The organism is Teredinibacter waterburyi, assembly GCF_001922985.1.
Classification (GTDB): domain Bacteria; phylum Pseudomonadota; class Gammaproteobacteria; order Pseudomonadales; family Cellvibrionaceae; genus Teredinibacter; species Teredinibacter waterburyi.
In genome coordinates, this window is the sequence record NZ_MRUH01000125.1 from 1 (window position 1) to 57,671 (window position 57,671).

Sequence of the window (57,671 nt, forward strand, 5' to 3'; positions counted from 1 at the left end):
TGAGCTTGGCTATTCTGCTGTTGAAGTTGAAGCCAAAGTGCAGTCGGCATACGACCAATTGTTTCATAGTGGTGATTTGGAGAACGAGGCTATATTTATCCCGGTTGGATCCGATATGGCGTATATCTGGGATACGGGGAATGACGATGTCCGCTCCGAGGGAATGTCCTACGGCATGATGATGGCGCTTCAGCTAGACCGGCAGGACGACTTTAATAAACTATGGAAATGGGCGAATACCTACTCGCTAAATACCAATAATGAGATGAAGGGGTATTTTGCTTGGCAGGTAAGTACAGACGGCCAGGTAATGGACAAAAACCCAGCGCCGGATGGGGAGGAATATTTTGCCACCGCACTGTTTTTTGCATCACATCGCTGGGGCGATGGCGAAGGTATCTTTAACTACCGCGCAGAAGCTAATAAATTATTAGATAACATGTTCTATAACGGTGAAACTCGCGCAAACAATGAAAAAGTAAGTTTGTTTTTTCACGCAGAAAAACAAATTATATTTTCTCCGGCAATGAATGAGGACCGTCAATTTACCGATCCTTCGTATCATCTACCTGCATTTTATGAATTATGGGCACGCTGGGCAGATAATAATAATGATTTTTGGGCGGAGCTAGCGACAACTAGCCGCGCATTTTTTCATGATACAGCCAACTCGACTACTGGGTTGACGCCTGACTATGCTTACTTTAGTGGCGAGCCGCACGGTGAACAGGACTCGCAAAAAGTGCATTTTCAATACGACGCGTGGCGGACAATAAGTAATGCCGGAATGGACTTTAGTTGGTGGAAGCAGGATTTGTGGCAAACTACTTGGGTTAATCGTTTACACGCGTTTTTTATTGAACAAGGTGTTACGACCTATGGCGGTCTCTATCATCTAAATGGTGATGTGTTCGAGAATAATGCTGATCATTCTCCTGGGCTAGTAGCGATGAATGCGGTTGGTAGTTTAGCGTCTGACAATGCAAATGCTTGGAAGTTTGTTGACAATCTTTGGGATACCTCGGTACCTACAGGACAATATCGATATTACGACGGTTCGTTATATATGTTTGGCATGTTGGCGATGAGTGGTAACTATAAAATTTATTGTCCTAACGGCGAGTGTGACGATAACTACGTTCCCCCAGTATCTAGTAGTTCATCCAGCTCTTCTTCCAGTTCTTCCACCGGTTCGTCAACGAGCGGTTCAAGTAGTTCCGGCGGACAGAGTGCCGGTTATTATGAGTTTGAAGACGGCGTTATATCCCCCTCTTATCGCTCTACAATAAGTTCACCCTTTGCGGGCGTAAAGCTTTATGGCAATGGTGAATCAGTCAGCTTTAGCAGTATTTCACTCGATGCTGGTTCATATACTTTTGTGATACGAGGTGCTTCTACCGACAGTACTGCTGCGGGCATTAGTGTTTATGTAGGTGGCAACAAAGTTGGTTCGGTCGAGTTCAGTTCCACTACGGCTAGCGAGCAATCTGTCAGCTTCGATCTAAGTACAAGTGCAACCTCTGTAGAGTTTCTATTGGAAACAGACGTAGGCAAAAATGACACATTGTTAGATTGGTTTGAGATTGTTTCATCTAGTTCATCTAGTTCATCAAGTTCATCTAGTTCATCTAGTTCATCTAGTTCATCTAGTTCATCTAGTTCATCTAGTTCATCTAGTTCATCTAGTTCGTCTAGTTCATCAAGTTCATCCGGTGCGACTGCAGCAAGTAATAATTTAATTGTGCGTGCCCGAGGAACGGCTGGCGATGAAATTATTCGTTTGGTGGTTGGCGATAGTGTTATACAAAGCTGGACCTTAACAACAACGATGACCGAGTACGCCATTACAACGAATACCGGTGGTTTAGTTGTTGTCGAATTTACTAATGACGCGTCTGGCCGAGATGTGCAAATAGATTATGTAAATGTTAATGGTGATGTTCGCCAAGCTGAAAATCAAAGTGAAAACACTGGCGTATGGGGCAATGGTAGTTGCGGCGGTGGAAGCTTATCAGAATGGCTGCATTGTAGTGGTTTGATAAGCTTTGGGACGGTGGATTCTGCGGATGTGGGTGGCACCTCTTCATCAAGCAGCTCATCGTCTTCTAGTAGCAGCTCAAGTTCAAGTAGCTCGTCATCTTCAAGTAGTAGTTCAAGCTCTAGCAGTTCCTCTTCATCCAGTAGTAGTTCAAGTAGCTCCGGTGGCGCAACCGCTGGAACTCAGTGTAATTGGTACGGTACGGTTTATCCGCTTTGCGAAAACAGTTCCGGTTGGGGTTATGAAAATAACCAAAGCTGCATAGGTGCACAAACCTGTGAAGACCAGTGGGGTGATGGCGGAGTGATTTAAGCTAGGTAAATCGATTGCGCCAACAGCGACGAACAGAATTTTCGTTGTTGGCGCTATTTTAAGCCATTAAAGTATTTGAAAAATTTAAGCCTACAGTTTCGACGAATCATCTGAAGCGCGAGCGTTAAAAACCCGAACGCAATCTCTTCCATCGGCCTTGGCAGTATAGACAGCACTGTCTGCTTGGCGAATGGCCAGTTTCCAGCTTCTATCTCCAACAGTCGAAACACCAAAGCTCGCGGTTAAGCCATTAAAGTCACTTCCTATCTTTACTTGAGCGAAGACATAACGTAGTTTGTTGGCAAGCGCCACGGCTTCCGCTTCGCTGGTGTTAGGGCAAACCAATAGAAACTCCTCGCCGCCCCAACGACACACCTGATCCGACTCTCGCACATTAGTAATGAGCGCATCACAAACTCCGATTAGCACACTATCGCCAAAGTCATGGCCAAACGAATCGTTGATATTTTTGAACCAGTCAATGTCGATGAGGATAAGTGCAGCGTTCGCTAACGAATTGGCTGCAATAAGCTCATCGATCACCGCCTGAATGCCACGTCGATTCAAAACTCGTGTTAATTCATCAATCGTGGATAATGTTTTATATTTTTCCGATTGTTCACGCAGTTCAACGCCGCGATCTTTTTCAACCTGAAGTTGCTGGCTACGCTGTTCGTAAGCATGCCAAACTTGCCAAAACCGAAATAGGCCAAAGGTCAGCAGCCCCGAAAACCAAAGTGCCAATAGGCTAAGGTAAAAATTTTCGCGAGTAATAAATGGCCGCACCAAATATAAATCCGCAAGCTCAAATTCGTGCACACCGAATGGTGCTGGGTACGGCACATCGACACCTAAATGAACGATATTGCTGAACTCAGGGTGGACCAGCGAGCGAGAAAGGCCGTGGGTACGCATCCACCACTCAGGAACGGTAAATTCCCTGAGATTAATATCGATTTCTTCACGAAGCTCATGGACGGGAAGCAACATACTCAAATATTTAGTGGAGTTGGTACTATCAGCAATATTTGAGTAGCTTTCTGAATAGTTGCGCATAAAAACCCGCACTAACTGGGCTCCCCCGCGGTAACGGATATGAAGCTCAATACTCTCATAACCGCTCAAATCCACACCGTACTCGCGGCCATTGCCAAATTGTATGTCGAGGCCGCAGTATTTCAGCTTGGAAGGTTTATCAATATAAGTGCAAGTAAAATGGTTCTGCTCTTTGTTTACCCATTGAGCAACGCTGGTGTCACTTTCGTCTGAATATAAGCTTAAAAACGCGTCATCCTGAAGAACCGAATACCGTTTAAGTGGGATTAGGTCGTAGCTTAATACCGCTATCAAACTGATACCTAGGCAGCTCAGCAGCAGCACAATTTGACGTTTAGGACTCATCTTTACCTTGACCTTTGTCGGTTACCATTTATACACGAAAAGCCACACATCACACCTTTAGAAACAACGATTACCTGCTTACTTGGAACACGCCGTATTACAAGTGTAGACGGAACACTGTGGTTCCTAACCATCACAATTAAGGCTGCTGGCCTAAAAATACCTCTACAGAGTACCTTCCCTACACCTAGCCCGATGCACGCGATGCCTTAGTAGCCGCTAATTGCGATATGGCAAGCAATACTGAGAATGTAGCCTAGCGCTATAACGGGCGTCCATTTTAGGTGATATATAAATGTGTAGTGCTCGCGGGCCTGCCCCATTAGTGCTACACCGGCGGCCGAGCCTATAGAGAGCAGGCTGCCACCTACCCCAGCGGTTAGGGTAATCAGTTGCCACTGGGCTTCCGACATTTCTGGCTGCATTGTTAGCACCGCGTACATTACGGGTATGTTATCGATTACGGCAGAGAGTACGCCCACAAGGCTATTGGCTGCGGTGGGGCCAAGCTGCCCGTATATTTCAGCCGAGAGTAAATCTAAGTAGCCGATAAACCCTAAGCCACCTACCGCCATAATCACACCGTAAAAGAAAAACAACGTATCCCATTCTGCGCGAGAAACCATTGAAAAACTATCAATCGGCACCGGCTGAGCGTTGGCTGTATCACGATTTTTTTCGACAAGGCGCCTACAGGCTTTGTGGTGTTTCTGAAATAAGTAGTAGGAATACAACTTAAGGTAGGCAAGCCCGGTAATCATGCCGAACACCGGCGGTATATGCAGCAGCATATGAAAACAAACGGCGGTAATAATCGTGGCCAAAAACAATACTATTACCGCGACACCGCCTTGCTTCAACTCGCGTTTGCTTTTGCTCTCTGCCGACATCTCGGCGGGAAGGCCGCTACCGACAAAGAACTGCATGATCAAAGCTGGAACCAAAAAATTTACCAGCGAGGGCACGAAAAGCGGAAAGAATTGCGTAAAAGTAAGGGTTTGATTTTGCCATACCATCAGAGTTGTGATGTCGCCAAAGGGGCTAAACGCACCGCCGGCATTCGCACCTACAACAATATTCACACAGCTTACACCAATAAACTTAGATCGCCCCTTGCCCACAGCGACCACAACGGTACACAAAATTAACGCCGTGGTTAAATTATCCATAATGGGTGAGAGAACAAATGCGAGGCAGCCAGTAATCCAAAATAGCGCGCGATAGCTAAATCGCTTTTTTACCAGCCATGTGCGCAGCGTGGCAAACACTCCGCGCTCGAGTAGCGTATTGATATAGGTCATTGCGACTAGCAGGAAAAAAAACAGCTCGGCGAATTCAACGAAAATAGTCTCAATTGCCGCTTCTACTTCGTGGGCGTTGGGACTATGCCGATAGGTAATGGCGATGAGTACCCAGATAACTCCCGCGGCTAGCATTACCGGCTTTGACTTTTTAAGCTCGATTTTTTCCTCTAGCATTACCAGCAGGTAAGCGAGGATAAAAACCGCCAGCGCGCTAAAACCTACCCAGCTGTGGGTGAGGTTAGTTGACGCAGAAGCGGAGGAGGCATAAACAACATTTGCAAGACTAGATACTGCAATTAGCATGACTGTAAACAGTTGTTTTATTCTACGCATAGAAACACCTCGATTACCGGATAGGAGCTACTGCAGATAGGACCTACTACAGTGTCGCTTGGTTACAGGAACACGACCGCACAATTCTGCAATACTACACCAGAGCGCCGCTAGATCGACAATACTCATAGACAAATGCGGAACAGATTTCTTTGAGATCGCGGTCTTAACTGGCTACACTTGATCACAATCAAACCAAATGGCTAAACACTCGTGGCATTTACGCTTGGCACGACTCCTAAGGTAAGCACATGGCTCAACACAAAATTGCTCGCACTCTTCTGATAAGCGTTGTTTTATTTGGCTGTGGCCACTTAAATACCCACAATATTCAAAAGTCTTCCAACGCCATTCCGCATCTTATCCGCGCTGGGAATACGCACCAACTCATCGTAGAAAATGCTCCATACCTTATGTTAGCAGGGGAACTGGGGAACTCCACTTTTACCAGCGAAGAAGCTATGCTGCCGGTTTGGCCACAGCTGAAGGCGATGAATGTAAATACCCTGCTCGCACCGGTATTTTGGGAATTGATTGAACCCACCGAAAATAATTTCGATTTCAGTTTGCTCGACCAACAAATCCAGCTGGCACGACAAAACAATATAAAATTAGTACTGCTCTGGTTCGGCAGTTGGAAAAACAGCATGTCTAGCCATGCTCCTGCATGGGTTAAACAAAATACCGAGCGCTTCCCTAGAGCGGTCGATAAATCTGGGAAGCGCCATGAACTACTGAGCCCCTTCTACCCGAACAACTTACAAGCTGACCTGAATGCTTTCACCGCTCTAGTCAAACACATAAAAGCATTCGACCAAAAAGAACAAACCGTTATTATGCTGCAGGTCGAGAACGAAACTGGCATGCTGCCGAATGTAAGAGATTATTCTGCTGCCGCTAATGCCCTATTCGAGCGCCCTGTTCCCCGTGCACTACACACTTACCTACTCGATAACAACGAAAGTTTAGTACCCGAATTGCAAAAAATGGTGAGCCACGGCGGCCCTATTCCTACTATTGACAAGGTAACCAGCTGGGAAGAAATGTTTGGTCGCGGTATTGAAACAGAAGAACTTTTTATGGCTTGGTACTATGCGCGTTTTAGCAATGCATTAATCGAAGCTGGCAAGAACATCTACCCGCTTCCCATGTTTGTTAATGCCGCTCTTAATCGCGATGGCGCTTTGCCGGGTGAAGGGTACCCAAGTGCAGGGCCTTTGCCTCATTTGATGGATATTTGGAAAGCCGGAGCCCCTGCCGTAGACTTTTTCTCGCCAGACATTTATTTCCCCAATTTTAAACATTGGGCAGACCTTTACACGCGCAACAATAATCCGCTATTTATTCCAGAGCACCGCTTTGACAATACTGTTGCCGCTAAAGCAGCCTATACCATTGGTCACTATCAAGGTTTAGGGTTTTCGCCGTTTTCTATCGAAACAGGTAGCGAAACTAATAGCGAGTCTTTAGGTGAAATGTATAAATTACTTGAACAGCTCTCGCCGCTTATATTGACACACCAAGGGTTAGGCAAAATCGAGGGCGTTTTGCTCGATAAAGAAACACCCTCTACAAAATTTATACTGGGTGATTATGAATTCACCGTAAAACACAGCCACACACTAGGCTGGGAAGCGAATTCTAAAAATGATATTTGGGAACCGGCCGGCGCAGTTATTATACAAACGTCTGCAGATGAATTTTATATCGCCGGCACGGGAATAGTCGCCACCTTTAAAAATGTCAAAAACCCTCAACTTGAAGTCGGTATTCTTAAAACAGAAGAAGGCCGATTCAATACCGGCGAATGGCAAATTATTCGCCATCTAAATGGCGATCAAACCCACCAAGGTAGACACCTACGAATATTCCTAGAAAATTACGCGATACAGCGCCTAGAGCTGTATAACTATTAACCCGAGGTGCATTGTTGGTTGCGTGCGTGACCAACTAAACCTCTAAACTTCGCCCATTTTCTTTCAACCACGTAGTCAACTACCCGATTGCGCTAGCAATTAATAGTTTAAACCCTATTTTCGCCACAGCATCATGGGTGCCGCGTCGGGGGATAATTTTGTTAATACCACCCAATCAGTTCCCTTACCAAATGCATCTTTTACATACCAGTCCATACGAATAAAAATATCTTGATAGCCGTCCCGATTAAAGTCTGCACGCGCCACCTGAACGTAATACACTTCCAAGTCATCTACTTCAACCGCAATACGGTTTTTATGCGGTGCTTCAATAAATGTAAGGCTTTCATCATAGGTCGAAAGTGTTCCAGTTCGCCCCTCCAGAGCTTCGCCGCCTAGATAAGGTATCGCCGTGGCAGGGAAAAGTTTAATTAATTCATAATCAAACCCCTTGGGCCAAAAACTTTTGGCGACTTTCGGTGCGCCATAAAACTTATTGGCGGCAATGCAATTATCTTTTAGCCACTGCCAGCGGTGATACTCTCGCTCCGCCACGACACCTTCACCACTGTAGAGCACAAAAGCACACTCTTTTGCAAAAAAGGGCTTTTCGTCTGACCCTGTAAATTCAATATTGAATTGAATATCTGACAAATAGCCGTCAGTTTTAATTTTTTGCTCAAACGTTAGCGGGTTTAGCCATGCTGTTTCAATATCCGCTTGCGGGCCTGAATTTTTGCCGTATAAAGAACATGAAGCAAGTATGCTAAAAGTGATACACAGGTATAACCTATACGTTAAAAGTAATGGAGTCTTCATTGTGGCCTCTTATGGTGTAGCTGGCTGGTTTTGAGCAGAGAGAAACAAGCTTTCAACATAGTTATTTCTCTTCATCCCTATCTGGGGCCGTTTGCTCTCGGCAGCCGCTGTAGCCCAGTTTTCAATCTTAATAGAATTGTTCATTTTTACGTATTGTGCCCGTAATTTTGTTATACCCAGATTAAAGACCATATCAAATAAGGCTTGTTGTACTGGGTGAGGCATTACATCAAACTTTTTAGTGAAGCCGTTAGTAGTGGTGTAATACGCTGCCAGTTCTGTATAGAAAGATAAGATATGCCGTTCTTTTTGAGTGGCAATATCATGATCTTTCATTACCAAGGTTGTGTGCGCTGCATAAAATCTTGCATTGTGGCTAAAGCCGTAAGGTTGCTTTTTTATCGTGTCATATTCCGCATATTTTTCCGCCAGCGAGGCTAATACAAGCACGTTGTTTGCGTTCTTTTTAAACATGGGCACCGCTGCCATAGCCGATTTATTCGGTATTAAATGGCCAATACCCACGGTTACCTTACCTCTTGAATCCAAATATAAATGCGGAATCCGGCCTTCATATTTCTCTGTATTTTTAATCACTTCCTGTTTAACTGCTGCATTTAGCGGCATACTTATTCTCCTTTTTACGTTTTTTTTAATGTCGGTTAGTCACACGTAATACACGTAGGTCCAGCCCAATTGTTTTGATTGTTCGATGGCTGTAAGTTCTACTTTTTCTTCTTCGTCGTTGAACATGACGTGCATGGATAGGCAATTGTCGAAAATCGACAGTTAGCTTATCGCGGCCTCCTGATATTCAGTTGGATTCTTCTTTGCCCCATTTTTTGAGCGAGAATGGCGGGCTGGGGATTACGCGGTCGAAGGTCATTAACTCGATTAAACTTTCCCACCCACACCTTTAAACTTCTCCACAAATGCGGCTATCTTTTGGAAAACGCTCTGTTTCTTGATCAGATATTGCGGATTTAACGGGCTCATCTTGGGCAGAATGGTATTGAGCTCTGTTCCTGCGTCGCTGGCGTATTCCCGTTTGAGTGAGGTGATGATATAGCGTCGAGCTTCTTCAGCATTCAGACTTTCTGCGTTGATCAGCTCCTCGGCTTCTCGTTGCTGTTCATCTTGGGCGAAGGAAAAGAAGGCTTCGATTACGCTGGACTTATCGCCAATCTGATCCAGGTCCGTTTGATTAATGAAATCTACGACTAAGCTTTCTTTAGCACGGTTGCCAAGGCTGGCACGAATCACCCGGCGCACTTCATCAACCAAATCGGCTTTACTTTTGGTTTTCTTGTTATGCTCGAAAATCAGCTCAAGAATGTAATCGAGGTTGATCTCCTGGGATTTCAGCAAATCTATCTCGAATACCACGTCATCCCAGTCGATGGTGGATTTCTCTTTTTCCTCAGCTGATTTTTGCCGGCGCTGCCAATCACGGATGTCGTTGTAACTAGAACGGTAATCCTGAATTTTGCGATCAGCTGGCAGGCGTATAGTCTGCAACTCTGCCATTTTTTCATCATCTAAGTAATGCTCTGCTTTAAATGCTTCAACCGCAGCTGGGTCGCTCATGTCAAGGTTTTGCATGGCTTTAAGACTGGCAAACTCATCATAGTTTTGCAGCACGTTCTCTACGCGCAGGTATTCGCCAAAGAGTTTGGCAAAGTCTTTTTTATCGGACTCTTTTTCAATGGCGGACGGATCAGGAAAGCGCTGTTCCAGCTCGCTCACTACATCCATAAAGCCTCGCCGCGCCTCACCGCTTACTACATCGGTAAAGCCTTCCATGTATTCCTTGTAGCTTTTTTCTAGCACCACGTTTTTGGTGTTTTTATCACCAAACAGGGTTATAGCATCCACGGTTGCCATTTCTAGGTCGCGGAATGTGACAATATTACCGAAGGTCTTGGTGGCGTCGTAAATGCGATTAGTGCGCGAAAAGGCTTGCATCAAACCGTGGTAGCGTAGGTTTTTATCCACAAACAGCGTATTAAGTGTAGGGGCATCAAAGCCGGTGAGGAACATTCCCACCACTATCAGCAAATCAATTTCTTTGGTTTTCACCCGCTTGGTCAAATCGCGGTAGTAATTCTGGAAGCCGTTGCTATCGACACTGAAATTGGTTTTAAAAAAGGCGTTGTAATCGCCTATCGCTGTGTTTAAAAACTCTTTAGCACTAGAGTTCATGGCAGAAACGTCAAAGCTCTCATCCAGAATATCCCCCACCGCGTCCTGTTCTTCATTGGCTGCAAAGGAAAATATTGTGGCAATTTTCAGCGGCTTTTCTTTGTTTTTATACGAAGGGTCGGTTTGTAACTGATTCAGCGACTCATAATAGAGCTTAGCGGCATCCACACTGCTCACGGCGAACATGGCATTAAAGCCCTTGGCCTGACCGTTACTAGAGCCCTGCAATCGGTGAGTCTTCTGGCGGTAGTTGTTCAGAATGTACTGAGAAATTTCGCGAATACGTTCTGGGTGCAACAGCGCCTCTTTGTTTTCAGCGGCAGATAGTTTTTTCTCATCTTGCTCAGTTTCAATGGCCTTAAATTTGTGGCGCACATCGTTATAGTCCACCTTAAACTTCAGCACCTTCTCATCGCGAATTGCATCGGTAATTACATAGGAGTGCAACTCACGGCCAAATACACTGGCGGTCGTTTCCGCACCTAAAGCGTTGAGCGGGAAGATGGGCGTGCCGGTAAAGCCAAATTGATAGAAGCGTTTAAATTTCCTGTTTAAGTTTTTCTGAGCTTCACCAAACTGGCTGCGGTGGCATTCATCAAAAATAAACACCACCTGCTTATTGTAGATGGTTAAGTCGCCTTCGTTTTTCATCAGGTTGTTGAGCTTCTGGATGGTGGTAACAACGATCTTGTCATCATCTTTATCCAGATTACGCTTTAAGCCTGCGGTACTGTCAGAGCCGTTTACGCTATCGGGCGAAAAGCGCTGGTATTCTTTCATGGTTTGAAAATCTAAATCTTTTCGGTCCACCACAAAAAACACTTTGTCGATAAACTCAAGCTCTGTAGCCAAGCGTGCCGCTTTAAAGCTGGTTAAGGTTTTACCGGAGCCGGTGGTATGCCAGATAAAACCGCCGCTTTCTGGCTTGCTCCAGGTTTTTGCCTCATAAGAACTTTTCACCTTCCACAAAATACGTTCGGTAGCCGCAATCTGGTACGGGCGCATCACCAGTAATGTGTCACTCACATCAAACACCGAATAATGCAGCAACACATTCAGCAGAGTGTTTTTCTGGAAGAAAGTGGCAGTAAAGTCTTTTAAATCTTTAATTAGGCTGTTATCGGCCTTCGCCCAGTTCATGCTGAAGTCGAAGCTGTTTTTGTTACGCTGGGTGGTATTAGCAAAATAGCGGCTATCGGTGCCGTTGGAGATCACAAACAGCTGCAAGTACTTGTACAGCGAATCGTCGCTATTAAAACTCTCTTTGCTGTAACGATGCACTTGGTTAAAGGCTTCACGAATGGCTACGCCACGCTTTTTCAGCTCGATTTGTACCAGAGGTAAGCCGTTCACCAGAATAGTCACATCATAACGGTTGGCATGGCTGCCGGTTTGTTCAAACTGCTTGATCACCTGCACCTTGTTGCGGGTGATGTTATTTTTATCCAGCAGATAAATATTTTTGATGCGGCCATCGTCAAATACAAAGTCGTGAATATAGTCATCGTGAATCTTTCGCGTTTTATCCACGATAGTGTCACTAGGCTTATCCAGATAAGTTTCCACAAAACGCAGCCACTCACCTTCGGCAAATTGCACATGATTTAGCGTTTGCAACTGCTCGCGCACATTGGCCAACATAGCTTGCGGGTTATTCAAACCCGGCAGGTACTCATAGCCCTGGTTTTGCAAATCCTGAATCAGCTCGCGCTCTAAGGCATCTTCGCTCTGGTAGCTTTCGGCCACTTTCCAGTCTTTGTTATATTTATCCAGAACGATAAAGCTGTTCGATTCGGCAATGGTTTTATAATCCATCATACGTCGTAATCCTTTTTAAGCAGTTTTTTAACTTCCCGATCAAAGTCTGATTCGATGCGTTGTTGCTTGTTAAATTGGTCGTATTCAGCATGGGCTTCTTGCTCAGCTAGCTTGCGAGACACTTTTCCGTAACCTTCAAGAATTTGATACTCATTGAATGCCAGAAACTTGTTCACGCTCTCGGTAAAGCTTTCCATAGTAAAGGTGTTACGCCGTTCGATAATGCCCTCGATGTAATCAAAAAACGCAGACACGGCACGCTCCAGCTTTTTAATGTCATCTTCACTTAAATAATTTTTCGCGATTGTCGCATCCGATTTTAATACCCGACCTTCCGGTGCATTTTTATAGGTACTCATGCCCATCAGAGGTTTGTTGGCATCGGCCTTGTGAGAAATAATCTCGGCGGCAGTATGACCGGTAATGGCAAAATGAAACTTATCTTGCACATGGGCGTAGAACTGCTGGGTGGTTTGGGATTTTGGGTCGTAATCGATGCTGCACTCGGCGAAAATATCGGTAATCTGTTGATAAATACGCCGCTCGCTGGCGCGTATAGAGCGCACCCGCTCCAGCAGCTCGCGGAAGTAGTCTTTACCGAAGAATCGACCATTCTTTAAGCGTTCATCATCCATGGCAAAGCCCTTGATGATGTACTCCTTAATGAGCTGGGTCGCCCAGATACGAAATTGGGTGGCCTGGGTGGAATTCACCCGATAGCCAACGGAGATGACTGCATCCAGGTTGTAGTATTTCACCTTGGTCGTCTGAGTTTTACCCGCAATTGCGCCGTGTTCAGTGGTATGTTCCAAAATGGAACATACCACATCCTCTTGTAACTCATTGCTTTCAAAGATGTTTTTCAGGTGCTTAGTGATAGCAGGCCGCTGAACGCCAAACAACTCGGCCATGCGTTCCTGCGTCAGCCAGAGGGTTTCGCCACTCAGTAGTACCTCGACTTTGATCGCGCCAGTGGGCGCGGTATAAAGTAAAAACTCGGTGGTTTGGTCTTGCAGGCTTAGGTTAGGCATAGGGGATTCTCAACTATCTGCCTGTAACAAAATAAAATGCTCAACCAAACGAATCATTAATTCTTTTTGATCGGGCAGGCTTTCGGCCACTAATAGCGCCAAGGCTACCAGGGTATTGTCGTTAATCAGCTTCTCGACGGGTTTGGCGAGCAAATGCTGGTTAATGCGCAAATACCATAAAAACAGAAACGAACCGCTGCGCTTGTTGCCGTCCGACAAGGGATGATTCTTGATGACAAAGTAAAGTAAATGCGCAGCGCGGCTAGCGATATTGGGGTAAAAAAGCTCGTCGCCAAAACCTTGCTCAATGGTGGCAATAGCAGAGGCCAAGCCATCGCCACGCAAATTACCAAACAATGCCGTGGCTTCGCCTTTGGCTATCAGCGTTTGTTTTAACTGGCCTATCGCTGCTAACACATCATCCAGATGCAGTACCTGCATATCAGATTGCTTGTTGGGCAGCTCACTCAGACTTTGCTCGTCATAACCCTGCAACAGGCTCCAGCTACGGGCATAGTCGCTAATCACTGATAGTACCGCAGCGCCCTCGGCATTCACCAACTGCTGATTGCTCAGGGTTTGTGTTAACAGCGCCACCGCCTGCTCAAACTCAATGCCGCGCTCCTGCAAACGGCGCTGATTCAAGGCGTAACCCTCTACCAGATGCTGTTTCAGGGTATGAGTGGCCCACTGGCGGAATTGCACACCGCGAGGCGATTTCACTCGATAGCCAACAGAAATAATCACGTCCAGATTATAATGCTGAGTTTGGTAGGTTTTGCCATCGCTACCAGTACGTGCAAATTTTGCACATACTGAATCACGCTCCAACTCTCCCTCTCTAAATACATTGTTAATATGCTTAGTGATAACCGAACGTTCGCGCCCAAAAAGCTCGCATAGCTGATCTTGAGCTAGCCAAACTGTGTCATTATCCAAAGCGACTTGCAGCTCTAACTCGCCATTGGCGGCTTCGAATATGTGAATCTGTTGATTTGAACTAGCCATAGGGTTCCTTCCTTATGCAGTGTTTTGGGCTTGCTCTGGCTTGGGGAAGCTCAGCAGCAAGTCGCGGTAATATTCGTATTGCTGTTGGCGCAGTTCGATTTCGCGGGGTAAGCCTTCGGTGATTGAGCTGGTTAGAGTGTCGAATTTATCAAGGATGGCGACGATGCGGGCTTGTTCTGCCATTGATTTCTCAAGATCATTTGGGTATGGAATGGGTAAGCAAACTTTTGAAAACCCTTTGATCAATAGAGTGTTGATTTTAGTGCGTGCGATATATTTTGCCTTTTCAGCTATGAATCCTGCTGTTTGCATGTAATAGGCAACAAATTTAGGGTTCATTGAGTGGCGAAAAGCGTAACAATGATCGTGTATTGCCACTTTTTCATTCCCTAACCAAGCGATTGCCTTGCCAACCTCTTCGACAGTCTCGCCGACATCAGTGAATACAACGTCGTTTGGTTCAGCGTAGCGCAGTGACTTTGCCATTTCAGAACGAACCTGTGATAGAGCCTGTGTTGTTGAAGTACCGTATTGAGTATAAATTTCACCGTAATGAATGACTTTAATACCACCATCTTCCACATAGTCGGCTTTAGTAAAACGCTTGCCTCTGATGAACTCGCCAACATCACCAAAAGCCTTCCACTCCACTTCCCCTTCTTCAAAACTCAACAACTGGTCGCGATAGTAGTTGTATTGTTTTTTGCGGGCATTAAGCTCGGTGGTCAGCTCGGTGGTCAGCTCGGTGAAGGTGTCCAGAATGCGGACGATTTCGGCTTGGATTTCTAGGGATTTTTTTGGGTTATCTGGGCAAGGGATGGGGATTTGAAGTTTTTCGAACCCAGTTTTAGATAGACGAGGGATGCTAGCTCTTCTAACCTTTGATGAAATATTATGCTGCTGTGAAAGTAGGAAGTGATATAAGTATTTACTATTTATAGTACTATTTTTCGGAAAGTAGTAAACATCATCTGCGGCCCAAAAATCCGCACCACTATAACCAATTTCACCAGCAGCACCTGCACATATAATAAATGTAGTATCCGCCTTAACATTACTTTCGTGAAAATATCCTAGGGGAGTCATACAATTTTGATAAACAGCAAAATCTCCAGCATCTTCTAGCTGACTTTTAACAAGCCTTTTCCCGCGTTTAGCTTCTAGAACATCGCCAAGCGTTTTTCTTTCAACCTCAACACCATCCAGCAGCTTTTCCATAAAGCTCATTGTGCTCATCCTTCAATCTCCGCCACAATTGCATCAATGTCTTTACGCAGTTGGGTAATCTTAGCGACAGTAATTTTTAGATCAGCATTCAGCTCAACAATATTAGTCACTTCGCGGTTGTCTTTAGCTTCCACATAGCTGCTCACCGACAGGTTGTAATCGTTGGCGGACACTTGTTCAAGGGGTACGGATTTAGCGAGGTGGTCAACATTCTCCTTGCTATCAAATACCGCCATGATTTGCTTGATGTGGTCTTCGGTAAGCGTATTGGTGTTGGTATCTTTTTTAAATAAACCACTTGCATCAATAAACTGGGTGGCGGTGTCAGTTTTGTGTTTAGAGAGCACCAGAATAGTCACCGCAATGGTGGTACCAAAAAACAGATTGGGTGCGAGTGAAATAACCGTTTCCACATAGTTGTTATCCACCAAGTATTTGCGGATTTTCTGCTCGGCACCGCCTCGGTAAAAAATACCGGGGAAGCAGACGATCGCAGCGCGGCCTTTGCTAGAGAGGTAACTGAGTGCGTGCAGCACAAAGGCAAAGTCGGCTTTGGATTTGGGTGCGAGCACACCGGCGGGGGCAAAGCGATCATCATTAATCAGGGTTGGATCATCACTGCCTACCCACTTCACCGAATACGGCGGGTTGGAGACGATGGCATCAAAGGGTTTGTCATCCAGAAAGTGTGGGTCTGTTAAGGTGTTGCCCAGCTGCATATTGAACTTGTCGTAGTTAATGTTGTGCAAAAACATGTTCATACGGGCAAGGTTGTAAGTGGTGTGGTTGATCTCTTGGCCGAAGAAGCCGTCTTCAATGATGTGGTTATCGAAGTGTTTTTTGGCTTGCAGCAACAGCGAGCCAGAACCGGCAGCTGGGTCATAAATTTTATTAACGCTGGTTTGCTTGTGCATGGCCAGCTGCGCAATCAGCTTGGAAACGTGCTGAGGGGTAAAAAATTCACCACCGGATTTACCGGCATTAGCGGCATAGTTAGAGATGAGGAACTCGTAAGCATCGCCGAACAGGTCAATTTGAGCGGCATCAGGCTTGTCATAAAAGTCATGGCCAAAATCCAAACCTGCCACGCCTTTTAGTACCGCCGCTAAACGCAGGTTTTTGTCTTTAACGGTATTACCGAGTCGGTTACTGGTGGTGTCGAAATCGGCAAACAGCCCTTTGATGTCCGGCTCAGAGGGGTAGCCATTGGCCGAGGCTTCAATAGCGGAAAAGATGGCGGCGAGATCAGTGTTCAGGCTTTCGTTGTTGTTGGCGTTTTTAGCCACAGAGGCAAACAGCTGGCTTGGGTAGATGAAGTAGCCCTTGGTTTTGATGGCGTCGTCTTTGATGTCTGCCGTGATCACCTCATCGCTCAGCGCGGCGTAATGAATACTGTCGTCACCGGCTTCAATATAGAGGGCAAAGTTTTCGCTGATGAAGCGATAAAACAAGGTGCCGAGCACATATTGTTTAAAATCCCAGCCGTCTACTGAGCCGCGTACATCGTTGGCAATGGCCCATATTTGGCGTTGCAGGGCGGCACGTTGTTGGGTGCTTGTCATGCGGTAGTTCCTGTTGTGTTTCTTGGTATTAGTCTTGGTATTAGTTGTTTACTGGGTGTCGTTAAACGTCTTATTAAATGATCTTTATCTTTTAACGGGCAACCCTTTTTATTGTGGTGTCAGCTCAAGTAGGTCGCTTGAGGCGTTTTAAGAACATCATGCCGAAGATGTAGTCTTTGAACTCGGAGGCGTCCATATTGCCCCTGAGGATGTCTGCGGTCTCCCAGAGGAAGGATTCTAACTGCTGTAGGGTAACGGTTGTCATAGGGTATTTTTATTCTTCTTAAACAGGTGTATTTGGTAAGTTTCAAGAATGTAGTGAAGTAAAACTGGTGTAGAGAAACAGGTGAAGAGAATAGAGGTAAATATCTCAATCCTCAATGTAAAACTGGGGTTTAGCTGGCGTTTAAGTGAGGTTTACGAATGATGGAGTGCGTGGGCTAGACTAGATAACTGGCGGTGCCGCTAAAATAGACACCACACTCGGTACAGACTTTTTGCAGTAGCACCAGCACTTCCTTGCCAAGGGCTTGCGGTGGTGTTTGGGATGCCCTAAAAGCCTATGCTTGACCAACCCAGGCTAGTGCTTCGGTTTTCTTTGTTATAGGGAAGTGGCGGGACTCTTGAACCAAAAAGCACTTTGCGATTAACGGCAACGCTGCCATCACCTTATCATCGGACACAACGGCCAGCCGCTTGACGTTATTGCGATGATTTTTGATGAAGCGAAAATGTGCTACAAGCGCGCTAAAATTATCCCAACCCGGAAAATGCTCGGCCTCAATGATCACACCTTTCAGGTCACCCACATTCGCGATGTGCGGATCAATTTCACCGGCTATACGCTGGAAATCCGCTGCGTTTAACTCACCATGCGGTTGTAGGATCAATATGCTTTGATCTTCGAGAAACTCAAAACCAAGGTCGCCGGTTGAGGCAGGCTCAGATACCCATTCTCTGGCTTGGTGTAGATTATCGATGGCGAAAACTTGTACCTCGCCAGGCATCGCGAAACCAAATACCTTGACAGAGTTGCGAATCCAATCGACATCGGTAACGACGGCGATTCGATCAAACTGCGTGAAATGTGTGAGCCCCACTTTGGCGTCCTGCCACGCAGCAGCACTGGTAAAACCCTCGAAGGTGTCAGCCAAAACGTAAAGTAGGCGAACTTTTTTGATCTTTAGAAGCTTAGCTTCAAGTTCTGGTATGAGTACTGTCTGATAGTCTTCGGCGGTGACCTTTCCGCTTGCCTCAATGCCGAGGACATTGTCCGGCAGGTCTGTAATGGGCTTGAGCATGTTGTACCCCTCTCTTGTCAATCGGTTTAACTAGGTATCGACTAGGCACAGCGCGAGGCCGTCAGCAAGACCGGCAAGACCGGCAAGACCGGCAAGAGCGATGCCTCTTATCTGGATAACAAACACCGCTCATATTGCGAAGGCCATCAACCACCCTATTCGGGTTCGGGTTCTGGTCCGTCCTCAAGCAAGGGCATTGCAGGCGGCTTGTCGCGACGATCATGCAAACGCCCTAGTGTGCTCTCAAGTAAATGCGTCAACTTCTCTGCCGCGCCAGCCACTGCTTCCTCTAAGCTTGTGGCATGATCTGTTACCGCTACTGGCTTTCGACCTTCGAGACGCGCCTCTAGCATGCAGCGCTGGTCGTGCAGCCCAATCTTGCCGCGGCTCTCGTCACTCAGGTGCACTTCTACACGAGTGATATGTGTCTTAAAGTGCTCCAACGCTTGGCTAATGGAAGCGCTGACTTGTTCGGCCAGAGCCTCAGTACCCTGGATGTTGGCGTCGGTATTAATTTGGATCTTCATTGACATCTCCGTAAGTTTTTCTGTATTTATTCTTATGGCTGTTTGTAAAAAATTTACCCGTGAACATCGCAGAAATTATTCCGCCACCTTCTCGTATGGATAAAATCCTAATAATTTTCGGGGTTCAATAATTCCACCGAAACTTTTTGCGAAATAGGCGAAACGGCTGGACCAAATTGGTTGTACACCGCTACATCGGCGGCATCACGGCCGTAGCCAATTGCAACATAGCCACCTCTTAATTTTTCTTCAGTTGGGTCAAAGGTATACCAGCGGTTGCCGACAAACGCTTCAAACCACGCATGTAAATCCATTGGTTCTAATTCGTGTAGGTAGCCAACCACTAAGCGTGCGGGAATGCTGAGGCTTCGACAAAGTGCAATACACAGGTGTGATAAATCACGGCATACACCGTATTGCCGCTGGTTAACTTCCGTGGCTGAAATAGTATCGTAGCTTTGTCCCGGCCTATATTCTAAGGTGCTGTGCACAAAACGGGTTATGGCTTCTACCTGATCATAGCCGAGTGAGAAACCGGCTGTCAGCGACCTTGCCATTTCCCCGAATCTATCCGATTCACAATAGCGACTGGGTAATAAGTAGTAGAGCACATCATCCGGTAAATTTTGTACTTCAACAAAAGCGGCTCCCGGTGCAATGTCCACTAAGTCGGCTGTCATTACATCGGCTTGGGTATATACCGCGAAGGTCGGCGGCATCGCAATTAATCGCTGACAAAGATTGCCATAGACATCGGTAAACTCGAAGGCCGGAACGCTGGGAACTAATTTATATTGTTCTTTGGCTACCCATTGTTGTGCACCACTGCGCGGTCTTAGCATCAGTAAAAAAGGTGTTTTTACGTCGATATTGAACGTGATATCACAGCTGGTTCGTAACCACATGGGACAACTCTCCGGATCAATGTAAAAGGGCTTTCGTTAATGAGTTATAGATAAATAACTCAAGAGGAACTGTTTGGAGTTTGATAAACGCTGGAATTGCATGGAAATGTAAGCTTAATAAGCTCCGCAAACTAGGAACACCAATGAGCAGATTGATTTTACTCAGATCAATACTCCGGCGGAGCTTTTAACATAAATTTAAAATCGACTATGGTTTATAGCTGTAACTTTGATACTTCGTTATTGCTCGATTTTTTTAGTTTCTTTGCATTCTTTTTCTCTTTGGTGCTTAGCAAAGAGGGTTTTTTACTTTCTTTTTTACTGTCTCTATTTTTGCTCATGTTATGTAGTCCTTTGTGATATCAATAAAGGTTCGACGAATATCGAACCGTGTTGAAATATGACTAAAATAGTTTAGCTGAACGCTTAACCTAGATTGATCACCGCGCTTGTGGTGATCAATCTACAACTACAACATAAGCTATCGCTGGCTAGGTTTTATTCCCTTCAGATATTTAAATAGGTCGCTATTTGTCGACATGATCAAGGTTGTTTCAGAGCCTACAATTGACTGATAGGCGGCCATGGTGCGTGTGAATTCATAAAACTCCGCAGACGCTTTACTCTGATTGTAGGCTTTTGAGTAGATGTCGGCGGCAAGAGCATCTGCCTCACCGCGAATCTCTTCGACTTCTTGATACGCTTCTGACTGAATTTTATTAAGATCGCGAACGCGGTTGCCTCGAATTCTGGCTGCCTCGCCGTTACCTTCCGATAAAAATCGTTCGGCAATCTGACGTCGTTCACTGATCATGCGGTCATAGATTTTGGGTCGAACACTGGCGTTGTAGTTGATGCGTTTAAAACGAATATCCAGTAGTTCTATGCCAAACACTTTGACTTTTTCAGCTGCCGATTTAAAGATTTCATTCTCTACGACTTTGCGTCCCTTTTGGATAGGCACAAGGCTACCCATATCTAACCTCTTTTCAGCGTCGGTAAGTGATTCGTCGCGCTGGGGAAGTCGGTCTTTAGAGGTGCGAATAATTTCAATCAATTCGTGCTTTGCTACCGCATTGCGAGTCTCACTGCCGAGGATGTCGTCCAACCGTGACTGAGCGCTGCGTTCATCTCGTAGACGAAGAAAATATTGCAGTGGATCGGTAATGCGCCAGCGAGCAAACAAGTCGACGGATATGTAAAGCTTGTCTTTGGTGGGCATGTCGGAAGGGTTTCCGTCCCACTCAAGAACGCGCTTTTCAATAGGATTAACTTCCTGAATAAACGGCATTTTAATTTTTAAACCAGCCTCTACAATCGGTTCGCCTACGGGCTTACCAAACTGGGTGACTATCACCTGCTCCACTTCGTTAACGGTGTAGAGAGCGTTGTTTAGTACAAAAATACCGACTGCAGATACAATCGCAATGGGAATTAAGGTTAACTTATTCATTATTGCTGCCCCTTTTCCCATCTAAATTCATTAAAGGCAATATACCTTGGGCGCTTTCATCCATTATGAATTTCGCTTTGATTTTTGGCATAACCTCTTGCATTGTTTCTAGGTAAATTCGTCGTCGAGTGACTTCAGGCGCTTTTAAATACTCTTCCAACAATGCGTTAAACCTAGCTGCATCACCTTCTGCTTCATTAATGCGTTTTAATCGATAACCATCCGCTTCGCGAATACGCTGATCTTTTTCACCTTCAGCCAAAGGAATTACTTTGTTGTAGTCTCGACGCGCTTCGTTAATTAACTTTTCTTTTTCCTGCTGGGCCTGATTCACTTCATTAAAGGATTCTTGTACAGGTTTTGGTGGGTTAATATTTTTGAGTTGCACCTGGTCAATACTGATACCCATGGCGTATTTAGTTGAAAAAGCCTGCATCTTAATGAGCGCTTCAGATTCAATCTCTTGTCTACCAATGGTTAGTACTTCATCAACCGTGCGATCACCAACAACTTCACGCATAACAGATTCGGATACATAGCGTAGGGTTTCGCTAGGCTCTCGCACTTCGAACAAGAATTTAACGGGGTCTAAAATACGGTATTGCACGACCCATTCAACTAGCGCGGCATTTAGGTCGCCGGTAACCATTTGAGTTTCTCGTTGGGTGTCGTTTACCCGTGGGCTTTGATGTTTATCGGTAGCGCCGGGTGTACTAAAACCAAACTCCTGCTTCAGCTGACGTTTGATCGGTACGATTCTGGCTGTGTCGACACCAAAAGGTAGCTTGAAGTGGAGCCCTGGCGGCACATCTTTTACATATTTGCCAAAGCGCTGCACTACGGCCACGGAATCACTTGGAACCGTGTAGAACGAGCTCCATCCAAATACGCCGATAATAAAAATAAACAGAAGAACTAAGGAACTTGAAGGGCTGCCGCCGGGGAGAAGTGATTTAAATGGGTCTAAAAAATGGTTAATAATCTTAAACAGGTCGGGGGGAGAATTATTGCGATCGCCCCAAGGATTTCCCCGAGGATCTTTATCATTGTCGTGCGGCATATTAGATGCCTCCAGTAACAAGCAAAACGTTTTGCCATGCAGAACAAGTGGGGGTACAAAGCCAAAAATCAAGCTCTGATGCGAATTTAGTTATTTCACAAGCCCGTACTTTCGCTCTAGTTGCGGAAGCCAGCCTCTCCTTGTCTTAGTTTAAGCATCGATTGTGAGTTTTTGTGGCGTGATCTTCATTAAATCGCAATGCTATTCATTGGCAATATGATTGAGAATTCAGAGCGTTTCTGTGTGCCCTCTACCATCGATACCGTCTAGGCCAACACTGGAAACAAGCCTTTCAACCCATTAGCGATAAATTCAACCGCAATCGCCGCCAAAATCAACCCCATAATTCGGCTGAAAATATTAATTCCCGTTGCACCTACATGGCTAGCGATCCAGGACGAAAGCCGTAATACCCCCCAAACTAACAAGCTTAATAAACCAATGCCAAGTGCGATTATCAAATAGTGGCCAATATTACTATTTTTGTGTGCGGCTAAAATTACGGTACTAATTGCACCAGGCCCAGCGAGCAAGGGCATAGCCAAGGGGACAATAGCAATTGAGTCTTTATCCATAGACTCATTCGCTTCTTCTTCCGTTTGTCTTACCGGGCTGGTCTTTGCGTGTAGCATGGCGATAGCCATTAACAGTATTAGGATACCGCCGCCGACACGGAACGAATCCATACTGATGCCGAAAAACTTGAGCATTAACTCGCCGAAGAATAATACCGACAACAAAATAATCGCTAAACCGAAGGCGACACGATTAATGGTTTTCTGGCGTTGGGGCTTGTTGAAGCCCATGGTCATAGTAATAAACAGCGGTACTGCACCAAACGGATTGATAATGGCAACCAGCCCGATAAATATCTTTATATATTCAGCATACTCAAGCATTAATACAATCTCTGACAGGGGATTTTTAAACGGCGTAGAACACCTGTAGTTTGTGATATTTAGTGGTCAAGCTAAGATTCTCTTAAGCTTCGCGGTAGAAAATACTTACTATCTTAGGTGTGGTTGATTTAAGGAACGTTTTACCAGTAGAGCAATCTAAGTGACGCACGCCCTATTCAACCTCTATCAGAATTTAACGCAAAGGTTAGAGCTCAAGGAATTTCTTATGAAAAACATCTCCATGAAAAAAGCGGCTGTTGACAACGTATCTGCGCAAGACAGCAGCACTATCATTGCGGCTGATTCGCACCCTACTTTTATTCGTTACGTTAAATTATTGCTAGTTTCAGCAGTTCTGGGTGCAGGCGTGTTATACACACTAGATGCATTTAACCATTCGATGAACCCCAATACGCCGCCATCGAGCTTAGGTCAGCATTTTCAATAGCAGCCCAGCTATTCCAATGCTGCCACGCTAACACTAACGCTCATAGACGAGGTGGCAGAACCGACGTAAGCCCCTTCAATTGGTGGTACAGATTCCGGCAACCGCGCAACGGCTACAGAGATATAATCTGGCCCAACCACTAAGCCAGATGACGGGTCGAAGCCTTTCCAGCCCGCCCCCGGAAGGAACACCTCCGCCCAGGCATGAGTAGATCCCGGATCGCCCGGTGCCAATGTTGTAAACAAATAGCCGCTCACAAACCTTGCAGCAAAACCCAAGCGGCGCGCGACAACCAAAAATAAATTGGCCGCATCACGACAGGACCCAGAGTTGCAATTAAGTGACTCGAGCGGTGTTTGCACTCCAGGCTCTTCTCGGCGGCAATAGGTCAAGCGATTGTAAATAGCTTGGTTTATACGCATTAACAAAGCGAAGCTCTGAATCTTTTCGTTGGGGTGCCAGAGTTCAGCGACAAAATCCGATAGACCATCCGTTACCGGGAATGGCTTCGCTTCCATAAAGGGTAATAGTTCGGCGTGATCGTCGTTGTCATAGAGAAATGGGTAATAAAGGGCGTTTAGGCTAACCACGAAATTCAGCGGCGATTGGTCGTATTGCTGAATGACGATTTCACTCTCAACTACCAAAACAGAACTTGTTGTTTGAAACGAGGCAATTGCAACCGAATTACCGGCAACGTCTCTGTGCCATTGCAGCTGTGCATTTGGACTTATATTCAGTAACGAACGTTCGATACGGAGTTCGTGCCCTTCTCGAGGGCGCAGGCGCAAGGTGTGCGGCAATAGCTGAACACTGCCAGAAAAGGTGTATTCGGTTCGATGATTGATAATACAGCGCTTCATAGGCCGCTAGATTCTTTGCAATGCTGGTGAGCGAATCAAAAGTAGGTTGCTATCGCCTACCCTTGTAATATTGATTGATGACTATAGCGCGTTACGATGTCAGTGTATGTCAAATAGTCTGAAGCTCTGGCGCAAATGGTGCCAATTTATTGATTCAAGCAAAGCCAAAACACTTCGATTTCAGATATGTTACGACGAGATCCCATAGGTTCTGCTTTTACTGGCAAGAAGGTGTTAGCCGACGTCGTTCATAATCTAAGTGGGTTGCGCTGCGGAGTAGCTTACACCCGAATCGGGGCCCGCTTTATCAGGATTGCCCTTGGCTAACCTAGTCCAAAGCTTCTCATGAAAGAAGTATGCCACGCTGTTCACGGCTGGTTCTACTAGCGCTATAAGGCCGCCAACGACTATATCGCCCGTTAACAGCCAGGTGACGCCAAATGCTACGGTAAAGTGCATTGTTGCGAAGCTACAGGTCTTAGCCATTGCCAACCTCCTTAGATCTAATGCTGAGTTTTGTTAATGGGTAGTCTACTGAGCAACGCCTCTTAGCCATAGTTAATAAAGTGTAACGCTTTAATAGTTATAGTCTATTTGTATCGCTGCAAGGAGGTTAATAGTTAATGCAAATGAGGCGTAGGAGATTCTTAAAAGCCGTAAAGCGTTCGTCTAGACAAAGGCGGCGACATAGTGCTCTGGTTTCTAACAGCTTCACGAGCGAATTCGCTGCGTCTCGGGCAACAATCCGAAAGCGTAGTCTACTTTTACCTGTCGACTAGGCACCTACCGACTAGGGTATCGATCACCAAATAGGGAGCGACCAATGGATAGCAGTCATTGCCATGCTGAGACCAAGCAAACTTCAAATTCAGGAACAAATAACCTGCCGACCACATCGTCCGAGAGCAACCAAATTGAATTGCATATTGAGGGGGTAAGCTGTGCCAGTTGTGTCGCAAAAGTTGAAGGCGCGCTTAACGCTGTAGCAAAGGTTCGCCGCGCCGAAATGAATTTCCCACAGCGCACAGTCGCGGTGTTTGGATCAGCCGAAATCGATAAGTTAATCGCAGCAGTAGCCGCCGCGGGATACAAGGCAAAACTCAGCGAAAACGAAAGCGATGCCGATACATTGGGAAAAAAAGAAAAATCTGATCGCGTTACTTATCATCGCCTGCTGCGCGATATGGCCATCGCATTAGCGCTGGGTATACCACTCATGCTGTACGGTGTTTTGGTTGGTGATATGACCATTACCACCACACTCGAACGTATTGTTTGGTTGGTTGTTGGCTTAATGACCTTAAGCGTTATGATTCTTTCCGGACGGCACTTCTATGTGGGCGCGTGGAAGTCTATCAAGAATCGCTCGGCTAATATGGATACCCTAATTGCACTCGGAACCGGTACAGCCTGGTTTTATTCTATGTGTGTAGTCGTTGCGCCAGGCCTATTCCCGGAAATGGCGCGGCACGTCTACTTTGAGGCAACGGCAATGATTATCGGCTTGATAAATTTAGGCCTTGCGCTCGAATTAAAAGCCCGTGGGCGTACCAGTGAAGCCATAAAGCGCTTGATTGGTTTACAAGCTAATACCGCGCGCGTGGTTAGAGACAATGAAGAGATCGATATTGCCATTGATGAGGTGAGATTAGAGGATTTAGTGCGTGTGCGTCCTGGTGAGAAAATCCCAGTTGACGGCTCTGTGGTATCTGGCCATACCGCTGTGGATGAATCGATGCTTACTGGCGAGCCTATGCCAAAAGAAAAAGTCGGCGGAGACGAGGTGGTTGCAGGAACCTTAAATAAAACCGGCACAATTGTTTTTAAAACTACCCGCGTTGGTAAAGATACAGCGCTAGCGCACATTATTAGCATGGTAAAACGCGCGCAAAACGCTAAGCCCCCTATTGGTCGATTAGCGGATTCTATTTCAGCTTATTTTGTACCCGCAGTAATAATTATCGCCCTGCTAAGTGCTGTTGTCTGGCTAGTCATTGGCCCTCAACCCGTTATTGCTTATGCCGTTATTTCCGCCACAACCGTGCTCATTATTGCTTGCCCCTGTGCGCTGGGTTTGGCTACACCCATGTCGGTAATGGTGGGGGTCGGTAAAGCGGCTGAGGCGGGAGTGCTGATAAGAAATGGCGAGGCGCTGCAAACCGCATCGAAAATCACCACAATGCTATTGGATAAAACCGGCACCATTACACTCGGCACGCCGAAAGTTACCGATGTGGTCGTCGCTTCGGGCTATAGCGAAGCGGAGGTTATAAAGCTAGCAGCAAGTCTTGAATCCTCATCTGAACACCCTTTGGCTATTGCGATTCTCGAGGAGGCACGTGATCGCGAGATTACGTTAGTAGCGGCCTCAGAGTTTGAAGCCATAGCCGGTCACGGCGTTTCCGCACTTGTCGACAATAAACGGGTTTTATTTGGCAATGAAAAACTCTTAAACAAATATGACGTATCTCTAACTGACGCTACAGATCATCTAAAACAAGCAAAGCAATTAGCTGAGCAAGCCAAAACCCCTATCTACTGCGCAATTGACAACAAGTTCGCGGGAATAATTGCCGTCGCCGACCCAATTAAAGATGACTCGATTGACGCGATTAAACGTATTCAAAATAATGGCATTCGAGTGATTATGTTAACCGGTGACAATGTCGATACGGCGAGAGCCGTTGCTAAAAGCGTGGGCATAACCGACTTTTTTGCCGATGTGCTCCCAGAGGATAAAGCGAAAAAAGTAGAAGAGTTACAGCGGGCGGGTGAAATTGTTGGTATGACTGGAGATGGCATCAATGACGCTCCTGCACTTGCCTTAGCCAATGTCGGCTTCGCAATTGGCACAGGTACAGACGTAGCAATAGAGAGCGCCGATATCACGCTAATGCGCGGCTCTTTACACGGCCTAGGTGATGCCATTGCGATCAGTAAAGCAACGCTGCGCAATATAAAACAAAACTTTTTAGGAGCGTTTATTTACAACGTTGCCGGCATACCTATAGCCGCCGGGATATTGTTTCCCTTTTTTGGATTTCTACTGAACCCTGTAATAGCCGGTGCAGCGATGGCATTTTCATCCCTTACCGTGGTGACCAATGCCAATCGCCTGCGGCTGTTCAAACCTCAAGATCATTAAGCGCTCGGCGCGATATAGGGTTCACGCATAGTTACAAACTCTTCCGCCGCGGTTGGGTGTATACCAATGGTATTATCAAATTGCGATTTAGTTGCACCGGCGCTTATCGCTATGGCAATGCCTTGAATAATCTCACCCGCTTCGGGGCCAACCATATGCGCACCTATAACGCGATCGTTATCGCTGTTAACAATAAGTTTCATTAAAGTTCGCTCTGTGGAGCCGCTAATGGTGTTTTTAAGTGCGCGGAATTCGCTGCGATAAATTGTGACCGGTAGCTGCTCGGCGCGAGCTTGCTCTTCGGTATAGCCGACTGTTGCAATATTCGGCTGACAGAACACCGCCGTTGCAATATTTTTATAGTCGAGATTAATCGGTTGTTGCGCAAACAAATAACGCGCTAATGCCATTCCCTCTGCCAGTGCTACGGGCGTAAGTGCAACGCGGTCAATCACATCGCCTACCGCATAAATAGAATCAATATTAGTTTGGAAGTTATCGTTAACCTTTATCGCGCCGTTGCGTTTTAATTCTACGCCGAGATCTTCCAAGCCTAGGTTGGATGTTTTTGGGTCACGGCCTATCGCGGTTACAACAGCGTCAACGTCTACGGTTTTTTCTACAGTTTTTCCCTGCTCGTCGGTATGTAGCAGCGACACCTGCAGTTTTTTGTTATCAAGCTGTTTGATTTCGCGAATCGTAGTGTTCAGGGAAAGGTGAATCCCCTTATCCGATATTTGTTGTGCGGCAAACTGCGCGATATCGGCATCGAAATGTTTGAGTATTTTCGGGCCGCGATACACCAACTCGGTTGCAACGCCTAGGCCATTCAGAATACCGGCAAATTCGACGGCAATATAACCGCCGCCTTCGACGATGACACTTTTCGGGAAACTCTCCATATAGAAGAATTGGTTAGAATTTACGGTAAGCTCGGCGCCCGGGTAACTCGGCTGTTTTGGCCAACCACCGGTAGCAATTAAGATTCGTGCGGCGCTATAAAGTTTACCGCCCACCTCTACGGTGTTGGCGTCGCGAAGCTTGCCGCGCCCTTCTATTACGGTAACCCCTGCCCCCTCTAAGATATTATTGTAGATGCCGTTTAAGCGCTGAATTTCCGCCGTTTTGTTATCGCGCAATCGCAGCCAATCAAAATCCGCTGGCTGTGAATTCCAGCCAAAGTTTTTTGCATCTTCAAAGTCTTCTTTGTAGTGAGAGGCGTAAACGAATAATTTTTTGGGGACACAGCCTACGTTCACACAGGTGCCGCCCATGTAGAGATCTTCTGTTATGGCTACACGAGCACCCAATTGTGAGGCAATGCGTGCGGCGCGTACGCCGCCAGAGCCGGCCCCAATTACAAATAAGTCAAATTGAAAATTACTAGCGTCAGACATGCGACAAAGATCCCCTTAGAAGCTAAGGCTCTATTGTAGTCTACGGGTTGTGAAGAAGTCGAAGCGGTTGCGGTGTAGTCATTCGTCAAGAATGCTATAGGATCGATTAGGCGTCTATATCGATGCGTGGAGTGCCTATGTCAGAGGCACGACGTCCACGGCTAGACCGAGATTCATAAACAGGGCGATTACCATGCTCGTTGCGTCTATCGGGGTTTTTACGTCGGTCTCTACCGCGCCACAGTTTGGTGTTAACGCGCTTTTCGTCGGTGTGCGTTTCTACGCCCTGGGTGGTTTGTCCACGCCGGGAGGTGGGGTTTAAAACCGGTATGGGCCGGTATGTAGGTTTAATCGAATCGACCATAACAAACATTAACAAATAGGTGGCTGTTAATTATTGTTTCGGCACGCGCTCCGAATAGTTTAACCCTAATTGGGTTTGTACCAATTCAAGCGGTCGTGCAGCAGTACTACATCGCCAATAATGAGCAAAGTTGGTGCATGAATTTCTTTACCTGCAATTAACTTGGGCAAGCTCGCAATTGTACCGATATGTACTTGCTGTTCTGGTAGCGTGCCGCGCTCTATCAACGCTGCCGGTGTGTCCACCGGTTTACCGTGGCTGATGAGCTCATTACAAATTTGTTCTAAAGCCGTTAAGCCCATATAAAAGACAAGGGTTTGATTGGCGGCAACGAATTCCGCCCAACTCAGATTAACAGCGCCTTCTTTAAGGTGCCCTGTAATAAATCGAACAGATTGTGAGTGATCGCGATGGGTCAGCGGAATACCCGCATAGGCGGAACAGCCAGAGGCAGCGGTTATACCAGGAACAACTTGAAAGGGAATATGGTTAGCCGCAAGCAAGTCAATTTCTTCGCCGCCTCGTCCAAAAATAAAGGGGTCGCCGCCTTTTAAACGCAGAACACGCTTGCCCTGTAGCGCCAAATCCACCAACAGTTGATTAATTTGGGTTTGCTCCATGGCGTGTTCACTACGGCGCTTACCAACGTAAATACGCTCCGCATCGCGGCGTACCATTTCCAGTATGGGTGTAGATACTAAGCGGTCGTATAGTACTACTTCAGCTTGTTGCATTAAACGCAGCGCTTTGAAGGTTAACAGATCCGGATCACCCGGCCCTGCCCCCACTAAATAGACTTCACCGCTGGTACTGCAGTCGGCTGCATCAATTTTCGCTCGAATTTCATCGACGACGGATTCGTCGCCGGCGATTATTTTTTCACCGATAGGCCCGCCAATAATAGATTCCCAAAAACGTCGCCGCGTCTCGCCATCTGGAAACGCTTTTTTTACCGCATCACGATACTGGCTGGCGATTTGCCCTAGGCGGCCAAAACCACCGGGAATCGTACTTTCCAGCATGGTGCGAACTTTTCGAGCCAGAACCGGCGCTTCGCCGCCACTGCTGATAGCAATAATGAGCGGGTTGCGGTCGACAATTGCGGGGGTAATAACGGTACAAAGGTCTGGACTATCGACAACATTTACCGGCAGGTTGCGCGCATTACAATCGCTTGCGACCTGCTCGTTAAGGTGGCGAATATCGGTAGCTGAAATCACGAGGACTTTATCGTCAATAAACGCTTGCCGATAAGTTTCGAAAAAAACTTGTCCGCCGGAGGCTGCAACGATTTGCTGCAGCTCGGCGGAAATTTCGGGTGCTACCACAAATATTTTTGCGTGCGCCTTCGCCAATAGCCGCGCTTTCCGTGTTGCGATGGTGCCGCCGCCAACCAATAAACACGGCCGATTTTTTAAATCAAAGAACAGCGGCAAATAATCCATCGTTTCGTACTACTCTAATATCTGGGGCTAATTAACATGACTATTTCGATGCTGCAGCAATCGACGTTTGACCGTTCATATAAGGTTGCAGCACGGCCGGTATTTCAAGTGAGCCGTCAGCCTGTTGATAGTTTTCCAAAATTGCCACTAGGGTTCGACCAATCGCGAGACCAGAACCGTTGACGGTATGCAGTAACTCGGGCTTGCCCGTTTCGGCGTTGCGGAAACGCGCTTTCATGCGGCGGGCTTGGAATTCACCAAAGCTACTGCAAGATGAAATTTCGCGATAGGTTTTTTGTGATGGCAACCAAACTTCTAGGTCATAGGTTTTGGTGCTAGAGAAACCTATATCGCCACCGCAGAGAATAACCTTGCGATATGGCAGACCCAATTGCTGCAAAATCAATTCGGCGTGGCCGGTTAATTCTTCAAGCGCAGCGGCTGAATTGTCTGGCTTCACAAACTGCACTAGCTCAACTTTTTCAAATTGATGCTGGCGAATCATACCGCGCGTATCACGGCCGTAACTTCCGGCTTCAGAACGGAAACAGGGTGAGTGACAAGCAAATTTAACCGGCAATGCGGCTTCATCTACGATTTCATCGCGCATTACGTTGGTAACGGGAACTTCAGCGGTAGGAATTAAATAGAGATCGCGGTCGTCGCGAAGCTTAAACAAGTCTTCTTCAAACTTAGGCAATTGGCCCGTACCAAATAGCGAATCTTTATTCACAATATAAGGGACGTAAATTTCGCTGTAACCATGTTCGCCGGTATGGGTATTCAACATAAATTGAATTAGCGCACGATGCATTCGGGCAATTGAGCCGGTCATAACTGCAAAACGGGAGCCTGTAATCTTACCGGCTGTTTCAAAATCTAGGCCGCCGAGTTCTGCACCAACATCGACATGATCTTTTACTTCAAAATCAAAACTACGCGGCTCGCCCCACTTGCTCACTTCAACGTTGTCGTCTTCACTCTTACCTTCTGGCACTTCGTCGGCCAGCAGGTTCGGAACGCTTTCTACGATATCGTTAAATTCGGTTTGCACGGCAGCGAGCTTTTCTTCGGCTTCGCTTAAGGCCTTCTTTAAGTTGTCGACTTCAGCTAGCAGTGGCGCAATGTCTTGGCCTTGGGCTTTTGCTTTGCCAATATTCTTGGAGCGAGTATTGCGTTCTTGTTGTAGATTTTCACACTCGACCTGGACAACTTTACGGGTGTCTTCAAGGGCGCGCAGGCGCTCTACGTCTAACTGATAGCCACGTTTACTTAGGCCTTTGGCGACTTCGTCTAGTTGGGTGCGAAACAGTTTAGGATCTAACATAGTGCTCTCGTTATAGTATTTTTTCTGTCAGGGTGATGGCGATATAAACAGCTAACAGACACAAGCCGAGACTAGCGCCCATATAAACACCAGCTAAGGGCCAGTTACCTGCTTGTATCAAATTTAGTGTTTCAATCGAAAAGCTCGAAAAAGTTGTAAAGGCTCCAAGAAAACCAACCATTAGTGGCTGCCGCATGGTTGCCGGTAGCAAACCTTTTTCGACTATGACGATATAGCAGACGCCCATTAAAAATGAGCCCAGCACATTTGCAGTTAAGGTTCCAAACGGGAATTTCGACGATTGCGGCGCTAGCGCCAACGAAACACCGTAGCGAGCCATTGCTCCAAAACTCCCGCCAATTGCAACTGCTAACCAAAGCATGAGCTCACCTCAATAATACGATTCGTTAATATTGATTGTTCGTTAATGTCGTTGGTGTACGTGTTACGGCTAATCCGATGGATCGCTAGCAGGGTTTGGTGCCTGCTCGTTTAAACGGCGCAAATGGCGTAACTTTTCTGCAATTTTTATTTCCAAGCCACGCTCGACCGGCTGATAGTATTGGCGCGGTTCCAGCTGATCAGGGAAATACACCTCACCGGCGGCAAATGCGTCCGGTTCATCATGCGCGTAGCGATAGCCGCGACCAAACTCCATATTCTTCATCAATGTCGTTGGTGCGTTGCGCAAATGATTGGGAACATCATAGCTCGGCTGCGAACGCACATCGGCCTTAGCGGCTTTGTAGGCATTATACACGGCGTTGCTTTTTGGTGCTGAGGCCAGATAAAGCACCGCCTGCGCCAGTGCCAACTCCCCTTCTGGGCTACCCAAGCGCTGCTGTACATCCCATGCATTAAGTGCAATTTCTAACCCGCGAGGGTCGGCATTGCCAATATCTTCTGTGGCCATACGCACAACTCGGCGGGCAATATACAGAGGGTCGCAGCCGCCGTCGAGCATTCGACTAAACCAATAGAGTGATGCGTCTGGATCCGAGCCACGTACAGATTTATGCAGGGCAGAAATTTGCTCGTAAAAGAGATCACCGCCCTTATCAAAGCGGCGAACATCGCCTAGCAGAACCTGCTCAAGCAAGTCACGGGTGATAAGACCATCGTCATCGACAAGGTCACTAGCGATTTCTAGGATATTTAACACCCTGCGCGCATCACCATCGGCCGCGCTAATCAGCATTTGGATTTCGGTATCGCCAATCTGCAACTGACGTTCCAACAACCCCTGCTCGCTAGTAAGTGCCCTATCCACAAGTTGCTGCATTTGCGCTGGACTAAAACGTTGTAATACATACACGCGGCAGCGCGATAGCAAAGCGTTATTAACTTCGAAAGAAGGGTTTTCCGTGGTTGCGCCAATAAAGGTAATGGTGCCGTCTTCTACATAGGGCAAAAAAGCATCTTGCTGAGACTTGTTAAACCTATGTACTTCGTCGATAAACAATAGCGTTTTTCGGCCGCGCATCTGTAATTGATGCTCGGCATCGGTAATGGCGGCACGAATTTCCTTAACCCCGGCGAGTACTGCAGAAATCGATACGAAGTTCGCGTTAACTTCATTCGCCAACAGTTTCGCAAGGGAGGTTTTACCGGTTCCCGGTGGGCCCCATAAAATCATTGAGTGCACTTGACCCAGTTCGATACATTTGCGCAGTGGCTTGCCGGCCCCTAGCAAATGGTCTTGGCCAAGGTATTGATCTAGGTTCTGGGGTCGAAGACGGGCCGCAAGCGGCTGAAATTGGCTAGCCGCTCGAGCTTGGTCATCTGTAAATAAATCGGAGGACATCGGTTTTGCTAGTTACCGCTAATAAGGTCTACGCCTTCAGGAGGAATAAAATTGAAAATTTCGGAATCCATCGGCTGATTGACTTCAAGATCGCTGAACGAAATCTCGGTGATTTGATCCAGCTTATCTATAAGCTCAAGCCGCACCAACGCGCCAGAGGCATCAAACGAAAAACTCAATTTTTGAAAGCCCGAGTCGCCACTTTTCAAACTGGTCATTTGATAGTTTTCGGCTTTCTTAGCGCGCTGGTCTGAATTGAGTTTTTTTGAATCAAGTTGCTCGACGAAATACTGCCCTTGCAGCAAACTAAAATCACCGGTAAGGATCTGCGCGGGGCTGGAATTCATTTTTTCTTTAGGGGTAACCGTGACCTGTTCTAAGTCTGGGTCGTAGACCCACAAACTTTCGGCGTTGGCGATGACTACCTGCTCAAAGGGAGGCTGAGTTTCCCAGTGAAAAAGACCCGGCTGCTTTAAGTTTGCGCGCCCTTCCGTTTTCTGTAGCAATTTACCGTCGCGGTTAAATAGGTTTTGCTCAAAGTTTGCGCTAAAAGTTTTGATGGAGTTTAAACGTGCACTAAGTTGACGGCTAGCGGCTGAGGTTTGATCGTTTTGTAGTTCTACTGCTAGCGTTTTACTTGTTAAAACTGCCTGCCCATAGGCTTGGTTAACGATTGTTAATGGCGCAACGGTGAACACGGCAACGCAGGCTGAACGCGCACAAAAATTGACGATGCGTGAGACCTTAATTCGAGGATTCACGCAACTACTTAAAAAAGGTTGAGCCATTTGGTTAGGTCCTTAAAAATTTATCCTAATCACTTTTGATCTAAGTGCTCTAGGTTTTAGCGTTTAGGTGGTGCCGGGGCCAAAACCTCGCGGCTACCGTTGGTACCCATTGGCGTTATCACGCCGGCGGCTTCCATATCTTCAATTAAGCGAGCGGCACGGTTATAGCCCACTCTAAGTTTTCGCTGTACCGATGAAATACTCGCTTTACGGGTTTCGGTAACAAAGGCCAAGGCCTCGTCGTATAACGGATCCGATTCGGCCTCGGCGCCTCCTTCGTTTTCTGTAGCAAACCCCGGCACTGCAATATTCGAGACTTCGTCGCTGAAGATCTCTTCGAGGTAATCCGGTTGGCCGCGTTTTTTCCAGTCGGCGACAACACGGTGTACTTCATGGTCATCAATAAAGGCACCGTGTACACGTACGGTGACGGCCGTACCCGGTGGTAAAAAGAGCATATCGCCGTGACCAAGTAACTGCTCGGCCCCGCCTTGATCTAGAATTGTCCGCGAATCAATTTTTGATGAAACCTGAAACGCCATTCGCGTCGGTACGTTAGCTTTAATCAGTCCGGTAATAACATCGACCGACGGTCGCTGGGTTGCAAGAATCATATGTATTCCCGCCGCACGTGCTTTTTGGGCAATACGCGCAATCAATTGTTCCACTTTTTTACCGACGATCATCATCATATCGGCGAATTCGTCGATCACAATTACGATAAACGGCATGGTGGTAAGGTTTGGTGCAGTTGGATTCTCTTGTCCGATCAAGCCTTCTTCTTCGGGGTTCCAGAACGGATCGGCGATAGGTGTTCCGGCCTTGTCGGCATCTTTCACTTTTTTGTTGTAGCCGGCGATATTACGAACCCCCATCGCCGCCATAAGTTTGTAGCGTCGCTCCATTTCCCCCACACACCAACGCAGCCCCGTGGAGGCGTCTTTCATATCGGTAATCACCGGCGTGAGCAAATGCGGAATACCTTCGTATACCGATAGCTCCAACATCTTTGGGTCGACCAGTATTAAGCGAACATCTTCTGGCGTCGCTTTATACAGCATACTGATAATCATCGAGTTCACACCCACCGACTTACCCGAGCCGGTGGTACCCGCCACCAACAGGTGGGGCATTTTCGCGAGATCGGCAATCACCGGTTCGCCCGAAATATCGTGCCCCAAGGCAAGCGTAAGTGGTGATTTAGAGCGTTCGTAAAGATCAGAATTGACAACCTCACTCAAACGTACCATTTCGCGGTATTCGTTTGGTATTTCAACGCCGACTACCGACTTACCCTGAATTACCTCAACCACACGCACGCTGATGACAGCCAGCGAACGCGCCAAATCTTTTGCCAAGTTGGTAATCTTACTTACTTTTACACCGGCGGCGGGCTGGATTTCGAACCGTGTAACCACTGGCCCGGGCAGTACACCGACAACTTCTGCCACGACGCCAAAGTCTTTTAGCTTCAGCTCAAGTAAGCGCGACATGCCTTCGAGCGACTCTTGCGAATAGCCTTTGTCGCTTTTCACATTTGCTGGCTCTAACAGGCTAATTGGTGGTAACTCACCGACGGGGGGAGCATCGTTAAAGTCGAGTTTTTGTTGTTTTTCTTTTGCAGCACGAGCGCTGGGCTGGGCCACCGCTTTCGGTGGCGTAATCGTCGGAGCTTTACGCTTTTCCTCTATCTTTACCTGAACGCGTGCGGCTTCACGACGCTCGGCAACGGCTTGTTTGGCGAGTTTCCGTTCGGCCCGATTACCACGCCAGACGATAAGGCGCTGCTGCATCCAAGTAAGTGCGCGCAAGACCGCACCACCGAGCACGTCCATAACCGTAAACCACGAAATATCGATAAAGATGGTTAAGCCGAACAGTAGCATTGCCAAAAGAACAAGCGACCCGCCAAGGTAGCCAAATGCACCATCGACGGCCACGGCGGTGGTGAGGCCGAGGTAGCCACCGCTTGAAAACGGCAGGCTGGAGTGTTCTTGGCCATATTGCATTACCGCAATGGCGGTGCCCGCCAGCATCACTAAGCCAAAACCGATCGCACGTAGTGCCAATAATAGAGGATCTAACTGAGCGCCGGCCTTATCGCGAAGCAACATAACAACTTGGTACGCGAGCATCAGCGGAAACAAGAAGGCTAAGTTGCCGAACAAGGAGTAAAATACGTCGGCAAGCCAAGCACCGGCGGGACCGCAAGCGTTGATGATATCGCCGCCAGAGCCTGTTTTTGACCAGCCGGGGTCTTGATCACTATAGGTTGTTAGCGCCAGCAACAGGTAAGCGCAGAGTGCAATCAATACGATTAGCACCCCTTCACGTAGAATCTTGACGGCAAGCTGAGAAGCCGCTGGGCTGCTATTGCGGGCGTCATCAAGTTGCAAAGATTTAGTTTTGTTGGGTTTTGTAGCTTTACTCAAAATGGGATCCGAAACGTTTAGCGTTTTATTATGGCGCCAACACAGCTGGTGCAGCGGCGCGTATTGTACCTGTAATTGATTGTACCTGTATTTGCTTGCGAGAAATCGGCTTGGATTACAAACCTAACTAGAAATATTGCTATTACCTATTAAAAACATTGATGTCATTGCGTAGAATAGCGGCATCGACTTCTTTAAGATGCGCTTCAAACCGTAAATTGAAGCGCCATATCTCGCCAGTTTGGCGATAAATTTAACTATTCACCATTGGATGATCACTTTATGAGCGAAGCCAAGCATTACCCGCTAATTATTCTAGGTTCAGGCCCCGCGGGATACACTGCAGCTATTTACGCCGCGCGCGCAAACTTAAAGCCCGTTGTTATCACCGGTATGCAACAAGGTGGTCAACTAACCACCACCACTGAAGTTGAGAACTGGCCAGGCGGTGTTCACGATCTGCAGGGGCCAGACCTTATGGTTCAAATGCAACAGCACGCAGAGCGTTTTGAAACCCAGATACTGTTCGACCACATCCACGAATGCGACCTCAACAGCACACCGAAGAAGCTTGTTGGCAATGAAACGTACACCTGTGACGCCTTGATTATCTGTACTGGTGCATCTGCCCAGTATTTAGGTTTAGAGTCCGAGCAGACTTTTATGGGCAAAGGCGTTAGCGCTTGTGCGACCTGTGACGGGTTCTTTTACCGAGACCAGAAAGTTGCTGTTGTCGGTGGTGGTAATACGGCTGTAGAAGAAGCCTTGTACCTCTCCAATATCGCCAGTGAGGTGACCCTGATTCACCGTCGCGATAGCCTCCGCTCCGAGAAAATCTTGCAGGATCGCCTCTTGGAAAAAGCCAAAAATGGTAACGTCAAACTCATGTGGAACAATACCCTTGAGGAAGTTCTAGGGGACGATACCGGCGTATCTGGCCTACGACTCAAGTCGACCACCGATGGCACTACTCAGGATATCGACGTAAGCGGCGTATTTATCGCTATTGGACACAAGCCAAATACTGATATTTTTGCAGGCCAACTAGAAATGAAAGACGGTTATATTGTTGTAAACAGTGGCCTCAGCGGCAATGCAACCGCAACGTCGGTTAGTGGTGTATTTGCTGCCGGTGACGTTGCCGATCATATCTATCGTCAGGCTGTAACCTCGGCTGGCGCTGGCTGTATGGCCGCCCTAGATGCAGAGCGCTACCTCGATAATCTATAGTAATCGTACCGCTTACTGCATGTTAGACGTAGCGCTAAACAACTAAACTAATGCTCGCTATCAGTTCCACTGGTGGCGAGCATTTTTACTTCTAGACGCTTTTTTCGACGCTTTCTTTTTCACGCTTGCGATACGGAAACTTATTATTAAAGGCGATTCAGTATGACCCAACTGCATTGGCTAGCAGAGGATAATAACGAATTTCCGCCAACGAAAAACGCATTGGACGACCCTAACGGTTTGCTCGCTGTTGGCGGGGACCTATCGCCGGAACGTCTTATCGCGGCATATAGCAGAGGGATATTCCCCTGGTTTAGCGAGGGCCAGCCACTCCTGTGGTGGACGCCCAGTCCACGTATGGTATTGCTCCCCAAAAACGTCCATTTCGGCAGAACACTGCGTAAATTACTGCGTAAGCGTCAATTTACGATAACCGTTGATACCGCATTTGAATCGGTGATGAGACAGTGCGGCACGATTGATCGACGCGATCAGGACGGGTCTTGGATTACAGAAGAAATGGTTGACGCCTACTTAGAGCTACATAGCCGCGGTATCGCGCACTCTGTCGAGGCTTGGCAGGATGGCGAGCTGGTCGGTGGTTTATACGGCGTAGCGCTAGGCAGAGCCTATTTTGGCGAATCGATGTTTAGCTTGGCAAGCGGCGCGTCGAAAGCCGCATTTTCAGCTCTAGTCGTACAATTACTACGCTGGGGCGTGAAGCTTATAGACTGCCAAATAGAAACACCTTACCTTGCATCTTTCGGCGCTTCAGAGATTCCGAGAGATGAATTTGAGCTACGCTTAAATGAGTCATTAAAAACGCCATCAGCCTCAATAGGCGACCTATTGGATAACGACCATCGTGGGCTAAATGATCGTTTCGGTTTACAATCGAGCTGGTCTACTAACTGGGAAATGCCGGAGTACGGATTTGACGAGCATCTCTTCGCTGAAGCTTTACGCAACACAGGCGCATCCCTGTAGCTATTTGGATGGAGCCGAAGCAACAACTGTTTTCATCGACCCCAACGCGGAGATGGATGCGCACCTTTACGGCCAGCTCTCGCACATGGGCTTCCGTCGCAGCGGCCCCCATGTGTACCGGCCAAGTTGCGAGTCTTGCAGCAATTGCATTCCAATTCGTATCGCCGCGTTTAATTTCAAGCCAAGCCGCACTCAAAAGCGCTGTGTAAAAACGAATCAGGATCTTGCCGTATCCGTGGTTCCGAAAATTTATAGCGACGAACACTACGAACTGTACGAACGTTATATTTGCGCGCGCCACAACGACGGTGAGATGTTCCCGCCCTCACGCAAGCAATATTCTGATTTCTTGACCGGCGAATGGGGAATGACCCGTTTTATGGAGTTCAGAGATAGCGACCAAAAACTGTTGGCGGTTGCCGTTGTGGACCTTCTCGAACAGGGTCTTTCAGCTGTTTATACCTACTTCTCACCGGAAGCGGAGGAGCGTAGCCTAGGACGATTCGCGATCTTGTATCAAATTGATCTCGCCCGGCGCTTACAGCTTCCCTTTGTATACCTTGGCTATTGGATTAAAGATTGCCAGAAAATGAACTACAAAACCGAATACCTGCCCTATGAGCTGTTGTTAGATAATAATTGGCGGAGCTTTAAGACGAAGATTTAAGGTAAGGCTTTGAGTGCCAAACGACCCACTAGCCACACAGCGATTAGCTTAATTTTCATACATCGAGATCGATTTTTACCCTCCAAATACGGGTGTTACTTTATAACATTCCGATATTCCCCTTGAAATAGCATTGGTTTAAGTACGATTTCGCCGATATTAACCTCATATCTAATGTTTTCCCGCTATGGCCTTGGCTTCCCGCCTTAATTAGTGCAAAATTGCCGCCTTCAAAAATGACGTAAGACGAAGTCATAAACCTTATCCAACTTACGAGCCACTTTAGAGGTTGCTGCCGAATGGCAAAAGAAGACAATTTTGAACTTGAAGGCGAAGTCATCGACACCCTTCCAAACACTACATTTCGCGTAAAGCTAGAAAATGGCCATGTTGTAACGGCACATATTTCCGGCAAGATGCGTAAGAACTACATTCGAATTCTGACAGGCGATAAGGTTAAAGTCGAAATGACACCTTACGATCTGAGCAAGGGCCGTATTACTTACCGCGCCCGCTAGGATCTAACCTTTTATAAAAGCCAAAAAAAACCCCAGATAGCTGGGGTTTTTTGCGTTTCTATGGGCTGAAATTAATGCTCGGCAAGAACAATCCTACCGGTTAGGTGCACGACTCTTCAGCTTTGCTGGCGGGGGCCTCTAGGCGCGGCACAACCACAATACGGTCATCTCGCACCTCAATACTAACAACCCCACCCTTGTCGGCTAACACACCAAACAGCACCATTTCCGCAAGCGGCTTTTTAACTTTTTCTTGGATTATTCGAGACATGGGACGAGCGCCCATTTTCTCGTCATAACCATTGATAGCTAGCCAATCGCGCGCGTCATCAGTGACTTCCAGCGTGATCTTTTTATCGTCCAACTGTGACTGAAGCTCCATCAAGAACTTATCCACGACGGTCTTTATTACATCGAGGGTCAAGCTACCAAACTGCACAATTGCATCTAAACGGTTTCTAAACTCTGGCGAGAAAGAGCGTTTAATCGCCTCCATACCATCTGTAGAGTGATCCTGTTTAGTGAAGCCAATAGACGAGCGACTCATGGTTTCTGCGCCGGCATTGGTAGTCAAAATAAGCACTACATTACGGAAATCCGCTGAACGCCCATTATTGTCGGTCAAGGAGCCGTGATCCATTACCTGAAGCAGCAAATTAAACACGTCTGGATGGGCCTTTTCGATTTCGTCGAGCAGAACCACACAATGCGGCTGTTTAGTCACAGCTTCGGTTAACAAGCCACCCTGATCGAAACCAACATAGCCTGGAGGCGCGCCAATGAGGCGTGAAACCGTATGTCGCTCCATGTACTCGGACATATCAAAGCGCAATAGTTCTACGCCCATGGCCTTCGCAAGCTGCTTACAGAGCTCGGTTTTACCGACACCCGTGGGGCCCGCAAACAAGAAGGAGCCAATCGGCTTTTCGTGATTGGTTAAGCCCGCACGGGACAATTTAATGGCAGACCCAATTGCGTCGATCGCTTCGTTTTGCCCAAACACGGTCATACGTAAGGTGTCTTCGAGTTTGGCTAACAGCTCCTTATCCGAGGACGACACAGTTTTAGCCGGTACACGGGCTATTTTCGCAATTACCTGCTCGATGTCTTTTACACCGATGACCTTTTTACGCTTAGACTCAGGCTGTAACTGCTGATAAGCGCCCGCCTCGTCAATAACATCAATAGCCTTGTCTGGCATATAGCGATCGCTAATGTACTTAGCCGCTAACTCGGCGGCTGTTTTAAGCGCGGTATCGGTATATTTAAGGTTGTGGTGTTTTTCAAAGCGTGACTTAAGACCTTTTAATATCTTATAGGTATCTTCGACCGAGGGCTCATTTACATCGATTTTTTGGAAACGGCGAGAAAGCGCACGATCCTTATCGAATATGCCACGGTATTCTTGGAAAGTGGTTGAACCAATACACCGCAGATCACCGCTAGTAAGTAATGGTTTGAGCAAGTTTGATGCATCCATAACGCCACCTGATGCTGCTCCAGCACCGATAATGGTATGAATTTCATCAATAAAAAGAATCGCACCTTCTCGTTTTTTGAGCTCGGCAAGCAGCGCTTTAAAGCGCTTCTCGAAGTCGCCACGGTATTTTGTTCCGGCAAGTAGCGAGCCTAAATCGAGCGAATAAACGACACTCTTCTCTAGGATTTCAGGAACTTCGCTGTCGACAATTTTCTTCGCAAGCCCTTCGGCTATGGCGGTTTTACCAACGCCACTTTCCCCAACTAATAAAGGGTTATTTTTACGTCGACGCGCAAGTATTTGCACAACGCGCTCAACTTCAAGCTCACGCCCAACCAGCGGGTCAATGCGTCCACTCTTTGCCAGTTCGTTAAGGTTGGTTGAATAGGCGTCTAGGGGGTTCTGACTGCCGCTTTCGCTAAGCCCACCAGACACCTCTTCATCTGTTTGCTCACTGCTACTTTCAATACGGTTTCCCGACCCAGTGACTTTAGAGATACCATGGGTAATGAAATTGACCACGTCAATGCGCGCAATAGTCTGTTGCTTTAGGTAATAAACGGCTTGGCTTTCTTGTTCGCTAAAAATCGCGACAAGTACATTGGCGCCAGTCACCTCATTTTTGCCAGAGGACTGAACGTGAAAAACGGCACGCTGTAAAACGCGCTGAAACCCCAGCGTAGGCTGCGTTTCTCGCTCTTCGTCGTCTTCGGGTATCAAAGGGGTTGTGGAGTCGACAAACTCTGTCAAATCGCGTTTGAGGATGCCTAAATCTGCACCGCAGGCCCGCAGCACACTCGCAGCTGACTCGTTATCGAGTAGAGCCAGCAACAGGTGTTCAACGGTCATGAACTCATGCCGCTTAGACCTTGCGCCTTTAAAGGCGTTGTTTAGGGTGGTTTCTAACTCTTTACTTAGCATGGGCAAGCACCTAAAACCACAGTTTCAACTAAGAGTAATACATCTAAAGTGAACTCAAAGTTTCAACTAACGGATAAAGTTAACTCCATAGTCTCTGACATCAGTCACTACTTCCGTCATCACAGACTTCGATCTCACAAAGCAAAGGATGTTCATTTTCACGGGCAAATTCATTTACCTGAGATGCCTTGGTTTCAGCAACGTCCCGTGTAAACACACCACAAACGCCTTTGCCTTGCGTATGCACTGCTAACATTACGTTTATTGCTTTCTCCTGGTTCATTCCAAAGAACACCTGCAATACTTCTACCACAAATTCCATTGGCGTGTAGTCGTCGTTTAAAAGCACAACCGTGTACATGGGAGGTCGCCGTAATTGCGGCTTTGATTCCTGTACAGCTACACCACCATCGTCGATGAGTTCGTCATCATCGCCGCTGTTATTTAATGTTAGCCGAAGATTTTCATATTTACTCATGGATTACTACAACCGGACAAAACGTTCTAGATTTTAATTTTAACCGAACCAAATGATTCGATACACCTTACACACAAAAGTGTATAAAAACTTGACAATTAGCCCCATGTTGGTTACAAAGTGTGCAATCCGTTCTAATGAAGACGGTTGCTGTATAACAATAAGTACCCATTGCATTGTTACTACCTTTTGTAACGGTAATTGGGATTAAAGCAACATAATAAAGGGACCGAGTTATGCCTACCGGAACCGTAAAATGGTTTAACAACGCTAAAGGGTTTGGTTTTATTCTACCTGAAGAAGGTGGAGAAGATCTTTTCGCCCACTACTCTTCCATCGACATGGATGGATATAGAACACTTAAAGCTGGCCAACCTGTCACGTTTGAAATTGAAAAAGGTGATAAAGGGTTACACGCCAAGCAGATCAAGATTGTGAAGCTCGCTACAGATTCTGAGTCCGCAGCAACCAGTGCAGAAGAAAAAGAGTCAATACTGGAAGAGTCGTAACAATCTAAACCGCCAAATCAACATCAATATATCAGATTAACAAAAGCCTTTATCTTTATGAAGATAAAGGCTTTTTTGTTAATGCTCTTCTATGCTCGGCAACATCCTGACTCTTCCTCCCGACTACTCAAATAACACCAAGTTACCGAGTAGGTTAAGGGAGTAAAGCTTACAGCTGTTCTACGATGGTATTGAGTATACCGCTTGGTCGCATCGCCTGTGCGACTAAACCCGCATTTGGTTTGTAATAACCACCAATCTCCACGCTAACACCTTGAACACTTAAAAGCTCGTGCAAAATAGCGTCTTCGTTACTGCTCATAGCGGCGGCTACACCACTAAAGCGTGCCTTTAAGTCTAGGTCCACTTCTTGCGTGGCCAAAGCCTCAGCCCAAAACATAGCGAGATAAAAATGGCTGCCGCGATTGTCTAACTCACCCGCTTTACGTGATGGCGACTTATTTTCGTCAAGAAATCGTGCGGTTGCTTGGTCTAATGTATCAGCCATCACCTTAGCTTTAGGGTTCGAATTTACGACACTAAAATGCTCGAAGGACGCTGCTAAGGCTAAAAATTCACCTAGCGAATCCCAGCGAAGGTGGTTCTCATCGGTAAACTGCTCGACATGCTTCGGAGCAGAGCCACCGGCACCCGTTTCAAAAAGACCGCCACCATTCATTAACGGCACTACGGACAGCATTTTGGCGCTTGTGCCTAGCTCTAAAATTGGGAATAAATCTGTAAGGTAATCGCGTAGAACATTTCCCGTTACCGAGATTGTATCCTTACCGTCTTTAATGCGCTCTAGTGAAAATCGGGTTGCATCAACGGGAGACAGAATATGAATTTCCAAGCCAGAGGTGTCGTGCTGCGGCAAATAGCGGTTTACTTTTTGAATTAATTGGCGGTCATGCGCTCGGTCTGAGTCCAACCAGAATACCGCAGGCGTAGAGGATGCGCGCGCCCGAGTGACGGCTAGCTTGACCCAATCTTGAATGGGGGCATCTTTTACCTGACACATGCGGAATATATCGCCAGCTTCGACGGCGTGCTGCATTAACACAAGCCCTGCAGCATCGACCACCTGCACGGTGCCAGCTTCTGCAAGCTCGAAGGTTTTATCGTGAGACCCGTACTCTTCGGCTTTTTGGGCCATCAAGCCAACGTTGGGCACGCTACCCATGGTCGTAGGGTCAAATGCGCCATGCTCTTTACAGAATTCTATTGTGGCCTGATATACACCGGCATAACAGCGATCGGGGATTACGGCTTTAGTGTCTTTTTGCTTGCCATCTGGGCCCCACATCTGGCCAGAGCCGCGAATCATCGCCGGCATAGAAGCATCAATAATGACATCGCTAGGTACGTGTAAGTTGGTAATACCCTTATCGGAATTGACCATAGCCAAAGCCGGACGAGTAGCGTAAACGGCCGCTATATCAGCTTCGACCTCAGCTTTTTGGGCTTCAGGCAAACTTTGGATTTTACTGTAAACATCACCGAGGCCATTGTTCGCATCAACACCAAGCTCAGCAAATAAGGCGGCATGCTTTTCAAATACCGGAGCGTAGAAAACTTTTACGGCATGACCGAAGATAATCGGGTCGGAGACCTTCATCATGGTCGCTTTGAGGTGTAAAGAGAACAGCACACCTTCCTGTTTTGCAGCCTCAATTTCAGATGCCATAAAACGGCTGAACGCACTTACGCTCAAGATTGATGAGTCGATAATTTCGCCCGCTTTTAGCGCGAGGCTATCTTTTAGCACTTTTTTCGTGCCGTCTGGTGTCACCAATTGAATCTTGACTGAACCGGCTTCCGCCATAGTTACCGACTGCTCGCTGCCGTAGAAATCACCGGAACTCATAGATGCGACATGGGACTTAGAGTCACTCGACCAAGCCCCCATTGAATGCGGGTTTTTGCGGGCATATTGTTTAACTGAAGGCGGCGCGCGTCGGTCAGAATTACCCTCACGCAATACTGGGTTTACCGCGCTACCTTTAATTTTGTCGTAGCGAGCTTTGGCTTCAGCCTCTTTTTCGTTCTTCGGGTCTTCTGGGTAGTCCGGTAACGCATAGCCTTGAGCCTGCAGCTCTTTTATCGCCGCTTTCAATTGCGGAATGGATGCACTGACATTGGGCAATTTAATAATGTTGGCGCCGGGGGTCTTGGCCAATTCGCCCAACGCACTGAGCGCATCTTCTTGGCGCTGATCTTCGCGGAGGTATTCTGGAAAATTTGCAATGATTCGTCCAGATAACGAAATATCTTTAGTTTCTACGTTAATACTGGATGCTTTAGCGAAAGCTTGAATGATGGGCAGCAAAGAATAAGTTGCCAGAGCGGGGGCTTCATCAGTTTCTGTATAAATAATCGTTGGAATTTCTGTGGACATTCTAATACCTTTGAAAATGGGAAGAACGCATCGCGAAGGACGATCTGCTTTTGGAAGAGCCAAAAAAGAGCGGTGGATTATAGCAGCCTTTACGAACGAAGGTAAGTTGGCGCTTTTTTGCTCAACCCCTATTTTGATTGCAGTGATTAGGCTAGGCTAGCCGAGATGAAAGTATCGTGGCGGTAGTATTTTACGCCGCTAAACGCGTATCCTTATCGCTGCTTTAAAAAAACCTTTTTCAGCCGCACATTGTTCAGCTGTTTCTTTCGTTCCGACAAATACACAGCAATTAAAATGCCTAATTTGATTTTATTAAACAAACCCTTCAACTGCCTCAGTCAATTTACCGATAAAGAGCAACGCCAAACACTTGCCGATCTATTTCCCGATGCAAATAAAATATCCGGTTACTACCCTGCAGGCCGACTTGATTATGATTCCGAAGGGCTGCTACTACTAACAAACAGCGGTGTTTTGCAAAATAGAATTACCAGTCCCGCATTAAAAATGGCAAAGACATATTGGGTACAGGTCGAAGGCCTACCCTCCCCCATAGCAATTGCAAAACTTGAGCGAGGTGTAATGCTTAAAGACGGGCTAACAAAACCAGCGAAGGTAAAAATGATTGCAACGCCTAACCTTTGGGAGCGGTCGCCAGCCGTGCGATATCGCGCAGAAATACCAACTCACTGGCTTGAAATCAGCATTACAGAAGGTCGAAATAGACAGGTGCGAAGGATGACTGCGGAAGTTGGTTTACCAACGTTGCGATTAGTAAGGGCCAGTATCGGTCACTGGAGCCTGGCAAACATTCTTCCTGGTGAGTTTGTGTTTGATACCGTTCACCTGCCAAAAGAAACAATAAGATCTCCGCGAGGCCGAAAATGATTTGGTACCCACATCTAACCGTCGCCACGATTGTCGAGCATGATGGATCATTTCTAGTGGTCGAAGAAGAAATCGTCAGTGAGCAAAAAGCAGGGAAGCTTGTGTTAAATCAACCTGCCGGCCATCTTGATGAAGGCGAAACACTTCAACAAGCGGCGATACGTGAAACACTTGAAGAAACTGGATGGCTGGTAGAGCCTACAGCCGTGTTGGGTGTTTCGCTCTACCCGTCACCCGCCAATGGAATTACTTACCAAAGAATAAGTTTTATTGCTAAAACAGTTCATTACAATAGCGAGCAACCTTTGGATGAAGGAATAGTGCGTGCGGTGTGGATGACACTCGAGGAAGTTGAAAACAACCAAGCACGACTGCGCAGCCCGATGGTACTGGAAGATTTACGCCGTTACTTGGCTGGGGAGCGTTATCCTTTATCACTTATTCAAAGCTTCGGGTTTTAAAGACTGCCCACCTTAATTCAGCAAGGTAGTTAATCTGTTCGCTTAAACACATATAGGCTTATATCTGCAATCCATCTCCTGCGTTTTTCTAAGCCTGTAAAACGCGCAACAAAGCGAATTACGTTACTTAACCACTTGGATAGAAATGTCGGCAAAAACTCTTTACGTCGATAAGTGAACGGACCATAACCTGTACCGTAAAATCGGTAATTTCTAACCCAAAGCCATCGAATATTTTAATAACATTTTTCGGGCGATCACAAATACTGATTACATTTTCGACGGGACTACCCGGCGTTGAGTGTGGCTTTACTGAATTGTGCTTAATCTAGTCACCGCTACGCGAGTTAACTTCAATGGTTACGTGCGCAAGCTCGGTATAATCACTCAAAAGTGCACGATAATGGTTCGCCGGTTGGGGGCTTTCCGTGAGGAGGGAAACGATTGTGGCGTAATGATTCGGACCGACCTTCCATATATGGAGATCAACAATCTCATTATCCGAATCGTTTTCTATTGATGAAGTAATCGCATCAATCTTTTTTCGTTCGATACTCATGTCCAGTAATACCGGTGCAGTCTGCTTAAGCAGTCCATAGGACCAACGGCTGATAATGACGGCGCCGACTATTCCCATAATAGGGTCTAGCCAAAACCAGCCGTAAATTCTACCGAGCAACAATGCAACGATTGCGAGCAATGATGTTAATGCATCGGCTAGCACATGCATGTAGGCGGCTTTTAAGTTGTGGTCGTGTAACTTTTGGTGTTGCTCGACGCCCTCGACAGCATGGTTGTGGTCATGGTTGTGGTCGTGGTCGTGGTTGTGGTCGTGGTCGTGGTCGTGGTTGTGGTCGTGGTTGTGGTCGTGGTTGTGGTCGTGGTCGTGGTCGTGGTGATGATGATCTTTTAATAGAAAAGCACTAAAAATATTGACCAGCAAACCGATTATTGCCACGACAATGGCTTCGTTAAAATGAATATCCTGCGGGCTGAACATCCGCTGCACAGACTCGATCAGCATTACGATGGACACCATTATCAACGCGACCGCACTGGCAAACCCACCTAAAACATTCACCTTGCCCGTGCCAAACGAAAACGCAGGGTTATGTGCATGCTTGCGCGCAAAGCGATAGACAAAAATCGCAATCATAAACGCCGCAACATGCGTACCCATGTGCCAACCATCGGCAAGTAACGCCATAGATCCGTAAATACTACCTGCGACGATTTCGACGATCATGGTAACCAACGTCAAGGCTAAGACATATTCGGTGCGGCGTTCACCTTTGCGATTGGTGACCGAAAAATCGTGATCGTGCTGCGGGCTTGCTTGGCTATAATCGTGCATTTAGATTTCCAGAAAACTAAGTCTATTTGTAAACTACACCGTCGTGTTTTAACCAGCCGTCAATATGGCGTGCGGATGGATCGTGGTGAGTCCAGTGAACAACACCACCCCGGTCGTTCCATTCATATTCACCAAAAAACTCTAAAGTATCATTAACTTTGAGTAGATTTAGACGTTTTGCCAAATCGATATTATGCGCAACTAACACGGTGATGCCACTGCTCAATTTTAGAATAAACTTCTGATGCCGACTGCCTTTATTATCATCGGGCAGTAACTTAACCACTCGACCAACACCAATCACCTGCACATCGCTTAAACGTTTCTCGTATGCCTCTTCAACACTTGAGTAGAGATTATCAAACTGTGAGGATATTTCTTCGGCATGACCCACCTCGCCGCCAGACGTAGGTATTGATTCTGAAGGCAGTGTTCGGTAATTCCAGTAGGAATAAGCTACAGCACAAACAATCAAACCTAAAGCAACCGACTTTCTCATCCCAACACCTTTATATACATTATTCTGTACGTTAAACATTCCAAGTATAGCGATAGTACATCACAGTCTAAAGTTATCGAAGACTTCTCTGTAATTATAGGAGTGTACTGTTTTATGTCGTGCTCAATTCAAATAAAAAGCTCGTACCGCTATTCACAGCACTGCTTACTTTAATACTGGTGCGATGAAGATCTAGGAGTTTCTTGGTGATCGCCAGCCCTAACCCCCCGTTTGCGGTGTTGCCTCGCACACTGTTACAGGCCTTGAAGTGAGGATCGAACACATGAGGTAAATCGTCTGCAGGAATGCCTATGCCGTTATCAGCAACTTCGATCGCAACTGCATGGCCATTTTTCGCCAATCGCACCGTGATAGTTCCACCCTGTTCCGTGTGGCGAAGCGCATTGTCAATCAAGTTTGTAAAAACACGTTCGAGCTTTTCTATATCGCCCACTACACGAAGGCCACTGTCTTTCGGGTATACACTTAGTGTTATCGATTTTTGATCTGCGCTAATTTGAAACTTCTGAAGTACATCCTGAACGAGTTCTGCAATCGCAAATTCCTCGATATTGACCTGCACATCACCACTGTCGAGGTGAGCCAACTCAAATAGCTGCTCGACCAAATTTGAGATTTTATGCGCGCTCTTTTTTGCCGTGGCTATGTAGACGGAACTTTTCTCATCTGCTTGCTCTCCGTATTGCATCTCCCAGGTTTCGAGATAACCGAGCAGCGAGGCTAAAGGCGTTCGCAAATCATGACTCACGTGGGACAGCAACTCTTTGCGCAGCTGATCTACCGTTAGTACTTTATCGTACTGCTCTTGTAGATTTTCTAGGAGCTGTTTAAACGCACTGCCGAGGCTATGAATTTCATTTTGGCTGTTGGGCTGCCAATGCTGGAACAACTCTGCTGCATTGCTAGCGCGCTGACCAAGCGGAACTTGCTGCACTTGCTTAGTAAGCTTCCGTAGCGGGCTTGTAATAAATCCAGTCAACCAGAGCGTTGCGATAAAGGTAAAAACTAAACCGACTGAAAAGAGCAGCAACCCCCATTGCATAGTTTTACTTTGCGCAACCATTCCCGCAATGTCGTCGTAGATTTCGCTACCGAGTATCACGTATAAATAGCCGTCGAGCACACCATTATTATAAATTGCCGACGCCGAGAATACTTTCTCGCGAATATCACTACGGGGATCTTCCCCCCGCAAGGGGTTATCCAAAGGAGCACCAGAGATAAATTTATTGACCGGTACCAAAGAAACTTTATTGCGTTTTATATTGGCCGGGTCGGTCGAGCAAGCCAAGATCTCACCGTCTTTGCCAAGAACATAAAACTCAAAGTTTGGGCCTAGAATCATTAGCTCGTGAAAGGTGTGTTCCGCAGACTCCAAGTTTGGACTGCCGTTTTCAAATAAGAGATAGTTACCCGCAACATGCGCGGCTAAATCTTTATGCATTAGCTGCGTGACTTGCTGATGATACGCTTGCGACGATCGAACGAATAATACAGCAGCCGCACAGCCGACAATTACAAACACAATAAATAGGCTTAACGAAAGTCTGCTATGCAATTTTTGTAAATATACCCTACTCATGAAATTTATACCCTACCCCCCAAACCGTTAGCACATAGCTAGGGTTAGCGGGGTCGATTTCGAGCTTTGAGCGAAGTCGATTAATATGTGAGTTTACGGTGTGTTCGTAACCGGCGTGCTGATATCCCCACACCGCATTCAGTAACTGCTCACGGCTAAACACCTGACCAGGAAAGCTCGCCATATAGAGCAGCAAATCAAATTCTTTTGCAGTAGTCTTTAAGGTCTCACCCCGTATGATGACTTTACGTTTTTGTTTCTCTATGGTGAGCTCGTCGAATTTTAGCGTGTCATTGTTAACGTCCGCTACACCACTTCCCTCTTGATTGAAGACGGATACGCGTCGCAAGTGGGCCTTAACCCTTGCTTGCAACTCACGAACACTAAAAGGTTTGGTTAGATAATCATCTGCGCCCACCTCTAAACCCACTACGCGGTCGGCCTCAGATTTTTTAGCGGTAAGCATAACAATCGGCGTAAATATATCATTGGCCCTAAGTTTCTGGCAGATATTAAGACCATCGATCCCCGGCAACATAATATCCAAGATAATTAGGTCGAACGGTTGAGTAAGCGCTGCTTGTAACCCCGCGGTTCCGTCGAGATGAGCCGTGACCTCATAGTTCATGGATTCGAGATTTAGGGTTACAAGCTGACTAATGTCCTCATGATCCTCAACTAACAATATTTTTGTAGGCTTGGTTAATTCAGACATAGTCGTTTACAGGTCGTTGCTTTTTATCATTGAGTGCGAGTAACGATAACACGCATTGCTGAGTTATCGAAGCGATGAGATTGGTCTAAAATCGAACCGTTCAAGCCGTCGTCTAGACTGACAACGCCCGAATGGCGAGCGACGAAATTGACATCGTCTCGTTCTATATTAAAGCCTTCGCCTGCGGCTGCAGGCCCAGGAATCGTCGCTGCAGTTTCACTGTTTGCCTCGGTGCCAGCATCATATATCGGTGCAACTAACATTAGACTATCGCCGACACTCAGTTGACTGATATCAACACCCGTTAATCCTGCAAAGGCATCGTTGGTATTTACCAGCATCGAAGCTAGAGATAGACGAATCTGGGTGCCATCGCTGAAGCTATTTTCGCTAAGATCGATAGCGATCGTTACCCGATCACTAGGCGCTACTACGGAGGCTCCAACCATATTCACGCTCATTGGGTTTTCACTCACGAGCAGTGACGCGTCCCCTGCTTCCGATAACAGCTCAAGTCCTGCGCTCGCGCTTTCACCTATCGTCCACAGAGTAAATTCACTCTCATGAAAAACCACAACCGGGGGCGATAGCGGTTGGTTGTGTGTGATATTGACGAGTGTAACATCGAAACTGGATACGATTGGACTAGGTGTCGGTGTAGATGTAGGTGTCGTCATGCCACCCTCATCCTTATCGCCACTACAAGCAGAGAGCGCGACGCAAATAATGATGGTAGGTACTGCAAATAACTGCTTCATAATAGCCCCTACTCAACCGTTACTAAAAGTTTCGCAACCGGGTTTAGCCAGCGGTGAATATTACTGGTTAAATCGCTAACGCCGCCATTAAGATCAGAATCGCCGAGTGTGCCACGATGAATATGCACCCTGTCATTGGCCTCGCTAGTTGTAACGCCAGTGCCGTTACTGCCACTATCAGCGCCTGGGTTAGCGGGAATTCCAAGCATGCCCGGTGCACCACTGCCATCCAAAATTAATTCGTTGTTAGCTTCAGTTCCCGCATCGTACGCATTTAAAAACAAAGTGTAAGTTCCGGCCTCGGCTGGAACGGGCCAGGAGTCGACGCCGACGAAACCATCGTTACTGGGCAAGATCATTGCGGTGATCGAAAGTAAATCGTTAACGCCGGTGTCGATACTCATTGTCATCACAGATGACGCCGGAGCCAAAAGACCTTCCGCTGGATTTATAACGCTACTCGCTCCGACAGGCTCTAAGCTTGATACTAAGCCAGATAGATCCCCACCTTCTGCCATGGCTTGCAGTTCTGGTGATGCAGATTCGCCGACGCGAAAAAGTTTTGTGTCGCTACCGTGGGCGGTAATAAGCAGAGGTGTGAAGTAAATAGCTTGCGTTAAATTAGTAATTTTAACGGAGATGGTAGCGGCGAAACTATCGAGTGCTATCGCACTTAGCAACGCTGCAGAGATAAATGAAACTAGGGGTTTTGTCATCGGTCGATCCTCACTGGTTATTGTTGATACGCCAGCAAGGATAGAGCGAGGAGATCATGCAGAAATCACGAAATTATAAAATTTCTATCACGAAAACGGTGAGTAACTCAACGCATTCGCATAAGTCGATTGATGCCATTCAGGGCGGCTATACGGTAGGCCTCGGCCATTGTCGGATAATTAAAGGTGCTGTTCACAAAATAATCGATAGTATTAGCGCCTTCTGCTTGCTGCATAATCGCTTGACCGATATGAATAATTTCTGAGGCTTCGGCACCAAAACAATGAATCCCCAAAATTTCTCGGGTTTGATTGTGAAAAAGAAGCTTGAGCATCCCCTCGTCTTCGCCACTAATTTGGCCGCGTGCAGTATCTTTAAAAAATGCGCGGCCAACTTCGTAGGGAACTTTAGCAGCCGTTAACTCTGACTCGGTTTTACCGACAGAACTAATTTCTGGAATAGTATAAATACCGGTGGGAGCGTCCTCAACAAAGCGCACCTCGCGACCCAAAATAGCATCAACCACTGAACGCCCTTGATCGAAGGATGCGCTTGCCAAACTCGGCCAACCAATAACATCTCCGGCGGCGTAGATATTCGGTGTTTCAGTACGATAAGACTGGTCAACTTTCAGTTGCCCACGAGAATCTGCCGCCAAACCTACGGCCTCAAGGTTTAAAGCATCGGTATTACCGCTGCGGCCATTGCTCCACAATAATGCATCGGCGCTAATATGCTTACCTGAACGTAAATGAACGGTCACGCCCTTATCGGAGTACTCTGCATTTTCAAATATTTCGCTATGCCGAACCATGACGCCACTGCTACGCAAATGATAACTAAGCGCATCACTAATTTCGTCATCCAAGAATGAGAGCAAACGGTCGCGGCTATTAATTAAATCGACCTTTAGACCAAGGCCTGCAAATATCGACGCGTACTCGCAACCTATTACGCCAGCGCCAAAAATCACAATGGTGCTAGGAGTAGTATTCATTTGCAAAATAGTATCGCTATCAAAAACACGTGGGTGATTAAAGTCGATATTACTTGGCCGGTAAGGACGAGAACCCGTTGCGACTAAGATGTTTTCCGCCGTAACGCGATCTTTTAGGCCGTGAGGACCCGCGATCTCTACTTCATTTTTATTAACGAAGTGTGCGAAGCCATTGAAAATAGGTATTTTATTGCGAATAAAATATTCTGAATGGAGCTCTACCTGCTTCGGGATAATGTCATTAACCGCCGCGAGGATTTGCGGATAATTCAACTCTTGATGCAACATCATTCGCTTGGCAAAAGGCTGATTCGACATGCGAATCGCTTGCTTCACTGCATTACGAAGCGCTTTCGATGGAATTGTGCCCTTGTGTGCACAGTTGCCGCCAAGGCTTGCCTGACCGTCAACCACCGCCACGCGAAGGTTATTCTTTTTTGCTGATATAGCTGCGGACTCTCCAGCAGGGCCTGCACCAATTACGAGTAAATCATACTGAAAATTAGCCATCGAGAATCCGTGCTCCTAAATAAAAAATTACGCCGCTGTTAAACAGCTGAGACCAACACAGTCACAGCTAAAACTCTTTGCTCGCATCATAGCTGAGAGAATCTGCTTTGCTTTTAGCGCTTTCGGTATTTGCATCTTTACGCTGTTGTTCTTCGTCGCATTTCGCCGTATCCCCACCACAAATATCACACGCCTTGTCGATACCCAATGCAGACATTCCGCCGCAAGAGCCTTTAATCGGCTTGTTGGCAAAGATGACACCGACCGACATGCCAATAATGACTAAGCCTAATATCAAGAACGCTAGCAAAAATGTTGTCATAATTTATACCTCTTTAATCGTCTATACCCGATAAATACTGCTCGAATTGAGCTGTATATTTGGCCGTAAAGGCCTCGTCTTCTCGTACTAAAAAATATGCAGCTATGTTCTCTTTAAGCGCGAAATCATAACCTTTAACCGGCCCCATCACATTTAGTGCTGTAGCCATAGCATCCGCTTCGGCACTGTTATTTGCCACTACCGTTACCGATGCTAGGTTGTGTGTAATGGGCGCTGCAGTTGCCGGATCGATCGTGTGGGAAAATCGTTCACCATCAATTTCAAAATAGTTGCGGTAATCACCCGACGTCGCAATTCCACCGGCTTCAATTGAAATCGCTTGTGCTACACCAGTCTGCGCCAAACTTGGCTGCTCCACCCCAATTCGCCACGGCTTGCCTCTTGGACTGACACCGGCCACATGCAGTTCCCCGCCCACTTCGATCATGTAGTTGGCAATTCCACGATTTAGCAATAGGCCGGCAATTTCATCGGCGCCAGCACCTTTAGCAATCGCGGAAAGGTCGATATAAACAGCGCGGCTTTTTCTAACCGCATAGGTGTCGATTTCAAGTTCAACAAACCGAAACCCAACATTTTGTCTGGCTGCTGCGACTTGTTCGGCACTCGGCTGCTTTTCTTCACGCTCTTCTGGGCCAAAACCCCAGAGATTAACAATCGGTCCAACAGTGGTATCAAATGAACCCTTGGTGCGAATACTAATTTGGTGGCTAAGGTTAAGGATATCAAAGAGTTTAGGCGATACCACAACCGCTGCATTAACCGGAGCCTTGTTAAGCCGGGATAACTCAGAGTCTGGAATATAGGTCGACATCACTTGGTTAAAATCAGATAACAGCTCATCAACATCGCGCTTAAGCCGCGCCGGATCAATTACCGGCTTAGCATCGGCAACCACCGTAATATGATAGGTAGTACCCATAGTACGGCCTTCGATACGAACAACCTGGGGTACTGTGTTTCGCTCACAACCCGCCCCTAAAAAAAAGCAAAGCGAGACTAGTATTACCAGCCTCGCTTTTAGGGATAGGATTGCTCGCAGACGTTCGAATAACCAAGTCGACGTTGCAAGTAGTCTAGTCACTTAATATCAATCCTGTTTCCGTTATTAACCGCCGAAGTCATCTAGCATAATGTTTTCATCTTCAACGCCGAGGTCTTTCAACATCTTAATAACGGCTTGGTTCATCATCGGCGGCCCGCACATATAGAACTCACAGTCTTCCGGTGCTGGGTGGTCTTTTAGGTAATTTTCCAACAACACGTTGTGAATAAAACCTGTTTTACCTTCCCAATTATCTTCAGGCTGAGGGTCCGACAATGCTATGTGCCATTCGAAGTTGTCGTTCTCGGCGGCAAGCATGTCGTAATCTTCTTTGTAGAAGAGTTCACGAAGTGAGCGAGCACCATACCAAAACGACATCTTGCGATCGCTCTTTAAACGTCGTAACTGGTCAAAGATGTGAGAACGCATAGGCGCCATACCCGCACCACCACCAATAAATACCATTTCTGCATCGGTATCCTTGGCGAAGAACTCTCCAAAGGGACCGTACACGGTCATTTTGTCGCCAGGCTTCAAATTAAATACGTATGACGACATTTGCCCAGGCGGTAACCCTTGCGTGCGCGGTGGCGGTGTAGCAATACGAATATTAAACTTAACCAAGCCACGCTCTTCAGGATAATTCGCCATGGAGTAAGCGCGAATAACTGGCTCTTCAACTTTTGATTCCATCTTGAAAAAACCAAAATGTTCCCAGTCGCCACGGTACTCTTCTTCAATCTCAAAATCAGAAAACTTAACGTGATGCGGTGGGCACTCTAACTGAACGTAACCACCTGCACGGAAGTCGACATTTTCACCTTCTGGCAGCTTTAAGGTTAGCTCCTTAATAAAGGTGGCAACATTGGGGTTAGATACAACCTCACACTCCCACTGCTTAACGCCGAACACTTCCTCATCAATTTCGATTTTCATGTCTTGCTTTACAGGAACCTGACAGCTAAGTCTCCAACCTTCACGCTCTTCTCGGCGATTGAAATGAGACTCTTCCGTTGGCAGCATAGAGCCGCCACCTTCACTGACCAAACATTTACACTGCGCACAGGTTCCGCCACCACCACAAGCTGAGGCTAGAAACAAATTGTTCGCCGCTAAGGTTTGCAGCAGTTTTCCACCGGCAGGAACAGAGATTGTTTTTTCTCCGTTAATTTCGATTGTCACATCACCAGCATTCACCAACTGAGCGCGGGCGCTGAGAATTACAGCCACCAACACCAAGACGATGACGGTGAACATGACAACACCTAATATAATTTCTATGTTCATGTTCTATTTGTTCCTCGCTGATTAAAGATCAATGCCGCCAAAAGACATAAACCCAAGAGACATCAAGCCGACGGTGATAAAGGTAATGCCCAAGCCTTGCAGCCCGTCTGGAACATCACTGTACTTCATCTTTTCTCGAATACCGGCCAGCGCTGTAATTGCGAGCGCCCAGCCAAC

At 46.8% G+C, this 57,671-nt stretch carries 50 protein-coding genes (1 of these 50 running past the window's edge); 11 read left to right on the forward strand and 39 right to left on the reverse strand.

Features of this window, described 5'->3' with window-relative positions; translation table 11 throughout:
- Positions 1–2,350: glycosyl hydrolase family 8 (locus IDZ20_RS10320; RefSeq protein WP_188151359.1), on the forward strand; the 2,350-nt coding region annotated here is incomplete at its 5' end.
- A gap of 90 nt (positions 2,351–2,440) precedes the next feature.
- Here the strand turns inward: IDZ20_RS10320 and IDZ20_RS10325 are convergent.
- Both IDZ20_RS10325 and nhaD read right to left on the reverse strand, forming a co-directional pair.
- A complete protein-coding gene (locus tag IDZ20_RS10325; protein WP_188151360.1) occupies positions 2,441–3,751 on the reverse strand; it encodes a GGDEF domain-containing protein in 1,311 nt (436 codons plus the stop codon).
- Positions 3,752–3,960: 209 nt separating this feature from the next.
- On the reverse strand, positions 3,961–5,388 hold the full coding sequence (gene nhaD / locus IDZ20_RS10330) for a sodium:proton antiporter NhaD (protein WP_188151361.1): 1,428 nt from the start codon (positions 5,386–5,388) through the stop codon (positions 3,961–3,963).
- A 251-nt stretch (positions 5,389–5,639) separates the two neighbouring features.
- Here nhaD and IDZ20_RS10335 point away from each other — a divergent pair, with 251 nt between their 5' ends.
- Entirely contained in the window at positions 5,640–7,304 is a 1,665-nt protein-coding gene (locus IDZ20_RS10335) for a GH35 family beta-galactosidase (RefSeq protein WP_188151362.1), read from the forward strand.
- A gap of 114 nt (positions 7,305–7,418) precedes the next feature.
- Here the strand turns inward: IDZ20_RS10335 and IDZ20_RS10340 are convergent, their stop codons facing one another.
- The 14 genes from IDZ20_RS10340 to IDZ20_RS10405 all read right to left on the reverse strand — a co-directional run bounded on the left by IDZ20_RS10340 (position 7,419) and on the right by IDZ20_RS10405 (position 23,116).
- Positions 7,419–8,123 carry a hypothetical protein gene (locus IDZ20_RS10340; protein ID WP_188151363.1) on the reverse strand — a complete coding sequence of 235 codons (705 nt, stop codon included), beginning with the start codon at positions 8,121–8,123 and terminating at the stop codon, positions 7,419–7,421.
- A gap of 9 nt (positions 8,124–8,132) precedes the next feature.
- Entirely contained in the window at positions 8,133–8,750 is a 618-nt protein-coding gene (locus IDZ20_RS10345) for a hypothetical protein (protein WP_188151364.1), read from the reverse strand.
- A 267-nt stretch (positions 8,751–9,017) separates the two neighbouring features.
- The gene (locus IDZ20_RS10350) at positions 9,018–12,143 is read right to left on the reverse strand and encodes a type I restriction endonuclease subunit R (RefSeq protein WP_188151365.1); all 3,126 of its coding nucleotides are present in this window, start codon (positions 12,141–12,143) and stop codon (positions 9,018–9,020) included.
- Positions 12,140–13,174, reverse strand: coding sequence for a virulence RhuM family protein (locus IDZ20_RS10355; protein WP_188151366.1), 1,035 nt, complete (start codon positions 13,172–13,174; stop codon positions 12,140–12,142). The genes IDZ20_RS10350 and IDZ20_RS10355 overlap by 4 nt, the downstream gene beginning before the upstream one ends.
- 9 nt (positions 13,175–13,183) lie before the next feature.
- Positions 13,184–14,182, reverse strand: a complete 999-nt coding sequence (locus IDZ20_RS10360; RefSeq protein WP_188151367.1) for a virulence RhuM family protein/type II toxin-antitoxin system death-on-curing family toxin — start codon at positions 14,180–14,182, stop codon at positions 13,184–13,186.
- Positions 14,183–14,194: 12 nt separating this feature from the next.
- Positions 14,195–15,409, reverse strand: a complete 1,215-nt coding sequence (locus IDZ20_RS10365) for a restriction endonuclease subunit S (protein ID WP_223144944.1) — start codon at positions 15,407–15,409, stop codon at positions 14,195–14,197.
- Positions 15,410–15,414: 5 nt separating this feature from the next.
- Positions 15,415–16,971, reverse strand: coding sequence for a type I restriction-modification system subunit M (locus IDZ20_RS10370; protein ID WP_188151369.1), 1,557 nt, complete (start codon positions 16,969–16,971; stop codon positions 15,415–15,417).
- A 124-nt stretch (positions 16,972–17,095) separates the two neighbouring features.
- A complete protein-coding gene (locus IDZ20_RS16510; protein ID WP_188151370.1) occupies positions 17,096–17,236 on the reverse strand; it encodes a type I restriction-modification system subunit M N-terminal domain-containing protein in 141 nt (46 codons plus the stop codon).
- 295 nt (positions 17,237–17,531) lie between these two features.
- Positions 17,532–18,272: a SpoIIAA family protein gene (locus tag IDZ20_RS10380; RefSeq protein WP_188151371.1), complete on the reverse strand. Its 741-nt coding sequence runs from the start codon at positions 18,270–18,272 to the stop codon at positions 17,532–17,534.
- Positions 18,273–18,427: 155 nt separating this feature from the next.
- Positions 18,428–18,799, reverse strand: a complete 372-nt coding sequence (locus IDZ20_RS10385; protein ID WP_188151372.1) for an HPF/RaiA family ribosome-associated protein — start codon at positions 18,797–18,799, stop codon at positions 18,428–18,430.
- A gap of 107 nt (positions 18,800–18,906) precedes the next feature.
- On the reverse strand, positions 18,907–19,704 hold the full coding sequence (locus IDZ20_RS10390) for a transglutaminase domain-containing protein (protein WP_188151373.1): 798 nt from the start codon (positions 19,702–19,704) through the stop codon (positions 18,907–18,909).
- 481 nt (positions 19,705–20,185) lie between these two features.
- Positions 20,186–21,157, reverse strand: a complete 972-nt coding sequence (gene hflC / locus IDZ20_RS10395) for a protease modulator HflC (protein WP_188151374.1) — start codon at positions 21,155–21,157, stop codon at positions 20,186–20,188.
- Entirely contained in the window at positions 21,150–22,217 is a 1,068-nt protein-coding gene (hflK, locus tag IDZ20_RS10400) for an FtsH protease activity modulator HflK (RefSeq protein WP_188151375.1), read from the reverse strand. The genes hflC and hflK overlap by 8 nt, the downstream gene beginning before the upstream one ends.
- Before the next feature lie 266 nt (positions 22,218–22,483).
- Positions 22,484–23,116 (reverse strand): YchE family NAAT transporter, encoded by a 633-nt coding sequence (locus tag IDZ20_RS10405; protein ID WP_188151376.1) that lies wholly within the window; start codon positions 23,114–23,116, stop codon positions 22,484–22,486.
- A gap of 226 nt (positions 23,117–23,342) precedes the next feature.
- On the opposite strand from IDZ20_RS10405, the gene IDZ20_RS10410 reads away from it, so the two are divergent.
- Positions 23,343–23,564, forward strand: coding sequence for a hypothetical protein (locus tag IDZ20_RS10410; RefSeq protein WP_188151377.1), 222 nt, complete (start codon positions 23,343–23,345; stop codon positions 23,562–23,564).
- Positions 23,565–23,572: 8 nt separating this feature from the next.
- On the opposite strand, the gene IDZ20_RS10415 is transcribed toward IDZ20_RS10410, so the two are convergent.
- Both IDZ20_RS10415 and IDZ20_RS10420 read right to left on the reverse strand, forming a co-directional pair.
- Positions 23,573–24,427 (reverse strand): transglutaminase family protein, encoded by an 855-nt coding sequence (locus tag IDZ20_RS10415; protein WP_188151378.1) that lies wholly within the window; start codon positions 24,425–24,427, stop codon positions 23,573–23,575.
- Positions 24,428–24,682: 255 nt separating this feature from the next.
- Complete coding sequence (locus IDZ20_RS10420) at positions 24,683–24,913, reverse strand: DUF2061 domain-containing protein (RefSeq protein ID WP_188151379.1); 231 nt, start codon at positions 24,911–24,913, stop codon at positions 24,683–24,685.
- A 337-nt stretch (positions 24,914–25,250) separates the two neighbouring features.
- Here IDZ20_RS10420 and IDZ20_RS10425 point away from each other — a divergent pair, with 337 nt between their 5' ends.
- On the forward strand, positions 25,251–27,572 hold the full coding sequence (locus IDZ20_RS10425; protein ID WP_188151380.1) for a heavy metal translocating P-type ATPase: 2,322 nt from the start codon (positions 25,251–25,253) through the stop codon (positions 27,570–27,572).
- On the opposite strand, the gene gorA is transcribed toward IDZ20_RS10425, so the two are convergent.
- The 7 genes from gorA to IDZ20_RS10460 form a co-directional block, all read right to left on the reverse strand.
- The gene (gene gorA / locus IDZ20_RS10430; protein ID WP_188151381.1) at positions 27,569–28,969 is read right to left on the reverse strand and encodes a glutathione-disulfide reductase; all 1,401 of its coding nucleotides are present in this window, start codon (positions 28,967–28,969) and stop codon (positions 27,569–27,571) included. The two genes, IDZ20_RS10425 and gorA, sit on opposite strands and share 4 nt — an antisense overlap.
- Positions 28,970–29,398: 429 nt before the next feature.
- On the reverse strand, positions 29,399–30,778 hold the full coding sequence (gene cysG / locus IDZ20_RS10435; RefSeq protein WP_188151382.1) for a siroheme synthase CysG: 1,380 nt from the start codon (positions 30,776–30,778) through the stop codon (positions 29,399–29,401).
- A 40-nt stretch (positions 30,779–30,818) separates the two neighbouring features.
- Entirely contained in the window at positions 30,819–32,105 is a 1,287-nt protein-coding gene (gene serS / locus IDZ20_RS10440) for a serine--tRNA ligase (RefSeq protein ID WP_188151383.1), read from the reverse strand.
- A 10-nt stretch (positions 32,106–32,115) separates the two neighbouring features.
- On the reverse strand, positions 32,116–32,487 hold the full coding sequence (crcB, locus tag IDZ20_RS10445; RefSeq protein ID WP_188151384.1) for a fluoride efflux transporter CrcB: 372 nt from the start codon (positions 32,485–32,487) through the stop codon (positions 32,116–32,118).
- 69 nt (positions 32,488–32,556) lie between these two features.
- On the reverse strand, positions 32,557–33,909 hold the full coding sequence (locus IDZ20_RS10450; RefSeq protein WP_188151385.1) for a replication-associated recombination protein A: 1,353 nt from the start codon (positions 33,907–33,909) through the stop codon (positions 32,557–32,559).
- An 8-nt stretch (positions 33,910–33,917) separates the two neighbouring features.
- Positions 33,918–34,697, reverse strand: a complete 780-nt coding sequence (gene lolA / locus IDZ20_RS10455; protein WP_188151386.1) for an outer membrane lipoprotein periplasmic chaperone LolA — start codon at positions 34,695–34,697, stop codon at positions 33,918–33,920.
- Between the two features lie 56 nt (positions 34,698–34,753).
- Entirely contained in the window at positions 34,754–37,129 is a 2,376-nt protein-coding gene (locus tag IDZ20_RS10460; protein WP_188151387.1) for a DNA translocase FtsK, read from the reverse strand.
- 282 nt (positions 37,130–37,411) lie between these two features.
- On the opposite strand from IDZ20_RS10460, the gene trxB reads away from it, so the two are divergent.
- The 4 genes from trxB to infA all read left to right on the forward strand — a co-directional run bounded on the left by trxB (position 37,412) and on the right by infA (position 40,531).
- A complete protein-coding gene (trxB, locus tag IDZ20_RS10465; protein ID WP_188151388.1) occupies positions 37,412–38,359 on the forward strand; it encodes a thioredoxin-disulfide reductase in 948 nt (315 codons plus the stop codon).
- A 162-nt stretch (positions 38,360–38,521) separates the two neighbouring features.
- The gene (gene aat, locus IDZ20_RS10470; protein WP_188151389.1) at positions 38,522–39,346 is read left to right on the forward strand and encodes a leucyl/phenylalanyl-tRNA--protein transferase; all 825 of its coding nucleotides are present in this window, start codon (positions 38,522–38,524) and stop codon (positions 39,344–39,346) included.
- On the forward strand, positions 39,294–40,013 hold the full coding sequence (locus IDZ20_RS10475; RefSeq protein WP_188151390.1) for an arginyltransferase: 720 nt from the start codon (positions 39,294–39,296) through the stop codon (positions 40,011–40,013). The genes aat and IDZ20_RS10475 overlap by 53 nt, the downstream gene beginning before the upstream one ends.
- A gap of 299 nt (positions 40,014–40,312) precedes the next feature.
- Positions 40,313–40,531 carry a translation initiation factor IF-1 gene (infA, locus tag IDZ20_RS10480; protein ID WP_011468168.1) on the forward strand — a complete coding sequence of 73 codons (219 nt, stop codon included), beginning with the start codon at positions 40,313–40,315 and terminating at the stop codon, positions 40,529–40,531.
- Positions 40,532–40,631: 100 nt separating this feature from the next.
- On the opposite strand, the gene clpA is transcribed toward infA, so the two are convergent.
- Positions 40,632–42,932, reverse strand: coding sequence for an ATP-dependent Clp protease ATP-binding subunit ClpA (gene clpA, locus IDZ20_RS10485; RefSeq protein ID WP_188151391.1), 2,301 nt, complete (start codon positions 42,930–42,932; stop codon positions 40,632–40,634).
- Positions 42,933–43,032: 100 nt separating this feature from the next.
- On the reverse strand, positions 43,033–43,410 hold the full coding sequence (gene clpS, locus IDZ20_RS10490) for an ATP-dependent Clp protease adapter ClpS (protein WP_188151392.1): 378 nt from the start codon (positions 43,408–43,410) through the stop codon (positions 43,033–43,035).
- A gap of 236 nt (positions 43,411–43,646) precedes the next feature.
- On the opposite strand from clpS, the gene cspD reads away from it, so the two are divergent.
- Positions 43,647–43,919, forward strand: a complete 273-nt coding sequence (gene cspD / locus IDZ20_RS10495) for a cold shock domain-containing protein CspD (protein WP_188151393.1) — start codon at positions 43,647–43,649, stop codon at positions 43,917–43,919.
- 169 nt (positions 43,920–44,088) lie between these two features.
- Here cspD and IDZ20_RS10500 read toward each other — a convergent pair whose 3' ends face one another.
- Complete coding sequence (locus tag IDZ20_RS10500) at positions 44,089–46,317, reverse strand: NADP-dependent isocitrate dehydrogenase (RefSeq protein WP_188151394.1); 2,229 nt, start codon at positions 46,315–46,317, stop codon at positions 44,089–44,091.
- A gap of 294 nt (positions 46,318–46,611) precedes the next feature.
- Between IDZ20_RS10500 and IDZ20_RS10505 the strand changes: the two genes are divergently transcribed.
- Both IDZ20_RS10505 and IDZ20_RS10510 read left to right on the forward strand, forming a co-directional pair.
- Positions 46,612–47,205, forward strand: coding sequence for a pseudouridine synthase (locus IDZ20_RS10505; RefSeq protein ID WP_188151395.1), 594 nt, complete (start codon positions 46,612–46,614; stop codon positions 47,203–47,205).
- Positions 47,202–47,666 (forward strand): NUDIX hydrolase, encoded by a 465-nt coding sequence (locus tag IDZ20_RS10510; protein ID WP_188151396.1) that lies wholly within the window; start codon positions 47,202–47,204, stop codon positions 47,664–47,666. The genes IDZ20_RS10505 and IDZ20_RS10510 overlap by 4 nt, the downstream gene beginning before the upstream one ends.
- Before the next feature lie 328 nt (positions 47,667–47,994).
- Here the strand turns inward: IDZ20_RS10510 and dmeF are convergent, their stop codons facing one another.
- From dmeF to nqrE, 11 genes are all read right to left on the reverse strand, one after another.
- On the reverse strand, positions 47,995–49,020 hold the full coding sequence (dmeF, locus tag IDZ20_RS10515) for a CDF family Co(II)/Ni(II) efflux transporter DmeF (RefSeq protein ID WP_188151397.1): 1,026 nt from the start codon (positions 49,018–49,020) through the stop codon (positions 47,995–47,997).
- A gap of 22 nt (positions 49,021–49,042) precedes the next feature.
- Positions 49,043–49,519 (reverse strand): DUF3465 domain-containing protein, encoded by a 477-nt coding sequence (locus IDZ20_RS10520; protein ID WP_188151398.1) that lies wholly within the window; start codon positions 49,517–49,519, stop codon positions 49,043–49,045.
- Between the two features lie 112 nt (positions 49,520–49,631).
- Complete coding sequence (locus IDZ20_RS10525; protein WP_188151399.1) at positions 49,632–51,122, reverse strand: sensor histidine kinase; 1,491 nt, start codon at positions 51,120–51,122, stop codon at positions 49,632–49,634.
- Positions 51,115–51,837, reverse strand: a complete 723-nt coding sequence (locus tag IDZ20_RS10530) for a response regulator transcription factor (RefSeq protein ID WP_188151400.1) — start codon at positions 51,835–51,837, stop codon at positions 51,115–51,117. The genes IDZ20_RS10525 and IDZ20_RS10530 overlap by 8 nt, the downstream gene beginning before the upstream one ends.
- 26 nt (positions 51,838–51,863) lie before the next feature.
- Positions 51,864–52,595 (reverse strand): spondin domain-containing protein, encoded by a 732-nt coding sequence (locus IDZ20_RS10535; protein ID WP_188151401.1) that lies wholly within the window; start codon positions 52,593–52,595, stop codon positions 51,864–51,866.
- Between the two features lie 8 nt (positions 52,596–52,603).
- The gene (locus IDZ20_RS10540; RefSeq protein ID WP_188151402.1) at positions 52,604–53,311 is read right to left on the reverse strand and encodes a spondin domain-containing protein; all 708 of its coding nucleotides are present in this window, start codon (positions 53,309–53,311) and stop codon (positions 52,604–52,606) included.
- 107 nt (positions 53,312–53,418) lie between these two features.
- Positions 53,419–54,819, reverse strand: coding sequence for a Si-specific NAD(P)(+) transhydrogenase (gene sthA / locus IDZ20_RS10545; protein ID WP_188151403.1), 1,401 nt, complete (start codon positions 54,817–54,819; stop codon positions 53,419–53,421).
- 67 nt (positions 54,820–54,886) lie between these two features.
- The gene (gene nqrM / locus IDZ20_RS10550) at positions 54,887–55,141 is read right to left on the reverse strand and encodes a (Na+)-NQR maturation NqrM (protein WP_188151404.1); all 255 of its coding nucleotides are present in this window, start codon (positions 55,139–55,141) and stop codon (positions 54,887–54,889) included.
- A gap of 13 nt (positions 55,142–55,154) precedes the next feature.
- On the reverse strand, positions 55,155–56,084 hold the full coding sequence (locus IDZ20_RS10555; protein ID WP_245792253.1) for an FAD:protein FMN transferase: 930 nt from the start codon (positions 56,082–56,084) through the stop codon (positions 55,155–55,157).
- Between the two features lie 186 nt (positions 56,085–56,270).
- Positions 56,271–57,494: an NADH:ubiquinone reductase (Na(+)-transporting) subunit F gene (gene nqrF, locus IDZ20_RS10560; protein WP_188151405.1), complete on the reverse strand. Its 1,224-nt coding sequence runs from the start codon at positions 57,492–57,494 to the stop codon at positions 56,271–56,273.
- 21 nt (positions 57,495–57,515) lie between these two features.
- Positions 57,516–57,671, reverse strand: the 3' end of a protein-coding gene (gene nqrE / locus IDZ20_RS10565; RefSeq protein ID WP_188151406.1) for an NADH:ubiquinone reductase (Na(+)-transporting) subunit E. The gene runs 453 nt beyond the window's last position; 156 of the gene's 609 nt are visible here — the last part of the coding sequence; its start codon lies beyond the right edge, outside the window; it ends in the stop codon at positions 57,516–57,518.

Bases quoted from the DNA above. Each gene is read 5' to 3' on its own strand.
- hflC (WP_188151374.1), bottom strand. From the start codon at position 21,157: ATGAATAAGTTAACCTTAATTCCCATTGCGATTGTATCTGCAGTCGGT.
- serS (WP_188151383.1), bottom strand. From the start codon at position 32,105: ATGTTAGATCCTAAACTGTTTCGCACCCAACTAGACGAAGTCGCCAAA.
- sthA (WP_188151403.1), bottom strand. From the start codon at position 54,819: ATGGCTAATTTTCAGTATGATTTACTCGTAATTGGTGCAGGCCCTGCT.
- IDZ20_RS10505 (WP_188151395.1), top strand. From the start codon at position 46,612: ATGCCTAATTTGATTTTATTAAACAAACCCTTCAACTGCCTCAGTCAA.
- lolA (WP_188151386.1), bottom strand. From the start codon at position 34,697: ATGGCTCAACCTTTTTTAAGTAGTTGCGTGAATCCTCGAATTAAGGTC.
- IDZ20_RS10340 (WP_188151363.1), bottom strand. From the start codon at position 8,123: ATGAAGACTCCATTACTTTTAACGTATAGGTTATACCTGTGTATCACT.
- cspD (WP_188151393.1), top strand. From the start codon at position 43,647: ATGCCTACCGGAACCGTAAAATGGTTTAACAACGCTAAAGGGTTTGGT.
- IDZ20_RS10405 (WP_188151376.1), bottom strand. From the start codon at position 23,116: ATGCTTGAGTATGCTGAATATATAAAGATATTTATCGGGCTGGTTGCC.
- crcB (WP_188151384.1), bottom strand. From the start codon at position 32,487: ATGCTTTGGTTAGCAGTTGCAATTGGCGGGAGTTTTGGAGCAATGGCT.
- clpS (WP_188151392.1), bottom strand. From the start codon at position 43,410: ATGAGTAAATATGAAAATCTTCGGCTAACATTAAATAACAGCGGCGAT.
- IDZ20_RS16510 (WP_188151370.1), bottom strand. From the start codon at position 17,236: ATGACAACCGTTACCCTACAGCAGTTAGAATCCTTCCTCTGGGAGACC.
- hflK (WP_188151375.1), bottom strand. From the start codon at position 22,217: ATGCCGCACGACAATGATAAAGATCCTCGGGGAAATCCTTGGGGCGAT.
- IDZ20_RS10390 (WP_188151373.1), bottom strand. From the start codon at position 19,704: ATGTGGTTACGAACCAGCTGTGATATCACGTTCAATATCGACGTAAAA.
- IDZ20_RS10530 (WP_188151400.1), bottom strand. From the start codon at position 51,837: ATGTCTGAATTAACCAAGCCTACAAAAATATTGTTAGTTGAGGATCAT.
- IDZ20_RS10380 (WP_188151371.1), bottom strand. From the start codon at position 18,272: ATGCTCAAGCCCATTACAGACCTGCCGGACAATGTCCTCGGCATTGAG.
- IDZ20_RS10365 (WP_223144944.1), bottom strand. From the start codon at position 15,409: ATGAGCTTTATGGAAAAGCTGCTGGATGGTGTTGAGGTTGAAAGAAAA.
- nqrF (WP_188151405.1), bottom strand. From the start codon at position 57,494: ATGAACATAGAAATTATATTAGGTGTTGTCATGTTCACCGTCATCGTC.
- IDZ20_RS10425 (WP_188151380.1), top strand. From the start codon at position 25,251: ATGGATAGCAGTCATTGCCATGCTGAGACCAAGCAAACTTCAAATTCA.
- gorA (WP_188151381.1), bottom strand. From the start codon at position 28,969: ATGTCTGACGCTAGTAATTTTCAATTTGACTTATTTGTAATTGGGGCC.
- IDZ20_RS10350 (WP_188151365.1), bottom strand. From the start codon at position 12,143: ATGATGGATTATAAAACCATTGCCGAATCGAACAGCTTTATCGTTCTG.
- nqrM (WP_188151404.1), bottom strand. From the start codon at position 55,141: ATGACAACATTTTTGCTAGCGTTCTTGATATTAGGCTTAGTCATTATT.
- dmeF (WP_188151397.1), bottom strand. From the start codon at position 49,020: ATGCACGATTATAGCCAAGCAAGCCCGCAGCACGATCACGATTTTTCG.
- IDZ20_RS10410 (WP_188151377.1), top strand. From the start codon at position 23,343: ATGAAAAACATCTCCATGAAAAAAGCGGCTGTTGACAACGTATCTGCG.
- nhaD (WP_188151361.1), bottom strand. From the start codon at position 5,388: ATGCGTAGAATAAAACAACTGTTTACAGTCATGCTAATTGCAGTATCT.
- IDZ20_RS10335 (WP_188151362.1), top strand. From the start codon at position 5,640: ATGGCTCAACACAAAATTGCTCGCACTCTTCTGATAAGCGTTGTTTTA.
- IDZ20_RS10540 (WP_188151402.1), bottom strand. From the start codon at position 53,311: ATGACAAAACCCCTAGTTTCATTTATCTCTGCAGCGTTGCTAAGTGCG.
- IDZ20_RS10325 (WP_188151360.1), bottom strand. From the start codon at position 3,751: ATGAGTCCTAAACGTCAAATTGTGCTGCTGCTGAGCTGCCTAGGTATC.
- infA (WP_011468168.1), top strand. From the start codon at position 40,313: ATGGCAAAAGAAGACAATTTTGAACTTGAAGGCGAAGTCATCGACACC.
- aat (WP_188151389.1), top strand. From the start codon at position 38,522: ATGACCCAACTGCATTGGCTAGCAGAGGATAATAACGAATTTCCGCCA.
- IDZ20_RS10370 (WP_188151369.1), bottom strand. From the start codon at position 16,971: ATGACAAGCACCCAACAACGTGCCGCCCTGCAACGCCAAATATGGGCC.
- IDZ20_RS10360 (WP_188151367.1), bottom strand. From the start codon at position 14,182: ATGGCTAGTTCAAATCAACAGATTCACATATTCGAAGCCGCCAATGGC.
- IDZ20_RS10450 (WP_188151385.1), bottom strand. From the start codon at position 33,909: ATGTCCTCCGATTTATTTACAGATGACCAAGCTCGAGCGGCTAGCCAA.
- IDZ20_RS10520 (WP_188151398.1), bottom strand. From the start codon at position 49,519: ATGAGAAAGTCGGTTGCTTTAGGTTTGATTGTTTGTGCTGTAGCTTAT.
- IDZ20_RS10500 (WP_188151394.1), bottom strand. From the start codon at position 46,317: ATGTCCACAGAAATTCCAACGATTATTTATACAGAAACTGATGAAGCC.
- IDZ20_RS10415 (WP_188151378.1), bottom strand. From the start codon at position 24,427: ATGAAGCGCTGTATTATCAATCATCGAACCGAATACACCTTTTCTGGC.
- IDZ20_RS10345 (WP_188151364.1), bottom strand. From the start codon at position 8,750: ATGCCGCTAAATGCAGCAGTTAAACAGGAAGTGATTAAAAATACAGAG.
- IDZ20_RS10510 (WP_188151396.1), top strand. From the start codon at position 47,202: ATGATTTGGTACCCACATCTAACCGTCGCCACGATTGTCGAGCATGAT.
- IDZ20_RS10420 (WP_188151379.1), bottom strand. From the start codon at position 24,913: ATGGCTAAGACCTGTAGCTTCGCAACAATGCACTTTACCGTAGCATTT.
- clpA (WP_188151391.1), bottom strand. From the start codon at position 42,932: ATGCTAAGTAAAGAGTTAGAAACCACCCTAAACAACGCCTTTAAAGGC.
- IDZ20_RS10355 (WP_188151366.1), bottom strand. From the start codon at position 13,174: ATGCCTAACCTAAGCCTGCAAGACCAAACCACCGAGTTTTTACTTTAT.
- IDZ20_RS10385 (WP_188151372.1), bottom strand. From the start codon at position 18,799: ATGAAGATCCAAATTAATACCGACGCCAACATCCAGGGTACTGAGGCT.
- IDZ20_RS10525 (WP_188151399.1), bottom strand. From the start codon at position 51,122: ATGAGTAGGGTATATTTACAAAAATTGCATAGCAGACTTTCGTTAAGC.
- trxB (WP_188151388.1), top strand. From the start codon at position 37,412: ATGAGCGAAGCCAAGCATTACCCGCTAATTATTCTAGGTTCAGGCCCC.
- cysG (WP_188151382.1), bottom strand. From the start codon at position 30,778: ATGGATTATTTGCCGCTGTTCTTTGATTTAAAAAATCGGCCGTGTTTA.
- IDZ20_RS10555 (WP_245792253.1), bottom strand. From the start codon at position 56,084: ATGGGTACTACCTATCATATTACGGTGGTTGCCGATGCTAAGCCGGTA.
- IDZ20_RS10535 (WP_188151401.1), bottom strand. From the start codon at position 52,595: ATGAAGCAGTTATTTGCAGTACCTACCATCATTATTTGCGTCGCGCTC.